Origin of the sequence: Mediterraneibacter sp. NSJ-151, assembly GCF_022487435.1 — a bacterium.
Classification (GTDB): domain Bacteria; phylum Bacillota; class Clostridia; order Lachnospirales; family Lachnospiraceae; genus Schaedlerella; species Schaedlerella hominis.
In genome coordinates, this window is the sequence record NZ_JAKVPP010000006.1 from 115,344 (window position 1) to 173,014 (window position 57,671).

Here is a 57,671-nt window from a genome sequence, read left to right on the forward strand (position 1 = left end):
GTAAAATGGTTTGACAATAGTAAACCCGAGAATACAAATTACGACGTAACTTACAAAATAGAGAAATGCCGCATTGGAAGCAATTCGATTTACTTCGTCTGAACGACGCTCACCAAGTGCTTTGGAAAGCAATGCATTCATACCGACGCCGGTACCAGTTGCAACAGCGATTAAGAGCATCTGCAAAGGGAAGGCGAGTGAAACGGCAGTAAGTGCATTTTCAGATAATTTAGATACAAAAATACTGTCTACAATATTATAAAGTGCCTGCACGAGCATGGAAATCATCATAGGTAAAGACATGTTAAACAGAAGTTTACCAATCGGCATGGTTCCCATTTTATTTTCTGCTGCAGGGGCAGTTTTCATTTCTTGACTCATGTTTTCCTCCTTGTGGTTATTTTTTTGAAGTTGTATAAAAACACTAATTAATTATCATAGCATGGTGAAAAAAAACATACAAGGTTTTTTGTGTATATTTTGAGGTACATTTTTAGTAAAACAGATTTTGAAAGCATGTTAGCATTATCTTGAATTTATAGCAAAACAAGAGTATAATCAAAACATTGATGAGAGTTAAAATAAAGGGTGTAAGAAATAGGAGGATTAATTATGATCACTTGGAACAACTTAGATAAGCTTACTTCTTATCAGGAACTGGCAAAGACAAATAAAGTAAAACTTGCAGAGGTAATGTCAGGAGAGAATGGTGCAAAGAGAGTAAAAAATTACAGTATACCTATGGCAGCCGGACTGGCATACAACTATGCAGCAAAACAGGTTGACGAAGAGGTACTTGCAGCACTTGGCAAATTGGCAGAAGAAGCACAGCTGACAGAAAAATTCGAAGCTCTTTACAACGGAGAAGTAATTAACACAGGAGAAAAACGTCTTGTTCTCCATCACATGACACGCGGACAGCTCGGTGATGCAGTAGAGGCAGACGGAGTAGATAAACGTGCTTTCTATGTAGAACAGCAGGAAAAGATTGCAGACTTTGCAAATAAAGTACATGCAGGCGAGATTACAAATGCAGCTGGAGAGAAATTTACAACAGTTGTTCAGATTGGTATCGGCGGAAGTGACCTTGGTCCTCGCGCGATGTATCTTGCACTTGAAAACTGGGCTAAAAAGAACAATACATTTAAGATGGAAGCAAAATTCATCAGTAATGTAGACCCGGATGATGCAGCAGCAGTTCTGAATTCTATTGATGTTGCACATTCTATTTTCGTACTTGTGTCAAAATCAGGTACAACACTTGAGACATTGACAAATGAATCATTTGTTAAAGATGCATTGAAGAATGCAGGATTAGACGCTTCTAAACATATGATCGCAGTTACAAGTGAGACATCCCCATTAGCTAAGAGTGATGATTATCTTGCAGCATTCTTTATGGATGATTATATCGGAGGTCGTTTCTCTTCTACATCAGCAGTTGGAGGAGCTGTATTATCACTGGCATTTGGACCGGAAGTATTTGCACAGTTCCTGGAAGGTGCAGCAGAAGAAGACAAGCTTGCTATGAATAAAGACATTCGTCAGAATCCGGAGATGCTGGATGCATTGATCGGTGTATATGAGAGAAATGTACTTGGTTATCCAAGCACAGCAGTTCTTCCATATTCACAGGCACTTAGCCGTTTCCCAGCACATTTACAGCAGCTTGATATGGAATCTAATGGTAAATCAGTAAACCGCTTTGGTGAGCCGGTAGATTATGTAACAGGTCCGGTTATTTTTGGTGAGCCAGGAACAAACGGACAGCATTCATTCTATCAGCTTCTGCATCAGGGAACAGATATCGTGCCGCTTCAGTTTGTTGGATTTAAGAACAGCCAGATTGGTACAGATGTTGTTATCCAGGATAGCACAAGCCAGCAGAAATTATGTGCGAACGTAGCTGCACAGATTGTAGCATTTGCATGTGGTAAAGAAGATGAGAATCGTAATAAAAACTTTGAAGGCGGACGTCCATCAAGCATTATCGTTGGTGATCAGTTGACACCACAGGCTCTTGGAGCATTGCTTGCACACTTTGAGAACAAGATTATGTTCCAGGGATTTGTATGGAATGTAAACAGCTTTGACCAGGAAGGTGTACAGCTTGGTAAAGTTCTTGCAAAACGTGTACTTGCACATGAGACAGACGGAGCATTGAAAGTATTTAGTGATCTGTTAAATATTTAAAGATTCAATAGGAAAAAAGGTAGCGGCTCTTATTCATGAGAAAAGAGCCGCTGCCTTTTTTGTTTCGTTGGCTTTGATTTGACAGTACAAGATACCCATGCTAAGATAATACTGCTTTACATAAAAAATAATACAATTGCATAGAAATGTGTGAGGTGTCAGTCAAAAGTAATTTTGACTGGTGAAAAGGGAAACAGGTGAGAATCCTGTACGAACTCGTCACCGTATTTTGCGAGCTTATGCGATACTCCACTGGGGAACCGGGAAGGAGAAAAGAAGCGATTGAGCAATGAGCCGGGAGACCTGCCTTTCACAGTACAGGAATAGAATATTCAGGCCACGAGGAACTGGCAGTACGAAATAGACTCCGAAAAATTGCATTTGTATAAAATGTATGGCAAAAACAGTTATAAACAGGAGGACAACAATGAAAAAGAAACTGGTAATCTTATGTATCGCAGCAGCAATGAGTGTATCTATGTTAGGTGGATGTGGAAATTCTGCAAAAACAACAGACAGTACAAAAACAGAGGATACGACAAAAGACAGTGATCAGGCGGCAGCCGATAAAGTTGCAAAGCTGATCGACGACATTTATGTACAGGAAAGAACAGACAAAACAGATGAGCAGTGTAAAGCAGCTAAAGAGGCCTGGGATGCACTTACGGATGCACAGAAAGAATTGGTAGAGGGAGAGAATGCAGATCCAGATTATTTTGGAAGAGACACAGGAGATGCATCAAAGGATGATCCGCTCAATGCAGATGACATCGGGGAGAATGAGCTTTTAGTAGTAAGCTTTGGAACATCATTCAATGACAGTCGTGTAGCAGATATCGGTGGTGTGGAGAAGGCACTTCAGGAAGCTTATCCTGATTGGTCCGTAAGAAGAGCATTTACAGCACAGATTATTATCAATCATGTACAGGCTCGTGATGACGAGAAAATTGATAATGTGGAACAGGCACTGGACCGTGCAGTAGATAATGGCGTTAAGAATCTGATCATTCAGCCGACACATTTAATGCATGGAGCAGAATATGATGAACTGACAGAGGCAGTTGAGAAATATCAGGATAAATTTGAAACAGTAAAAATTGCAGAACCACTTCTTGGAGAAGTTGGATCAGATGCATCCGCAATCAATGAAGATAAAGAAGCTGTAGCAAAAGCAATCACAGCAGAAGCTGTAAAAACAGCAAAATATGATAGTTTAGATGCAGCAGCTGAAGATGGAACAGCATTTGTATTTATGGGACACGGAACATCTCATACAGCAAAGATCAGTTATTCGCAGATGCAGACACAGATGGAAAAACTGGGATACAAGAATGTATTTATCGGAACAGTAGAAGGAGAACCGGAAGATACATCATGTGAAGCAGTGATTGAAAAAGTAAAAGATGCAGGATATAAAAACGTAATCCTCCGTCCACTTATGGTTGTGGCAGGAGATCATGCTAACAACGATATGGCAGGTGATGATGACGATTCATGGAAGAGTCAGTTTGAGGCATCTAAGGAATTTGACAGTGTGGAGACACAGATTGCAGGACTTGGAGAAATCGCAGATGTTCAGCAGTTATATGTGGCACATACAAAAGCAGCAATGGACGCAGAAGGAATCAAAACAGAGCAGGCGTCAAAAACAGCATTGGAAGATGGAACATATACAGCAGAATTTAATACAGACAGTTCTATGTTTCATGTAAATGAGGCAATGGATGGAAAAGGAACACTGACAGTAAAAAACGGTAAGATGACAATCCATGTCAGTCTTGTGTCTAAAAATATTGTAAATCTGTTCGAAGGAACAGCAGAAGATGCACAGAAAGATGGAGCAAAGCTGTTAGAACCTACGACTGATACAGTAAAATATAGTGATGGAACAAGCGAAGAGGTGAATGGATTCGATGTTCCGGTTCCGGCACTTGATAAAGAATTTGATCTTGCTTTAATTGGAACAAAAGGAAAATGGTACGATCATAAGGTGAGTGTATCCAATCCGGTAAAAGCAGAATAGTAAATACAAAGAAGATATTCGATTTAGGAAAATGAATCGAATATCTTCTTTTTTGGTTGCATAACATAGGATAAAAAAGTAAAATACTTATAGGAATGTAATAATGAACGTGATGAGAATATCAATATAAAGGAGTGGATATGAAAGATATCTATATTATTTTGATTCCGTTTCTAGGGACTTCGCTTGGCGCAGCGTGTGTATTCTTTATGAAAAATTCGCTGAGCGATTCTGTGGAGCGGTCGTTGACTGGATTTGCCGCAGGAGTAATGATAGCAGCATCCGTATGGAGTCTGTTAATTCCGGCAATCGAGCAGTCAGAAAATATGGGGAAATGGTCGTTTATTCCGGCAGTGACAGGATTCTGGGCCGGGGTACTTTTTTTGTTGTTGCTAGATCGTGCAATTCCGCATTTGCATCGGAATAGTGAGAAAGCAGAAGGACCAAAGAGTAAATTACAGCGGACCACAATGATGGTGCTGGCAGTAACGCTTCACAATATTCCGGAAGGCATGGCAGTCGGAGTGGTTTATGCGGGATATTTATCTGGAAATGAAAAGATTACAGCGGCAGGTGCACTCGCTTTATCTATTGGAATTGCAATACAAAATTTCCCGGAGGGGGCAATTATTTCATTGCCGCTTAGAGCAGAAGGCATGAAGAAAACAAAAGCATTTGTCGCCGGTGTGTTGTCTGGAATTGTGGAACCGATAGGAGCAGTACTGACAGTTTTAGCAGCAGGATTGATCATTCCGTCAATGCCATATCTTTTAAGCTTTGCGGCAGGTGCAATGATCTATGTTGTGGTTGAGGAGTTGATTCCAGAGATGTCTCAAGGCGAACATTCCAATATAGGGACAGTATTTTTTGCGGTGGGATTTACTGTTATGATGATGCTGGATGTGGCACTTGGATAGCAAAAGTACATAGGAAAACGCTCTGTGAGGATGTGTAGTGATTTTAATGAGAATATGTCAGCTTACGCTGACCTTAATCACGCACCAGGCCTCACGTGCGTTTGACTTGAAGAAGGGGGAATGAAGGGTATGTTCATAGTGAGAGGAATCAATATCCTAGGATGTGTGCTGCTGGGAATCTGTGCAGACAGGGCAAGACGAAAGAATGGAGAATTGGCGAAAAGTGTGTGGGTATATGAGATGGCTGCATGTGCATGTGCGATCCTATCTACAATGTATATATATACTTCGAACCCTCAGGTGGCGACAGTACTCAAGAGTCTTCTTATGGCAGGAGTAGACTGGCTTTTACTATTGTTGATGGCTTTTACGCAGCGCTATACAGAGCAGTTTAAAGAAGTCAGATTTATAAGAAATGCAATGATAGTCTATGCGAGTCTGGATACGTTGTTTGCTTTGGCTAATATATGGTCAAAACAGATATTTTATGTGGAGATTACAGCAGATGCTCAAAAGCAGATATATTACGGAAGCTGGCAATATGTTCGGATGATGCATAGCATATATACGGTGGGGATTATTGCGATAATGCTTTTGACATATTGCATCGTTATTCTTAAAACATCGCGTTTTTATCGGATACGTTATACAATGATTGGACTGGCATTTTTATTAGATGGGATCGCAGCTGTATTTGCAGTACGGATAAGGGGAGAATATAATCTGTCATTTGTATTTTTTAGTATAACATCCGTTTTTATTTATTATTTTAGTTTGTGCTATGTGCCAAATGAATTACTGCAGAAAACATTTGCATTATTAATACAGGAATCCAATAGCGGGATAATCTGTTTTGATAATCTCGGCAGATGCATATACTGTAATGATGTAGTAAAAGAGCTTTGTCAAATAGGAGAAGATCTGGGTACTATAGAAAGACAATACAGGAAATGGTATACGGGAAATAAAGAAGATTTTGTGCAATCTTCGATTATATACCACACAGCGTATGGAGGAAAAACGGGAAAAGACAGAAAATTTGAAATCGTGGTCACACAGCTCCACGATGAGAAAGATGTTGTGGTCGGAGTTTGTTTTACATTTTATGACAGGACAAAAGAACAGGAAAAGCTGGAGTATGAACAATATCGTGCAACACATGACAGTTTAACAGGAATGTTAAATAAAGAACAGTTTTATGAAGAAACATATCAATTACTGCATAAATATTCAGATGAAAGCTTTTATATATTATACACGAATATTGAATCTTTTAAGTTTGTAAATGATATTTTCGGAATTGCAAAAGGAGATGAGATTCTCTGTAGACAGGCAGCGTCTATGGAAAGTTACGGAACAGAAAAGGTGTTGTGCGCCAGAATACAAGGTGATCATTTTGCAATGTGCGTTCCGGAATCCGAATTCTCGACAGAGCGTATCAGTGATGCAATTCAGAAAATAGAAGAGGAATTTACAAGCAATGTTTTTCATTTGCGTATATATGCAGGGGTATATGAAGTCGGAGACATAGAAGAGCCGATAAGCATTATGTGCGATAAGGCGAATATAGCCGGTGGGACAATTAAAAACAATTATCAAAAAAGAATTGCATTTTATAATACAGTACAACTTATACAGTCTCTGAAGGAAAAATCAATCATAGGAGAATTTGAATGTGCATTAAATAAAGAAGAATTTGCGATGTTCTTGCAGCCACAGGTAGATGCAAAAGGTCAGGTTCAGGGAGCAGAAGCACTTGTACGTTGGATTCATCCTGAAAAAGGTGTTGTTGCTCCGGGCAGATTTATGGACACATTGGAAAAGACTGGATTAGTATATAAATTAGACAAGTATATGTGGGAAAAAGCTGCACAAAAATTAAAAGAGTGGAAGCAAAAAGAAATACCATATTATATTTCTGTAAACATTTCTATAAAAGACTTTTTCTTCCTGGATATTTACGAAACATTTGTTCAACTGATAGAACAGTATGAGATAGAGCCGGAGAGGCTAAAATTAGAGATTACAGAGACAACGCTGATGTCAGATTTCAAAGAAAACATGAAAATATTGGGAAAGCTTCAAGCGTATGGCTTCCAAATTGAAATTGATGATTTTGGAAGTGGATATTCATCCTTGAATATGCTGAGGAACATCAAGGCAAATGTCTTGAAAATTGACCGTGATTTTTTGGTAGCGACAGAAAATGAAGTGCGAGATCAGGATATTCTACAAAGCATCATTGTACTTGCGGAGAAAATCGGCATGAGTGTGATTGTGGAAGGGGTAGAAACAAAGAAGCAGTTAGAAATGTTGATAGGTATGGGATGTAGGCTGTTTCAGGGATATTATTTTTCTAAGCCACTTAGCGTTGAGAAGTTCGAGGAATTCTTGAATTCAAATCAACGTGAATTTTAGATTATGACGATGGAAGAAATAAAAATACATATTATAGACAAGAGTATACATTTATCTTATAATGTATGAGGTTTACACACTAAAGGGGAAAAAGATGAAATCAGATGTGGTTATGACAAGACAACAGGCAGATGAATGGATTGCACATTTAGAAAATATATTTTCAGTGGTTCGTCTACTCGATGCAGAAGATATTAAAAAGAGAATAGATGGAGTGGAAACAGATACTCCTGTTACATGCCAGTGCTATTCATTTTGGAACAGGCAAGAAGAATGCAGTAATTGTATATCAATCAAAGCTTTGCAAGAGAAAAGTCAACATACAAAACTGGAATATCTCGGTTCGCAGATATTTTATGTGATTGCAAGATATGTAGAGATTGATGGAAAAGCTTATGTAGCAGAAATGTTATCCTGTCTGGAAGATGAAACAGTGTTGGATTCTAAAGGGAAAAGTCTTTTGATTAGTAAGTTGACTCAATATAATGAAGAGTTATATCGAGATGCACTGACAGGAGTATATAATCGTCGCTATTATGAAGCTTATGTGAAAAAAATGAACGGACGCATGGGCATTGCAATGATAGATTTGGATGACTTTAAATTATATAATGATACTTTGGGACACAATGCAGGAGATATGGTTTTAAAAACCGTAGCCAGAGAAATTCAGGCATGTATCCGGAAAACTGATATATTGATCCGATTTGGAGGAGATGAATTTCTACTTTTACTTCCGGATATTGATGAGACAGTATTTGCAAAAAAATTAAGACAGATACGAAAAAGAATATATGATGCAGAAGTACCGGAATACTCCTGGTTACATATTTCTGCAAGTATTGGTGGTGCATTGAAAGGCGAAGAGCCGATTGAAGAAACAATTGCAAGAGCGGATCAGTTGATGTATCAGGCAAAAAATAAAAAGAATATGATCGTGACTGATACAGATAAAATGAAAAATCTAGATACAACAAGTAAACAACGCGTTTTAATTGTAGATGATTCAGAGATAAACAGAGAAATGCTTGCGGAAATGTTAAAAGATGATTTTGATATTCTTGAAGCAGCCAGTGGTGAAGAATGTGTTGAAATGTTGCAGAAGCAGGGGACAGAGATTTCGGTTATCTTATTGGATGTCATTATGTCAGGGATGGATGGCTTTGATGTTCTGGAATATATGAATGAAAACCATTGGATCAAAGACATACCGGTTATAGTTATTTCAAAGGATAACTCCATTGCAAGTGTGACGAAAGCATATCAGATGGGTGCTTCTGAGTATATCGGAAGACCATTTGATGCAAAGGTTATCTATCAGAGAGTTTGTAATGTAATTAAGCTATTTGCAAAACAGAGAAGATTGATTGCACTTGTGACAGAACAGATTTACGAGAAAGAAAAAAATGAACGAGTACTGGTAGATTTGCTGAGTCAGATTGTGGAACTTCGTAATGGCGAAAACGGAGCACATATCCGTCACATGCATATTTTGACAGAGATGCTGTTGGAACAATTGGTTCAAAAGACAGACCGCTATAAGCTGAACTGGTCAGATCAGCTTGTTATTAAAACAGCGTCAGCGTTACATGATATTGGAAAAATCGGAATCAGTGAAAAGATTTTAAATAAAAAAGAGCCGCTGCCAGAGCGGGAGAAAGAATTGGTACAGGCACATACCATGCTCGGAGCATCTATGCTTGAAAATCTGGATTCACACAAAGAGGATGAGTTGGTAACAACAGCTTACGAAATATGCAGATGGCATCATGAAAGGTATGATGGAAAAGGCTATCCGGATGGACTTAAAGGGGAAGAGATTCCGATTTCAGCGCAGATTGTTTCATTGGCAGATGCCTATGATAAATTGACGCGAGACCGTGTGAATAAGAAAGGTATTTCTCATAAGGAAGCAATGAATATTCTATTGCATGAGAGAGCTTCGGAATTTAATCCGATTTTGTTAGAATGTCTTGAGGAAATTCAGGAAAACATCAGCAGAGCTATGCGGGATGGAGGCAGGAATTTAGAAGTATTCAACGAGGGCTCTGCTTATAAAAAAATGATAGAAGAGGCTGGGGAATAGAACATCTATGATGACAGAACTTGAAAAATATTACAATAAGTTTAACGAAGAAAAACGTCTGACAAGCAGACATGGGCAGGTGGAGTTTATTACTTCTATGAAATATATTCATAAATATTTGCCTGTGGATAAGTCTGCAAAAATCCTGGATGTGGGTGCGGGAACCGGAAGATATAGTGTTCAACTTGCTGAAGAAGGATACGATGTGACAGCAGTAGAACTCGTGAAATACAATCTGGGAATTTTGAAAAAGAAAAACAGTGCTGTAAAAGCATATCAGGGAAATGCAATGAAGCTTTCCCGTTTTCAGGACAAAGAGTTTGATCTGATTATTATATTTGGACCAATGTATCATTTGTACTCAAAGGAAGATAAGGTGAAAGCTCTTACTGAAGCGAAACGTGTGTTAAAAGATGAAGGTGTGATTCTGGTGGCATACTGTATGAATGAGTATAGTATTTTGACTTATGGATTTAAACAGAATCACATTTTGGAATGTATGGAAAACGGTAAGATAGATGAAAAATTCAGAGTGCAACCGGAAGAGGCCGACCTGTATGATTATGTGAGACTGGAAGATATCGACTCATATAATGATGCGGCAGGAATGGAACGTATACAGATCATTTCTGCAGATGGTCCGTCGGATTATATGCGACCGGTATTAAATGCGATGGATGAAAAAACATTTCAGACATTTATAGGATATCATTTGTCTACTTGCGAGCGCTTGGAACTGGTGGGGGCCGGTTCACATACAGTAGACATTATAAGGAAAAGGGATAATAAAAAACATGAATGATTTAAAACCAAAGTTGTTTGAGGTATTAAAAGATTATAATAAAGAACAATTGATGAAGGATATCATTTCCGGAATCATTGTTGCGATTATTGCATTACCACTTTCAATTGCTCTTGCAATTGCTTCCGGGGTAGGACCTGAGCAAGGTCTTTATACTGCAATCATTGCAGGCTTCTTTATTTCATTTTTCGGCGGAAGCCGTGTGCAGATTGGAGGACCAACGGCAGCGTTTGTCGTAATTATATATGGGATTGTTGCCCAGTATGGAACAGACGGGCTGGTTGTAGCGACGATTTTAGCCGGAATTATTCTGGTAATCATGGGATTGTGTAGATTTGGTTCCTTGATCAAATATATTCCATATACAATAACGACAGGGTTTACCTGTGGTATCGCAGTGACCTTATTTGTCGGACAGTTGAAAGATTTCTTTGGTCTTGAGATGGGAGCAGTTCCATCCGAGTTTGTGCAAAAAATCATTGCGTATGCAAATCATATTTCAACAATTAATGTAGTTGCCCTGGGAATTGGTGCACTGGCTGTTGTAATCATGCTTGTGTGGCCGAAGGTGACAGATAAAATTCCTGGTTCTTTAGTTGCTATTATTATAACAACAGCAATCGTATATTTTGCTAATCTTCCGGTCAATACGATAGGAAGTGTTTACGGAGAATTAAATTCTTCATTCCCGGCATTTCATATGCCATCCGTGTCTTTTGAGTTGGTACAGGAGATGCTTTCACCAGCATTTACAATTGCAATCCTGGCTGGAATCGAATCGCTTCTGTCAGCAGTTGTTTCAGATGGTATGATAGGAGATAATCATAAGTCGAATGCAGAACTTATCGGACAGGGACTTGGAAATATTTTCTCAGGACTTTTTGGAGGAATCCCTGCTACAGGTGCAATTGCCAGAACAGCGGCAAATGTAAGAAACGGGGGACGTACTCCGATTGCTGGAATTGTACATTGTATCACACTGGCAATTATTTTACTTCTTCTGATGCCGCTTGCAGCATTGATTCCAATGACAACGCTTGCAGCAGTACTTCTTGTCGTAGCGGCAAATATGGCGGACTGGAATTCATTTTTCAGACTGTGTAAAACAGCACCGAAGAGTGATGTGATTGTATTGGTTGCAACATTCTTCCTGACAGTATTCTTTGATCTGGTAGTTGCAATTGAAGTCGGTGTTGTGCTTGCCTCCTTGTTATTTATGAAACGTATGGCAGAAACAGCAGATATTAAAACATGGAAATACGTTGATGAGCCGGATATCACACCTGGTGAAGCTGAAAAACTAAGAGATATCCCTCGAAGCATCCGTGTGTTTGAGATTTCAGGACCATTGTTCTTTGCAGCAGCAGACCAGATATTAAGCATTAACAGTGATCACAGAACAAAGGTGATCGTAATTCGAATGAGAAGCGTACCTGCTATCGATGCAAGTGCGATGAAAACGTTGAGAGAACTTGTAGAACGGGCTGAGAAAAAACATATTACAATTATATTCTCCCATGTAAATGAACAGCCGATGTCAGTTATGGAGAAAGATCATTTTATAGAAGCTATTGGAAAAGATAATTTCTGTACAAATATCGTAGAAGCATTGGGTTATGCAGAGTCTCTTGTGAAATAGTGTGAAAAAGGAATAAGGTATAGAATGAATAAAAAGAGAATAAGCCGAATAATAGAATTCTTACTAATTATTCTTTGTATTGTATCTTTGGGATTTTTGATATTGCAGTCATATCAAAAAAATCAGGAGACAGAGAGTGCGGTAACAGAATTTTCCTCAGATTGGTTTTACTATAGAGACGGCGAAAAAGTAGAAGTGAATCTGCCTGTAACGATTACGGATTACAAGGAAGATACTCTTAATCTGTATCATGTCAGGATTACCGATGATGAGGATTTGAAAACGATTATTACAAAAGGTGCATATTACCGGATGCAGATTAAATTGGGAACACGGGTATTATATGAATATAATGACGAAGCATTTCCAAGAAACGCTCAGATGCGGCATAAATTAGAGTGTCGAACGCAGCTTCCGGATCATGTTGGCGGAAAGAAAATAACCTGCGTATATAAAAATGATGGCAGCAACACTTTTAAAATCGAACCCATATATATTGGATATAGTGATGCAGTTCTGTGTTATCAGCTGACTTCTGAAGGTTTGGTATTGTTGCTTGTGTTTATCATGTTTTTAATCAGCATGGCATCATTAGTAGTTCATATTTATTTAAAATACAAGAAGGTTGTAGAAACACGATTTTTACATGCAGTGATTTACTTAGTCAGTTGTGGAATATGGTGCCTGACAGATACCTCTCTGTTTCAGAATTTGTTTGATTATTCTCCGGCTGTAGCTTATGTTTCATTTTACATGTTTATGTTTTTCCCTGTTCCGATGATTCATTTTATTAGGGATACCAGAGGAATGGAGAAATATAGGATTCTGAATTGGTTGAATTATATTTTTTATGTAAATATTCTGGTACAGAGTGTATTGAAGCTGCTTCAAGTATTTGAGCTTATCGATATGCTGATAATTACGCATGTACTTATTGTAATCGCAATTATAATATTGGAAATATGCTTATATAAAGAATATCAGGCGAAAAGGACGGAAGAAATCAGAACAATTTTATTTGCATTTGTAGTAGTATCTGTAATAGGAATCACTTCTTTGTTGCTCTACTGGTTATTTGATATTACGAGATATGGTTTCATGTTTGAGTTTGGAAATTTGATTTTTGCCATTATTTTGATGAGTGGATTGCTACATACAGCATTTCATAATATGCAGTTTCGAGTAGAGGCAACGATTTATAATAAACTGGCGCGCAGAGACAGCCTGACACAGTTGCCGGATATTCAGTATTTTCAAGAATGGCTGCCAGAACAGAAGATTTCTAAAATCTATATGACAGCAGTTGTGCTGTTTCAATTAAAACGTGTGAATACGATTTATGGAACAAGCTTTGGAAATGAAATGCTTCGGAAGGTTTCAGAGTATATAAAAGAGCGGGTGGATGTAAACCAGATGTTCCGCGTAGGAGGAAATCAGTTTATCCTTACTGCATATTCAAAATCTGAGGCAAAGCGGATGCAAAAGGAACTGAAAGAATTATTTGAAGAAGAGCTTCGGATTGGTGAAGAACAAATTCATGTTCCGGCAATCATATGTGGTGTAGAATATGAACATGGTCAGGAGAGTGAGGTATTCCTATCGTATATTGAATATCTGACGGCACGGGCAGTAAAAAGTGGTGATACAATCGTGATCAAGGGCGATCAAGAAACCATGGATGGCTTTCAATATGAAAAGGAAATCGAAAGCTTTCTGCCAAAAGCAATCCGTGAGGATTTGTTTGAAGTGTATTATCAGCCGATATATTCATTAGAAAGACAAAGGTTTGTAGCGTTAGAAGCATTAAGTCGCTTAAAGCATCCGAAATTTGGTATGATACCGCCGGATGTATTTATTAGAATTGCAGAAAATACTGGTCAGATGAATGCATTAAGTTCTCTTCAATTTCGAAGAATCTGCCGTTTTATGAAAGCACATCCTAAGTTGCGAGAAAAGTTACTAAGTGTGAAATTCAATCTTTCGCCGGCACAGTTCTTGAAAAAGGGATACTGTCATAGTTTGATCGCTATGATTCACGAATACGATCTTCCGGTTTCATTTTTCCAGTTTGAGATTACGGAGACGGTGGCAACAGAATATAATGAAGAACTTTATCGTTTTGTAAAAGAATTACAGGCAGAAAGAATAGGATTGTGTCTGGATGATTTTGGCTCTGGATATGCAAATCTGAATACTGTATTAAAACTTCCGTTTGCATGTGTTAAGATGGATCGTTCATTACTTCAGGGAATTATGGAAGATGAAAAAGTAGCGAGGTTCTATCGAAATATGTGTGCAATTCTAAAAAATCAGGGATATAATCTGATCGCAGAAGGTGTGGAAGAAAAGAGAGAAGTAGAATTGCTAAACCAGTGGGGAATCGATCTGATTCAGGGATATTATTTCTCCAGACCGGTATGTGAGGAAGAGCTATTGAGACAAATCGTGGACTAAAATGAATGGAGATTAGCATGAAAATTGTATTTTTAGATGTAAAAACAATTGGTGAGGATATTAACTTGTCACAATATGAAACACTGGGAGAAGTTGTCAAGTATGACTTTTCTTCCACAGAAGAAGTGCCGGAGAGGGTGAAGGATGCGGATGTAATTATTCTGAATAAAGTACAGATTAATGAGCAGACAATTGGTACTGCAAAGAATTTAAAATTAGTTTGCGTCACAGCGACTGGTACGAACAATCTGGATAAGGAATATCTGGAAAAACGAGGAATCGCATGGCGGAACGTGGCGGGATATTCTACAGAGACAGTGACGCAGCATACATTTGCAATGTTGTTTTATTTATTGGAAAAGATGCGTTACTATGATGATTATGTGAAAGAAGAGCATTATGTAAATGATGTACAGTTTACACATTTTGCAGAACATTTTACTGAGATTCATGGAAAAACATGGGGAATTATCGGGCTTGGAAATATTGGAAGAAGAGTAACGGAGATTGCAAGAGCATTTGGTGCACGTGTGATTTATTATTCTGCATCGGGAAGTCCGGCACAGGAAGGGTATGAGCAGGTTGACTTAGACACATTGTTATCCACATCGGATATTGTGTCGGTACATGCTCCGCTTAACGAGTATACAGAAGGGCTGATGAACCGGGAAGCATTTGCCAAAATGAAGAAAAATGCGATATTTCTGAATCTTGGAAGGGGTCCGATAGTAGTGGAGCAGGATTTATATGATGCGTTAGAAACGAGTGAAATTGCTGCGGCTGGTCTGGATGTGTTGACAAAAGAACCGATGAGTGTGGATAATCCTCTTAGAAAAATCAAAGACAGTGGAAAACTTTTGATTACGCCGCATATCGCATGGGCGAGCGTCGAGGCAAGAACGAAATTGATGGACATTATATTTGGACAAGTGAAAGAATTCTTCGCGTAGAGTTTGAGAAATATAAAAAAGTAGGACATACATTTTATGAGAATGTATATCCTGCTTTTTGGCTTTTAAGGAAGGTTGTTTATTTGCCTCAGCCTATTTTGCTTCAGCCATAACACCAACTTTATTTTCTTTTGCTTTATGTTTATCATACATTGCAAACATACCGGCTAACAGAGTACCGGAGATGGAGTGCCATGTACAAGATACAGCACAGATGATTGCTGACTCCGGAGTAGAAGCAAACTGAGCTGTTGTAGTTGCAAGGTTAGTTGCAAGTCCTGCGTTCTGCATACCGACTTCGATGGCAATGGTTCTTTTTTTAGAGGTATTCATACCTACAAGTTTTCCGGCTCCGTAGCCAAGTAAATATCCGAGTCCATTATGAAGTAATACAGCGACGAAGATGACAACACCGGATTGGAAGAATTTAGAACCCTGAGAAGAAACAACTCCACCGACTACGCAGGCAAGGCCAAGTACGGCAACACCAGGCATCATTTGCTGAATCTCATGGAACATTTTCTTTTTGCCATAGAGATAATTTAACAAGAAACCAACACCGACAGGGAGAATTACAGTTTCAATAATGGATACGAACATTGGAAGTCCTTTGATGCTGATCTGTGTGCCGCTGGCAAGCAATGAGACCATAAGTGGTGTCATGACTGGGGAAAGCAGTGTAGAAACTGTTGTCATTCCGACAGAAAATGCGACGTCCCCACCGCACAGATAAGACATAATGTTAGAAGATACACCACCAGGGCAGCAGCCAACAAGAATCAAACCAAGTGCGATACCATCAGGCAGATGCAAAGCTTTTGTAAGTGCAAATGCGAGGAATGGCATAATCAGATACTGGGCAAGTGCACCAACGCAGATATCAAATGGGCGCTGCGCCAGAATTTTGAAATCTTCAGTTGTCAGGGTAAGTCCCATGCTAAACATGATGATACCGATGATGATAGACTGACAGGTAAATTTGTTGGATACCGGGTCAGTGAAAAGTTGAAAATTTACCCATCCCATCATAGTTGGGATGAAGAATGTGACAACTGCGATTGCGATGACGACCACAGAAGTATAATCTGATAAAAATTTGCTTGCTTTTTGTAATGCTTTCATTACAAGTACCTCCTAAAATATATTTGTCCACGTTGCGGTTTACAAGAATTGTAAATCGTAACTTGTTCACCAAATCCAGAGGAATGAAAAGATAAAAAAATCCCTTCTCAGACCAAGAATCTGAAAAGGGACGAATAAATCCGCGTTACCACCCTAATTCTGCAAATAAAATCTGCAACACTCTAACGTACTATCATACGCGTTCCCTATAACGGAGGAGACCGGCGAGGTTTACTGATTGTGCTTTCAACCCGCTTCTTAGAGAGGATATCCTTATCTGTTTATTACCTGCTTCCAGCAAACGCAGGCTCTCTGTGAAATAAAATAAGATATGGCATTGTTCTCATCGACGAATTTCGGTGAACTGTATTTGTTTTTACAACTACGCATTATAGACCTCTGAAATGAAATGTCAAGAACAAATTTTGTATAAAACAAAAAACAGAGTATCTTCGTGATTGACTTGAATTGTATTTTTGAGTAGTTTATAATAAATCGAATTCATTTATAGAAACTGGAAAGGAAGATGGAAGATGTTGAAGGGAAAAACAGTGTTATTAGGTGTAACAGGAAGCATTGCAGCATATAAGATTGCATCACTTGCAAGTGCATTGAAGAAGCTTCATGCGGATGTGCATGTATTGATGACACAGAATGCGACGAATTTTATTAATCCGATTACATTTGAGAGTCTTACGGGAAATAAATGTCTGGTGGATACATTTGACCGGAATTTTCAGTTTCAGGTAGAGCATGTTTCAATAGCAAAGAAAGCGGACGTAGTAATGATCGCACCGGCAAGTGCCAATGTTATTGGAAAGCTTGCGCATGGAATTGCGGATGATATGCTGACTACTACGGTGATGGCATGCAAATGTAAGAAATATATTTCACCGGCTATGAATACGAATATGTTTGAGAATCCTATCGTGCAGGATAATTTAAAAACATTGGAGCATTATGGATATGAGGTGATCCAGCCGGCAAGCGGATATTTGGCATGTGGAGATACGGGGGCAGGTAAGATGCCGGAACCGGAGACTCTGCTTGCGTATATTGAAAAAGAGATTGCCCGTGAGAAAGATTTGCAAGGCAAGAAGATTCTTGTTACGGCAGGACCGACACAAGAAGCAATTGATCCGGTAAGATACATTACGAATCATTCTTCGGGTAAAATGGGATATGCAATTGCAAAAGCTGCGATGCTTCGTGGTGCAGAGGTTACGCTGGTAAGTGGACGTACTGCGATTGAAGCTCCGCTTTTTGTAAATGTTGTGCCAATCGTTACGGCAAAAGATATGTTTGAAGCGGTGACGGGAATCAGTAATGAGCAGGATATTATTATCAAAGCTGCGGCTGTTGCGGACTATCGTCCGGCCGTTGTTAGTTCTGAAAAAGTTAAGAAAAAAGAGGGTCAGATGTCTATAGAGTTAGAACGGACAGATGACATTTTGAAATATTTGGGAGAAAATAAAAGAGAAGGACAGTTTTTATGTGGCTTTTCTATGGAAACCCAGAATATGATCAGTAATTCCAGAGCCAAACTTGAAAGGAAGAACCTGGATATGGTTGCAGCCAACAATGTAAAAGAGGCTGGCGCAGGCTTCCAGGGAGATACCAATGTATTGACTCTGATTACGCAGAAGGAGGAAACATCACTTCCGCTTATGAGCAAGGAGGATGCAGCCAATAAACTTCTGGATAAAATTCTTGAATTGACGATTCGCTAAGAAAGTCAGTTACAAGAGAATCGCCCATATGTGCTTCAAGTGATAAGAGGATACAAAGAATGGGCGGCGACTTAATAACACACACCGTATTGCATCCGCACAAAGCGGAGCGGTAACAAGGAGGAAAACATGAACAACAAAACAAAAAAATTCAACACGATGCAACTTGCTACATTGGGACTTATGACAGCAGTCCTTATCATTATGTCCTGTACACCATTAGGTTATCTGAACATTGGACCACTGGCAATTTCATTTAATGTAATTCCGGTTGCGATTTGTGCAATCGTATTAGGACCGACAGGTGGTGCAATTGCCGGACTGATCTTTGGACTGACAAGCTTTGGTCAGTGTATTGGAATCGGCGGAGTCAGCGTAATGGGAGCAATGCTCTTTAGTATCAATCCGGTTCTGGCATTTATCCAGCGTGTAGTTCCACGTCTTTTGGATGGTTTGCTTATCGGATTTATTTATAAAGCAACAAGAAAAAGAACGAATGCATATGTGGCAAGTGCAGTGACAGGATTCTTTTCAGCATTTTTAAATACTTTGTTTTTTATGACATTTTTAGTAGTATTATTTGGAAATACAGAATATGTGCAGGGGCTTATGAACGGAAGAAATGTGATTATCGGATGCTGCATGATGGTTGGTGTGAATGCTATCAGTGAGATGGTTGCATCTACAGTTATCACAGGTGCAATAGGAGCGGCACTTTCCAAAGCACGTTTGCTGCCTTCAGAGAAATAGAATTGCTTGCGTTGCTGGTCACAGTTACTGTGAACAGTAACTTGCTTGCTTTAGAGAAATAGAATTCTTGCCAGAGAAAGTATTTTATGTTAGAATCAGTCTGTAATTGTGTGTATCTGTTCAAGAATAACGGGTACAAGGACGTTTACAAAAGCGGGGTATGAATAATGGAAATGGAACAAGAAGTAACAATTATGAAAGAGTTCGAGCAGTTGAAACCATTTCTTTTGAGTGCACAATTAGGAAGCTATGTAGTGCTTCCGTTGAAGTACAGAAAAGAAGAGCTTGACCAGGTATGGCTGAAGGCAAACTGTGAGAAACAGGATATTACAACGACGAATCTGACAGAACAGGCAAAGATATTATTTAAAGAAAACGATCCGATGCATGTTGGTGTCTGCTACAAGTTCCAGCGTGAGATATTTATCAAAGAATTGTTAGATAATATAGAAGTAGAGAACGTAATGGGATTTGCTGTTACAGATTTGGATCAGGATAGAATCGAACTTGGAATAAACTGGGAGAAGGATGGATTTGATATTCATTCTGCTTATTTATATGTGTTTGAGACAGGAGTTGCATTCTTATGTATGGGACTTCGTTATAGTCGAATGGATGCGATCGCCCAGATTTGTAATCCGGGAAGTGCAGATACACAGTCTCGATATTTTTATCTGGACAATGAGAAAAAGACACATGAATTTTCATTGGATGAAAAACTGGATATATTACTGGATACAATTGGTCTGGAAGTATTTCACCGTAGTGGAACATCTGTGTTTTTAGATGCATTTACATATAATCTGGCTATGATCGGAAGAAGATTCCGTGACTTAGATACGATAAGACGAGTAACTTGTAATCAGAATAATATGCTGCCTTTATCTACAGATGTGGATGAAGACATGACAGGTGCACTGCAGTACCTGTATGCAGCACAGGATAAGATTCATCTGGCATATAACTGGGGAGCATGTGTTTCAGATCAGGCGGTATCCTATGTTATGGCAGACTATAATCTGAACATGGAAGGTCAGATGAAGCAGCATGCAGAAGATAAACTTCCGGCAGTGATCATCGCACTTTATGAGAAATATACATGTCAGTATCTGACAGAACAGGCAGCTGCGGAAGATATGAAAGCGAAAGAAAAGCAGGAAATCAAAGATATACTGATGCATTTTCAGGCATTCGGTGTAGTGCGTGCTATGAATCTTTCAAGAAATTATGAGATTAAGATTATTTATCAGCATTTGTTAGATATGAATGGAATTGAAGGCTCGATCAATGATCTCGATAAGAAATTGAATTTCTTAAATGAGCAGATAAAGGATATGGCTGAGAAGAAACAAAACCATATGATGGAATTGGTAGTGGGATGCTGTAGCATTTCAATTTTGTCTTCTGTATTCATGATTATGAATCTTATGGGAATAAGTGCAGCTACACAGTGGGTCGTGCTGGGAACAGTGATTGGCATTGGTGTAGTGGGAGCTTTAGTGACAATGCTTCGTAAGACAAATGTTGTATCAGCATTTTCAGAAAATATGGAGAAACTGTATGATCATTTTGAAGCGGTAAAAGAGAATGTCAATGAGACATTGGCTGAGAGAGCAGAAGCGAAAGAAGAAGCAAGAGCTGCAAAAGAAGCCGCTGAAGAAGAGGCACTGGCCCAACAGGAAGCAGCCGAGAAAGCTGCGCAGGAAGAACCAGAAAAGAAAGAATCCCAGCAGATCATTCATATAGAGGATAAGACTGCAAAAAAAAATAATGTAGATGATAATATTAAACATGCGTAGGCGATAATAAGGCAGAAAGAGGCAATCTTAGGAGGGCTGAAAGCAGGTAAAGTACGCATATCTAATAGTTCAAGTTACTTATCACCTGAAGAGGTGGGAGTCTTCTCGACTGAGATAAAAAATGATTTATAGATAAATTCAATAAATAAACCCAGACATGTAAAAAAGCTATAAGCACATGTCTGGGTTTTATTGTATTTGAAAGAAAAAAATGATACTTTGGATATAGTTGGATACGAAAGGGGAAGTTATGAATTACGTAGGAATTGATATTGGTTCAACAGCATCAAAAGTCGTAACAAGAGGGAACTGCCAGATGCAGTTTGTATTGCCAACCGGATGGAGCAGTAAAGAAACATGCAAGATAATAAAGGAACGATTGCAGGAATCGGGAATCGATGTGCTGGCAGATTCTACGAAGGTTGTAGCAACCGGATATGGCAGGGTTGCGGTAGATTTCGCAGATTATGTGATTACAGAAATTACCTGTCATGGAAGAGGCGGACGGGAGATCGCCGGCGAGAATTGTGGAATCATTGATGTGGGCGGACAAGATACAAAAGTGATTCTGGTAGAACGCGGCATGGTAAAAGATTTTTTGATGAACGATAAGTGTTCAGCAGGAACAGGAAAATTTTTGGAAATTATGGCAAATCGTCTGGGAGTGACGCTGCAGGAATTGTTTGAGATGGCAGAATCGGGAACGGTACTTCCGATTAGTTCTCTTTGTACAGTATTTGCCGAGTCAGAAGTGATCAATTATATTGGGGAAGGGCATAAAAGAGAAGATATTGCAGCCGGTGTAGTGGATTCTGTTGCTGCAAAGGTATGTCAGCTGGCACAGAGAAAAGAACTTCCGGATAAAGTGATTTTGACAGGTGGAATCAGCAACAGTACGTATTTTACAAGGATTTTGTCGGAAAAGATAGGACGAACCGTAGACCCAACAGAAGATGGCAGATATGCAGGAGCTCTTGGAGCGGCATTGTTGGCAGAAGAAAAAAGCAGAAAAAAACGATAAATAATGAAAGGATGAACAGAAGATGGAAATAATTAAGGATTTACCAGAGGTATTTGAGGAGTTTGCAGAACAGAGAAAGAATTCATTTCTTGCAGTAAAACAGTTGAAGGATAAAGGGATTCCGGTTATCGGAGCATATTGTACATATTTCCCGAAAGAAATTGCAATGGCAATGGGAGCAGCCACAGTAGGTTTATGTTCAACATCTGATGAGACAATTCCGGATGCAGAAAAAGATTTGCCTAAAAATTTATGTCCGCTGATTAAGTCCAGTTATGGATTTGCAAAGACAGATAAATGTCCATTTTTCTATTTTTCAGATGTAGTTGTCGGAGAGACTACATGTGATGGAAAGAAAAAGATGTATGAATATATGTCTGAATTTAAAGATGTGTTTGTAATGGAGCTTCCAAACTCTCAAAGTGCGACATCATTGCAGCTTTGGAAGAGTGAGATTGTACGTTTTAAAGAATATCTGGAAGAAAAATTTGGTGTGGCAATTACAGAAGAAAAAATTGCAGAGGCTATTAAAGAAGAAAATGAAGTAAGAAAATCTTTGAAAAATTTATATGAAGTGATGAAACACGAGCCGGCACCAATCAAAGGACATGATTTGTTTAAGGTACTTTATGGAAGTGGATTTAAATTTGACAGAAAAGCAATTCCGGCGGAAGTAAATGCATTGGCAGAGAAAATAGAAAAAGAATATGCAGAAGGTAAAATGTTGGAAAGTCGTCCACGTATTCTTGTAACCGGATGTCCAATCGGCGGAGCAACAGAGAAGATTGTTACAGCAATTGAGGAAAATGGCGGCGTGGTTGTAGCTTATGAAAACTGTTCCGGAGCAAAATCTATCGATAAGCTGGTAGACGAGGAAAATCCAGATGTATACCAGGCACTGGCAGAAAGATATTTGGCAATCGGCTGTTCCGTTATGACACCAAATCCAAATCGTCTTGAGCTGTTGGAGAGATTGATTGATGAATATCAGGTTGACGGAGTAGTGGAGATGACCTTACAGGCATGTCATACATATAATGTGGAGACACTGGCAATCCGTAAATTTGTCAATGAGAAGATGGGACTTCCGTATATCAATGTAGAGACAGATTATAGTCAGGCAGATGTGGGGCAGTTAAATACAAGAATTGCAGCATTTTTAGAGATGCTGTAGGATGTGGATGCAGAGTTTTGCTATTTAGTTCATTAAGTGGCAATACGTTCCTTACAAAAAATTGATATAAGAATTCTTGCTCAGATTCCATGAGCGGGTGACACAAAAATTTACGCTCTAAGTGTCTCCAACGCTCACTCCATATTCGCTCGAATTTCTTATATCAATTTTTTTGTAAGTAATGTATCGGCTTAAGTTGTGAAGTGAATAGCAACAAAGAATGTTGAGCGACGATATCTGCGATAGTGGATTTTTTGGGATTGAAGATGCAAAATTTTGATGGGGAGCATCCTCACGTTATCGAAAACGTGGGATGTAGATGCAAGATTTGCGAAGGAAGTATCTTTAAATCCCAGAAAAGACAAGATGTAGATGCAATTGTACATGACAGGCAGGCTGAAAAGCATCTGCAAGCTCAAAGAAAAGCAAGTTGCAGATGCATTGGTCTAAAAAAGAACATCTGCAACAATGAATATCAAGGCAGTGCAGATACATCAGTTGTCAAAAAAGCATCTGCGACAGCAAATAAAACCAGGATGTAGATACATCAGATCCCAGAAAAGCAAATCCCTCATCGCTCCACCTGTTTCAATCACGGTACACCTCCAAGTAAGAAAAGACTATGCAATCCAGCGAATTGAAGTCGGGCTTGCCCGACGAAGCTGAGCAGGAGTGCATAGTCTTTTCTTGCTTAGAGGCTGTCGTGAACTAAATAGCAAGTGGATTTGTTTGCATCAGCCCTTGGTTGACAATTGCCTACTAAAACGATATGATAAACAAAGAATACAGTTTATAAAGAAAATGAGGATAGAAGCAATGTTAAATCAATTTTCAAGGACAGAATTATTATTAGGAAAAGAAGCAATGGAGCGTCTTGCAGGAGCACGGGTGGCAGTGTTTGGAATCGGCGGGGTCGGCGGTTATGTGTGTGAAGCATTGGTTCGTTCTGGGGTGGGTTCTTTTGATCTGATTGACGATGACAAGGTTTGTTTGACAAATTTAAACAGACAGATTATCGCGACAAGAAAGACCGTTGGAAAATATAAAGTAGATGTGATGAAAGAACGTATTTTGGATATTAATCCGGATGCGAAAGTGGAAGTTCATAAGTGTTTCTTTTTGCCGGAGAATGCGGATGAATTTCATTTTGAAGACTATGACTATATTGTAGATGCTGTAGATACTGTAACAGCTAAAATAGAGTTGATTATGAAAGCAAAAGAAGTCGGAACACCAATTATCAGTAGCATGGGAGCCGGTAATAAACTGGATGCCAGTCGATTTAGGGTAGCAGACATTTATAAGACAAGTGGATGCCCGTTGGCAAAGGTTATGCGTCGCGAGTTGAAAAAGCGTGGTGTAAAGAAGTTAAAAGTTGTTTATTCAGACGAGCTTCCGATTAAGCCGAAAGATGATATGGCAAGTAGTTGTCGTACAAACTGCATATGTCCTCCGGGAGCTGAACATAAGTGTACAGAGCGACGTGCGATTCCGGGAAGTACGGCTTTTGTGCCATCGGTAGCAGGTTTGATCATTGCAGGTGAGATTGTAAAAGACCTGTCTGGAATACAGTAAAAGATAGGACGATATCAAACAAGGTTCAGGGGGGAATTCTTATGAAACAAAAGAAAAAGCAAAATCATAAGTTATATGGTGGATTTCAATATGCGTTTGCAGGAATTGTAACTGGATTGAAGCAGGAACAGAATATGAAGATGCATGCAGTAATGACGGCATTGGTTGTGATTGCTGGATTTTTCTTTCACATTTCTATGACAGAATGGTGCATCTGTCTGTTACTCTGTGGTCTTATTATGGCGTTGGAGCTGGTGAATACAGCAGTGGAAGCGGTTGTGGATCTTGTGACTGAGGAGAGAAAGCCATTGGCAAAGATTGCAAAAGATACGGCAGCAGGAGCTGTATTTATTCTGGCAATTTTTTCAGCCGTGATAGGATGCATTATTTTTCTGCCGAAAGTGATAGCATGGATATAGTTTTTTATTACATAGGAGATTTTATTTCCTATGTAATAAAAATCTTCCGGCAGAATGCATACTGCGGCGTACAAAACAGATGTCGCAAGCGATCGCCGCAGGTGTCAGAATGTGCAAAGCACATTCTTTTTTTGAGGAGCATCGAAAGATGCTCCTTTATCTATGTAAAGGACAAATAAATTTACTTATAGAAAATTTCTATAAATAGAAAGAACTTATCATAAATAGCGATTGGTGAAGAAAAAAAGAAGATGATAATATAAAAATATGAAAAAGATTTAGAGACGCTTAAAAAATTTAGTAATTAGATTGTCAGCATTTCGTTTACTTTTTGAAAGACATACGAAAACCAGACAATATGATAGCAGAAAGGGAAAAAATGTCGAAAGAAGATACAAGTAAAATGAGAGGATTGAGCCGTCAGCAGTTGAAGGAGTTGGAGGCAAAGGAAAAAACAAAATTACAGAAGTTACTTGACTGGATTGTTATACTGTTGCCTATTGTATGCGGAATGGTGGCAATATTTGAATATAAATTTGTTCCAGATGGCAGTAGGAATAAAAATCCGAATACCTATCTCGGAGCCTTGATTTTGTTTATTGCAGCGTATATCATTTATTTCCTTATTGCTGTGGGAAAGAAATCAAGAGGGAGTGTTCCTTTTTATGAAAAATTGAGATATCGTGCACCTCTGTTTTCAGCATTATTTTTGTTGCTGTCAGGATACGATTATCTGACATTGAAAACGGGAATTTTAACACAACCATTTATTCCTTGTATGAATTCTATTTTAAACATTGCCTGGGAGGACCGCTCTTATTTGATAGAATGTACACTTCATACGTTGCGCTTGTTGCTTCTTGGATATTTTATTGGTGTTATAGCAGGATTTGTTACAGGAATTGCATGTGGTTATTTTGAAAAGGTACGTTATTGGGTGAATCCGATTATTAAATTTCTTGGGCCGATTCCAACACCTACATGGATTCCGATTGTTATGATAGTTGCTGCATCTTTATTTAAAGGAGCTGTATTTATCATTGCATTAGGAGCATGGTTTGCGGTAACAGTTGCATCTATGACAGGAATTTCAAATGTGGATAAAAGTTATTTTGAGGCTGCCAGAACATTGGGGGCAACGGAAAGGCAACTTGTGTTCAGAGTTGCAATCCCATATGCAATGCCATCTATTTTGCAAGGGTGTACACAAGCTATGAGTTCTGCTTGTGTTGCAATTACTGTTGCAGAGATGATGGGAGTCAAGGCGGGGCTTGGCTGGTATATGAACTGGGCAAAATCATGGGCTGCGTATGATAAAATGTTTGCAGCATTGTTTGTAATCTGTATTATTTTTACGTTGGTCACAAAGGTACTAGATTTGATAAAACGCCGCCTGTTGAGATGGCAGAATGGAGTAGTAAAATAAATGGCAGATAAACAAGTTATTTTGAAACTGGAGAATGTCTCCAAAAGTTTTGCAAAAGTAGAAAATGATGAAGTTACACATGCTCTAAATGCAATTGATCTAACACTGTATGGGGGAGAATTTGTCAGTCTGGTCGGTCCGTCTGGTTGCGGAAAATCAACGATTCTAAGATTGATTGCAGGATTAATTGTACCAACAACCGGGCAGGTTTTGGTTAATGGAACCGCCGTTGAGAAACCTTCTCCAGAAAGAGGAATGGTTTTTCAGAAACCAACGTTGTTTCCATGGCTTACGGTCGAAAAAAATATTGCATTTAGTTTGAAGATGCAAGGTAAACTAAAAGGAAATGAGGATAAGGTGAAACAGATGCTGAAGGTAATCGGTCTGGAAGAATTTAAGGATGATTATCCAGATCAGTTATCCGGCGGAATGGCACAACGTGTGGCACTGGTTCGTTCGTTGATCAACGAACCGGATATTTTACTTTTAGATGAACCTTTGGGAGCATTGGATGCGTTTACGCGTATGAATATGCAGGATGAGATACTAAAAATGTGGTACCAAAATAAACAATTAGCAATTATGGTTACACATGATGTAGATGAAGCTGTATATATGGGAACAAGGGTGCTTGTAATGGATGCGAATCCGGGAAGGATTGTAGAAGATATCCAGATTGAGCAGGAATATCCAAGAAAACGTTCATCTGCAGCATTTATCGAATATAGAAATCAGATTCTTGACAGATTACATTTTGGAGGGAATTCGTAAAAGACTAAGTGGTCCATTGTCATCAATGCAGGAGTTGGTGATTGGAATATATTTACAATAGCAAGGAGAAAAAGAAATGAAATTGAAAAATGTAAAACGAGTGATTGCAACAGCCATGGTTTCAGTAATGGCATTGTCAATGACAGCATGTGGAGGAAGTGGAGACAGCACTTCAAAAGGAGGAGATTCCAAACAGGAAGCAAGCACGGATAAAGTAGAACGTCCGGAAGCTGTTTCAGAAGAAGATTGGGAAGCAATGCAGAAAGAACCTGTTTTTGGTCAGGAATTGAATTATTTGTTTAATGGTGGAGCTTGTGTATCCGCAAAATATATGGCCGAAGTACAAGGATACTATGAAGAATATGGTATCAATGCGAAATATATGGAGGGTGAATCTGTAGTAAATACAGTTGGTACAGGACAGTGCTTATGGGGAACAGACCATATTGCAACAATGCTTGTTCCGATAACCAATGGTGTGAATATGTCATTTGTGTGTGGTGCACATGTAGGATGTAAATCTATTTATGTGCCGGAGGACAGTGATATTAATTCCGTTCAAGATTTAAAAGGAAAAACAATTGCAATTCATGATGGTATTGGTAATTCAGATCAGAATATCAGCTATCGTTTGTTAGATGAATATGGTATTGACCCTACAAGTGAAGTAGAATTTTTAGATATTGCGGATAATGCAGCAACAATAGAAGCTATGAAAAATGGAGAAGTAGATGCAAGTATTTTTTCTGATTATTTTGTGTTAGCAAATTTTAAAGATGATTTGAAAATGATCTGTTCAATTGGTTATAGTCCGGAATTTCAGGATGAGGCTTGCTGTGTAACTGCTATGAATAATGATTTTATTAAAGAAAATCCAGTTCATGCCAAATATGTTACAATGGCCATCAAACGTGCAGGTGAATATAATAGATTACATTCTGAAGAAGCAATTCAGAAAATGTATGATACAGATAAGATGACAGGTGAAAAAGAAAATCAGCAGGTATTCTGGGATAATTTACATTTTGGACTTTCTGATGCATTTACAGAAAATGCACTTCGAGAAATTGCAGAAGACTATATTCGCCTTGGCATTATTAAAGACAAAGATTTGACTGTAGATGATGTGATGGATATGGCCTGGACAGAGACCTGCTCGGATGAGGAGATGCCAGAAGGATATACAGTAGGAGATCCGGTAGAACCAGAGAATGCAATTGTTCCAATTCAGCAGAAAGAAAATCCGGCGAAAATGGAAGGATTTGGATTATAAGAACATACGAATAATTGGCAAAGTAGATACTAAAAAGAGCGAGAGAATACTTTTACGAGTGACTTCTCGCTCTTTTTTCAGACTATTATATTTACTTTTTTTTAGAAAAAGTGTATAACAAAAGTATGAAAAATAACTGGTATGATTCACTTTCATGGCAATCACTACACGGATTGACACGAAGGGTACACGAAAGGAGAAGAAGACTATGGAAAAATTGACAGATGGATTAAAGAAAATCTTATTGGCAGGAATCGGAACAGTGGCTGTTACAGCAGAAAAATCAAAAGATGTTCTGGATGAACTGGTAAAAAAAGGCGAGTTGACAGTGGAGCAGGGAAAGGCTCTGAATGAAGAACTCAAACACAATATTAAACAGACAGTAAAAGATAAAGTGAATGTTTCAGTAAAGACATCAACACCTGAAGAATTAAATGAATTACTCAGTAAGATGACAGCAGAGCAGCTTGCACAGTTGAAAGAGCAGATAGAAAAGGTGGAAGCGGAAGCACCGGAAGAAGAGGTTGTAGAGCCGGAAGATGTAGTGGAAGCAGAAGCTAAAGAAGTTGAAGAACCAGAGGTTAATGAGTAACGTAAAATCAGGTTCCAGATTGAAGGAAATTACAGCAGTATTGCGTAAGCATGAGATCACAAAGGGCATGACCCCGGTGAAGCTGCGGTTGATTTTGGAAGATCTGGGACCTACTTTTATTAAGATAGGACAAATCATGTCGCTGCATTCAGATGTCCTTCCAAAGAAATATTGTGACGAGTTAATGAAACTGCGTTCGGATGTGCCGCCGATGCCATTTTCAGAAGTGGAGGAAGTAATAGAAGAATCCTATGGCTGTCCGTGGAAGGAAGTATTTTCAGATATAGAGAAAACGACGCTTGGTTCAGCTTCGATTGCACAAGTGCATCGCGCAACGCTCAAATCTGGAGAGAAGGTTGTTATAAAGGTACAGCGCAAGGGAATCTATGACACGATGGCAAGAGATATCGGACTGCTTCATAAAGCGGTGAAACTGGTGCCGCCGATCAGCATTAAAGAGACTGTAGATTTCAGCATGGTTTTAGATGAGCTGTGGGTAGTCACGCAAGAAGAAATGAACTTTCTGACAGAAGCAGCCAACATGGAGGAATTTGCCCGGAGAAATAAAGATATCGCCTTTGTGCGTACACCGATTTTATACAAAGAGCATACGACACATCATGTTCTTGTTATGGAATATATTGATGGATATCCAATTGATGATAAAATATCGCTTCAGGAAAATGGATATGATCTGCATGAAATAGGAACAAAATTAATAGATAACTACATTAAGCAGGTTATGGAAGATGGATTTTTTCATGCTGATCCACATCCGGGAAATGTATGCGTATCCGATGGGAAAATTGTCTGGATTGATATGGGGATGATGGGAAGATTGTCTGAACGAGACAGAGAATTGATCGGAGATGCAATTCAGGGAATTGCGATTAATGATATCGGAATGATACAGGATGCGGTACTTGCGTTGGGTGAATTTCGTGGAAAACCGGATCAGAGTAAATTATATGAAGATATCAGTACTTTGATGATGAAGTATGGAAAATTGGATATGGGTAATATTGATGTGGCAGAGACAATGCAGGATTTGATGGAGGTTATGAAAACCAATCGGATTTCCATGCCACATGGACTTACAATGCTGGCTAGAGGATTGACGCAGATGGAAGGCGTTATGGCAGACATTTGTCCGGAGATCAATATGGTAGAAATTGCAGCAGCCCGTATAAAAGGTGATTTCTGGCGTAATTTCGACTGGAAAAAAGAGTTAAAAAGCAGTGGCAAACATTTGTATCGTGCACTTCATAAAACAATAGATTTGCCATCAGTGACGGCAGATGCGATACAAGGCTTTATGAAAGGGCAGACAAGAGTAAATCTGGATTTACATGTGTCAAAAGATTTATCAGAGCTGTTGAGAAGACTTGTAAGAAATATTGTAATGGGGCTGTGGGTAATGGCTCTTTTAATCAGTTCGAGTATTATTTGCACGACCAATATGCAGCCGAAGCTGTGGGGAATACCTGCAATTGGAGCTATTGGTTACCTGCTGGCATTTGTGATTGTACTCTATGTATTTATAAAACACTTTTTGTCGAGAAAATAATAGAAAAAATAATAGAAAAAATAAAATACGAGGGACATCCCATGGGAGTTTTGGGTGCCCCTCGTATTTTTGTACTAAAAGTACACACTACTATGATACGCGATATTTTTGAAGAAGTCTGTCAGCCTTCTGTTCATCATCACCATGAATGACGAGAGTAACCGGAAGACCCAGACGAATGGCCATTAGTTCGGAAAGTTCTTTTCCGTTAATATTCATACGATGATTCTCAATGTCTTTGACTGTGATATTAGCAGATAAATTTCTGCATGTGTTATAAAAAGTGACAAATTGTCCTGTAGTTACGAATTTGATATTTTGTTTAATCATAATCAATTCCTCATAGTCTGTATAAAATTGGTTAAAATGACATTGTTTGCAAAAAAGATTCGTATAATCAGATTTTTGTTTGACTTTAACCTTGTTCAGTATATAATAAGATGCATAAAAACGTAAAATACATATTTACTATGACTGATATACATTTTTTGTATATTAAAGAAGTGGAAAAATTTATGTGTATTAAGGGAGCAAAAGCATGGAGATTACATATGATTATTATCGGATTTTTTATTATGTAGCAATGTATAAAAGTTTTTCAAAAGCCGCGAAGGCATTAATGAGCAACCAGCCGAATGTTACACATTTTATGAACAATTTGGAGAATCAGCTGGGATGTAAGTTGTTTGTGAGGTCAAACCGTGGAGTGACATTGACAGCGGAGGGACAAAAACTGTATCAACATGTTTCTATTGCATATCAACATATTCATACCGCAGAAATGGAACTTGCAAATGAACAGAGTATGGAAAGTGGCAGTATCACAATCAGTGCCAGTGAGATCGCACTGCATCTGTTACTATTACCTATACTTGGAAAATTTCATAAGAAGTATCCGGGAATCCGTCTTCGGATTTTAAATCATTCGACTCCGCAGGCGATACAAGCAGTGAGGGAAGGCGTAGTAGATTTTGCGGTGGTGACAACACCATTGAAAGCAAAAAAACCACTGAAATCAATTTCACTGATGGAATTTCAGGAAATTGTTGTTGGGAATGAGACATTTGCAGACATACAAGAAGCAATTTGTCTTGAGGAGATTGCAAAAAATCCATTAATCTGTCTGGGAAAACAAAGCACAACATATGAGTTTTATTCCAAATTCTTTTTAGAGCATAATCTTGTATTAGAACCGGATACAGAGGTGGAAACAATTGATCAGGTCTTGCCGATGATTATGAATGGATTGGGAATTGGATTCTTGCCGGAGCCGTTTGCAAGAAATGTAATAAATGAGAAAAAGGTATATGAGATTCCAATGATTGAAACGATACCGAAGCGGGAAATTTGTCTGGTAGAGAATCATAATTTTCCACCGAGTATTGCTGCAGAGACTTTAAAGAAAATGCTTATGTGAAATCAAGAAATATAAGTATGTAAATAATACATATCGGTTATGCAAATAAAACAGTCATGGTTGGTTTGACTTTAAAAGAATAGCTTTCTATACTTAGTGCAGAAGAAGGGTTATCGTTTACAAAATAATGTTAAGCCTGACCAGAAATTTGCATAAAGGAGGAGTTGTCATGCAAACCATTTTACCTAGAGAAGAGGCTGTAGAAGGTATTTTTTCGGAGATTCTTGCCTCGCCGACAGCATGCGAGCAGTTAAGAGATGTTTTTTATGAACATTTAGATGAAGAACATGGGATTGATTTTGATGAGTCAGAACATTTCACACAGGTATTATTTAATGCCTATAAAAATGGAGATGTGACGGCTCTTTTATTAGAATTATGTGGAGGAAGCATGTTTGATTTGCTTAGAGAAGCTTTTTTGATTCCTAAGAAGTTTCACGGAAAATCAGGGGAGAATCCGGTATTGCTGACCGATGTGGATGGAAATATTCTGGAAGGAAAAGAAAAGGAAATTTCCGGACATGAGTATGAAAAATTCAAAGAAATATATGACCGACACGAATGTGCACCACGTTCTAAATTATATTTGGCAGATGGATACGATATTGTACGTTCCTATACAAAAGGAATGGAACTTGTAGAAAAAAAAGATAATAGAAATCGAGGAATCCTGATTTTATATGCATTACCAGATACTCGTAAACTTGGATTGACAGAAGCACAGGCATATGCTGTTGTGTGGGATACTTTTCATAAAATACAGGAAGAGGCGCCAAGAGCAATGGTATATTACGGACAGGAGACCGGTGTGAAGAAAGATAAGGAATTCGATGAGATTGGAATTTTACTTCCGATTCGTGAATTTGAGAAGAAAATGTTACACCATTTGAGTGAAATTGATGGAATTGTATTGACATGTCGCGAGAAAATGATGAAAAAAGCAGGAAATGAAAGTCTGGATTTTGAATAAAGGTTAGGAAGTGGAGAGTATGCGGGAAGAAGCAATCAGAAAAAACCATATGGATATTCTCTGGCATGAATATACAGACCAAAATGGTGAAAATAAACCAGTGACGGAAGCTAGTTTGACGGAAAAGGCTTCTATTATCGGACGGGTGGGGATTATGCTGCTCTCATGTGGAACAGGAGCATGGCGTGTGAGAAGTTCTATGAATGCGCTGGCAGAAGTGATGGGGATTACTTGTACAGCGGATATAGGTTTGATGTCGATAGAATATACATGCTTTGATGGAGAGGAAGGATTTACACAGTCCTTGTGTCTGACGAATACGGGAGTGAATACTTCAAAGTTAAATCGTCTTGAAAACTTTATAAGAGATTTTGAAGTTGAAGGCAAGCATATGTCAGGAGAACAACTTCATTCATTTCTAGACAATATAGAAAAGATACATGGTTTATATTCACCAATTGCATTAGGATTTGCAGCAGCGATTGCCTGTGGCGGGTTCACTTTTCTGCTTGGTGGCGGACCAATTGAAATGTTGTGTGCATTTATTGGAGCAGGAATCGGAAATTTTATTCGATGTAAATTATCAAAACATCATTTCACTTTATTTTTATGTATTGTATCATCGGTGTCAGCGGCTTGTCTTGTATATGCCGGAGTACTGAAAATAGCAGAGCTTTTGTTGGGGATATCAATACAGCATGAAGCCGGATACATTTGTGCTATGTTATTTATTATACCGGGGTTTCCATTTATAACGAGTGGAATCGATTTGGCGAAACTGGATATGCGATCAGGTATTGAACGCTTGAACTATGCACTGATTATTATTCTGGTTGCGACGATGACTGCGTGGATCATGGCACTTTTGCTACATCTGCAGCCAGTTGATTTTATGAAAATATCATTGCCGGTCTGGGGATGGATTCTTTTTCGCATACTGGCAAGCTTCTGTGGGGTATTTGGGTTCTCGATTATGTTTAATAGTCCGGTGCGGTTGGCAGAAGTTGCGGCGGCAATTGGTGCAATAGCAAATACATTGCGGCTGGAACTGGTAGATATCGCAAAATTTCCACCTGCGGCAGCAGCGTTTATCGGAGCACTTACAGCTGGAATACTGGCGTCTTTAATCAAAAATAAAGTAGGATATCCAAGAATTTCTGTTACGGTGCCATCTATTGTAATTATGGTACCCGGATTATATTTGTATAAAGGATTTTATAATCTTGGGATGATGTCATTAGCAGTGTCTGCATCATGGTTTGCATCTGCAATATTGATTATCGCAGCACTTCCGTTAGGATTGATATTTGCAAGAATACTTACGGATAAAACATTTCGATATTGTACCTAAACATGGGATATTAAGAAATTGATTTGTTACTACAGGAGAGTGATGGATCAATTTCTTTTTGTTAAGTTGAGAAATTAATTGACCATACAAATTTCAAAGTGTAACATAAGATAGAAACAGATGTAAAAGAACAAATACCTTTTGGTAAAGGAGAAAATATGTTACAAATTCAACATATATGCAAGGAATACCGAACCGGTAATCTGGTGCAGAAGGCGTTGGACGATGTCAGTTTGAATTTAAGAGATAATGAATTTGTTGCTATTTTAGGTCCCAGCGGTTCAGGTAAGACAACACTTCTGAACATTATCGGAGGACTGGACCGTTATGATAGCGGGGATTTGATCATTAATGGGATTTCTACAAAAAAATATAAGGACAGGGACTGGGATTCTTATCGTAATCATACGATTGGTTTTGTGTTTCAAAGCTATAATCTTATTCCGCATCAGACTGTTTTGGCAAATGTTGAACTGGCACTGACGATATCCGGTATCGGTAAAGCACAGCGGAAAAAGAAAGCAATCGAAGCATTGAAAAAAGTAGGCTTGGGTGAGCAATTACACAAGAAGCCAAACCAGATGTCCGGGGGTCAGATGCAGCGAGTTGCGATAGCAAGAGCATTAGTAAATGATCCAGATATTCTGCTTGCAGATGAGCCGACCGGTGCACTTGACAGTGATACAAGTGTGCAGGTTATGGATTTGCTTCAGGAAGTTGCAAAAGACAGGTTAGTTGTTATGGTTACGCATAATCCGGAGCTGGCAAAAGAGTATGCAACTCGAATCGTAAATCTGCGGGATGGTAAGATCCGTTCGGATACAGACCCATATGAAGTGGATGAAGCAATATTAACTCCACCGGAACATAAGAATATGGGCAAATCATCGATGTCATTTATGACAGCTTTGTCGCTTAGTTTTAACAACTTAAAGACGAAGAAAGCAAGGACTTTATTGACATCCTTTGCAGGCTCGATAGGGATTATTGGAATTGCACTGATTTTGTCACTTTCGACCGGAGTGAATAAATATATTCAAAATATTGAAGAAGAAACGTTGTCAGAATATCCGTTACAGATTCAAAGCACCGGGTTTGACATTACATCGATGATGGTTGGAACCGGAGGTGGTGCCGAAGAAAATGTAAAAAAGAATAAAGATGACGGCAAAATTAAAGTGATTCAGATGGTGACCAATATGTTTGCGACAATGAATTCGAACGATTTGAAATCTCTGAAGAACTATCTGGATAACGAGGAAGCCAGTGGAATCCGAAAATACACAAATGCAATCGAGTACTCTTACAATGTATCTCCACAGATTTTCAAGGAAAACGGAGATAAAATCCGTCAGGTAAATCCAGATAAATCATTTTCAGCACTGGGACTTGGCTCATCTACTTCTTCAAATAGTATGATGTCATCAATGATGAGCACAGATGTATTTTACGAAATGCCGAAAAACAGCAGTTTGTATGAGAAACAATATGAAGTAAAAGCCGGAAGATGGCCGAAAAAATATAACGAGTGTGTAGTGGTTCTGACTTCAGATGGAAGCATTAGTGATTTCATGCTGTATACACTGGGATTGCGGGACTCTATGGAACTGGACGAGATGATCCAGCAGTTTATAAAAGAGGAAAATGTAAAGACGCCTGAGAATTTGGGAACTTATACTTACGATGATATTATAGGAAAGAAATTTAAACTGATAAACAGTTCTGATTGTTATGAATATGATAAGCAGTATAAAGTCTGGAAAGATAAAACAGACAACAGCTCTTATATGAAGAAACTGGTTGCGAACGGCGAAGACCTAAAGGTAGTCGGTATCGTGCAGCCGGATGCAGATGCCAAGGCAACGGCATTACAGGCAGGAATCGCTTATCCATATGCTTTGACAGAACATGTGGCAGAAGAGGCAAAGAAAAGTGAAATTGTAAAACAGCAGCTTAAAAATCCGGATATCAATGTATTTACAAATGAAAAATTCGGAACTGACAAAGGTGACGATGATTTTAACATGGATTCTTTATTCACAGTTGATGAAGCTGCATTGCAAAAAGCGTTTAAATTTGATGAAAGTGCGATGAGCAATCTTGGCAATTCACTTGATTTTTCCGGTGCAGATTTAGAAAAAGCATTTCGTGTCGGAGGGGATAGTTTTGAACTTTCCAATATGGTGAATCTGGAAGAGGTACAGCTTGATCTGTCAGGTATGCCACAGTTGAATTTAGGAGAGATTCTTTCCAAATTGGATTTATCAGTATCACCGGATGGATTGAAACAAATGGCATCTGGTTTGTCGGAAGGATATCTGGAATATGCGAAAACACATCCAGAAGCCGATTACTCTCATTTGCTGGAAGATTTTACAGAATATTTAAAAACGGATGAGGCAAAGAAAATTATTGAGGATAATATCAAAGACATTATCAAAGAAAGTGCCAGTGTGACCATTACACCGGAACAAATTCAAAAGCTGCTCAAAGACATCATGGCAGGTTTCTTACAGTATGTAACAGATAATGGTTATACAGATGTTAGTAAATTTGGAGAGTACTTGCAGGAATATTTACAGACAGATGAAGCAAAGCGAATGCTTGCGTCAGTCGGAGACGGGATTCAGATTGATGATATCGAGGTAAATATTACTGCTGAACAGATGATAAAGCTGGCAAATGAATTGTATAAAGGATACCAGAATTATGCATCAGTAAATGGTAAACCGGATCCGTCCAAGATGGGAGAACAAGTAATAAAGTATCTTGGAACAGAGGATGGAAAGAAACGTCTGGCAGACGGACTGACTAAAACGGTGGATATGAATGCTCTGGAAAGTCAGGTATCTGCAGCTATGCAGGATTATATGACAAAGGCAATGGGTGTGCTTAGCAATTCTATGGGCGAGGCGATTGGGACACAGGTTTCATCGGCAATGGCGCAAATCGCAACACAGCTTACAAAAGGTATTGAGAGTGCGATGACGCAGATGATGACGAATGTCGGGACACAACTTCAAAATGCGATGGGAAGTGCAATGACAATCGATACCGATGCATTTGCAAAAGCATTTCAGATGAATATGACGGAAGATGATCTGGTGGAATTGATGATGTCTATGAATACATCAAACAGTGTGTCTTATGACAGTAATCTGCAGAAGCTTGGCTATGTGGATTTTAATGTGCCGTCGGAAATTTCATTGTATCCGAAGAATTTTGAGAGTAAAGAAGAAGTTGTAAAAATTCTGGATAAGTACAATTACAAGATGGAAACGGAAGGAAAAGATGAACAGGTTATCAGTTATACCGATGTAGTTGGAACGTTGATGTCTTCGGTGACAAATATTGTGGACATTATCAGTTATGTACTGATTGCGTTTGTTGCGATATCATTGGTTGTATCATCAATCATGATTGGAGTTATTACGTATATCAGTGTATTGGAGCGTAAGAAAGAGATTGGTATTCTGCGTGCGATTGGTGCTTCGAAAGGAAATGTATCTCAGGTCTTTAATGCAGAGACATTTATCATCGGATTATGTGCGGGGGTGATCGGTATTGGATTAACAGCAATCTTGTTAATTCCGACAAATGCGATCATTCATTCGGTTGCAGATACGACAGCTGTAAGTGCGGTATTACCGGTTATACCTGCATTGGTACTGATTGTGTTGAGTGTAGTACTGACATTGATCGGTGGTTTGATTCCATCCAGAAAGGCATCAAAGAGCGATCCGGTAACGGCACTGAGGACGGAGTAAAACAGAGTGTGTGGAGTAGTAAAAAGAGAAGCATAAAGGAAATAACAAATGAAGTATAACAAGAGAAAGAGACTCTTTCTTGTGCTGGCAATTATCTGGATGATTATGATTTTTGGTTTTTCGTCCAGAGATGGTGATTTGTCAGGAGAAGACAGCGGAAGGGTCGGAAGACTTGTCGGTGAGTGGTTTGTTCCGGAATTTGATGAGTGGAGTGAGGTAAAACAAAATGCATTTATCGACAAAGTGGATTTTCCGGTTCGAAAGACTGCACATGCGACGGAATACGCAGTATTGGGTACGTTGATTTTCGGGGCAACTTATGAGATTTGGCGAAAAAAGAGATATATCGTTGGAATCCCGTGGCTATGCGGAACGATATATGCAGCTACTGATGAAATTCATCAATTGTTTGTCCCTGGTCGAAGCGGTCAAGTGCGGGATGTACTGATTGACAGCTGCGGCGCGTTTATCGGAGTAATGCTTGTAACATGGATGATAAGTCGTAGAGAAAAGAAGCGAAGTACAAAATAATGTACGGTGTAAAAATATCAGAAAGATGAGGAAGAGAAGATGAATGAATTATATGAAGCGATTGAGAAAAAAATAAAAGATGCAGGATATCCGAGAAAAATTTCCGGGGCAGATGTATACAACGATATTTGCGACCAGATTGACGGAAAGGAAAACGGAACTTACATTTTGTTATCAAAATTTGAGGATGATGTTGTATTTGAATATCATATTACAATTCAGGATGAGGATTTTAACCTTGGTATTCTGACGATGAAGACTCCGGAAGGTGTGTTCGAAGCAGATTTTGATGCTGAATAAGAAACTGGTGACAGCAGAAAAGACTATTGAATACTTTATCTAGGACAAAAAAAGACTATTAATACTTGGTTTAGGATAAAAAAAGAGCAGAATTTGCATGAAAATAGACAAAATATGTATTGACGATAAAATTGTTTTGAGGTATGATTAGGCAGATTTTACGGAAAGGCAGGAAAAAAAGATGGCTGATACAGTTCAGAGAAAAATCGCATTTGAAAATGCAGATGCAGCAGTAGAATTTGTTAATAGAGTACAACAAATTCCTTTTGATGTAGATTTAAAGGCAAGAAATATGAGAATTGATGCAAAGTCTTTACTTGGCGTACTTTCTATTTGCGAAGAGAAGAATATTGAAGTAGAAGCTTTTGGAACGAGTGATGAGTTTATCGAACTGCTTGCTGAGTATACAGCATAGTTTAGAAGAAGCTTATAAATTATGTGGTAAGTGCTATATAGACGAGGAGAAATAAAATGAATCCATCACAGATTACAGATTGGTGTCATCAGATTATACGGTCTGTGGCAAAGAAAGACGGATTATATATTGATGCGACTATGGGCAAGGGACACGACACAAAGCTTTTATGCGAACTTGCAGGAGAACAAGGAAGTGTGCTTGCATTTGATATCCAGTCGGAAGCAGTGCATGCAACAGAAAACTTGTTGCAGAAAGCGGGGCTGCAAGACAGAGCAAAATTGCTTTTGACAGGGCATGAACACATGGATGAATATGTGCAGACAGAATCTGCCGATGTAATTTGCTTTAATTTTGGATATCTTCCGGGGGGAGATCATGCTATTGCAACAAAGACACAGACTAGTTTAGAAGCAATTGAAAAAGGACTTACCTTGTTGAAACATGGTGGTATGATGAGTCTGTGTATTTACAGTGGCGGTGATACAGGGTTTGAAGAGAAGGATGCGATTCTTCGATATATAAAAGAACTCAATCCCAAAGAATATACAGTAATTGTAAATGAATATTACAATAGGGAGAATAATCCCCCAATCCCGGCATTTATTTTTAAACGTTAAAAGGTTGGATTTCACTGTGATTGCGGTGGAATTCAACCTTTTATTCTGTATTTCACGGGGAAGATATGGTATAGTATGGATAAATCAAAAGAAAGGTATGGCAAAGAGTGGGAGATAAGCAGGAGAAAATGAAATACCGGCTTGCAGAAGCGATGAAAACTTGTATGAGAACCATGCCGGTAGAGAAGATTACAGTTAAAGAAATAGTTCAGGAATGTGGGACAACACGACAGACATTTTATCGCTATTTTCTGGATAAATATGATTTGATAAACTGGTATTTTGACAAGATTCTTTTGGAATCCTTTGAGCATATGGGAGAGGGAACAACTGTCTATGAAGGTTTGTGTAAGAAGTTTCAGTATATTGAAGAAGAAAAGTTATTTTTTAAGGCAGCATTTCGTAATGACCAGCAGAATTGTTTAAGAGAACATGATTTCCAATTGATACTTGCTTTTTATACAAGGCAGATTGAAGAGAAGACGAAAGAACCGATTTCAGAAAATCTACGTTTTTTGTTGGAGATGTATTGTCAGGGGTCTATTTATATGACTGTTCAGTGGGTGCTGGGTGAGAGAAAAAGCACACCACAAGAGATGGCTAAGGCACTTGTATCGGCGATGCCGTCAGAGTTGTATGATGTGATGAAACAATTAAATCTTGTGTAAAATGAATGAAAAATAAGAAAAAAGTCAACCTGACATGTGAAAATGTGACAGATTGACTTTTTTGTAACTTTTTATTTGGAGAAGATATTGTTAAAATAAAGACATAAGAAAACAAAACGGCAAAACAGAAAGGGAGAAGAAAAAATGGCAAACAGAATTATGTTGAATGAAACATCTTATCATGGAGCAGGTGCAATTGGGGAAATTGCAACAGAGGCAAAAGCAAGAGCTTACAAAAAAGCATTTGTATGTTCTGATCCGGATTTGATTAAATTTGAAGTAACAACAAAAGTAACAAAAGTGCTGGAAGATGCAGGACTTGAGTATGAAATTTATTCTGATATCAAAGCCAACCCAACAATCGAAAATGTACAGCATGGAGTAGAAGCATTTAAGAAAGCAGGAGCTGATTACATTGTTGCTATTGGTGGCGGTTCTTCTATGGATACAGCAAAAGCAATCGGTATCATCATTGCAAACCCTGAATTTGAAGATGTTAGAAGCCTGGAAGGTGTTGCACCTACAAAGAAACCTTGTGTACCAATTATCGCAGTTCCAACAACAGCAGGAACAGCAGCAGAGGTAACGATCAACTATGTTATTACAGATGTAGAAAAGAAAAGAAAATTTGTATGTGTTGACCCACACGATATGCCAATCATCGCAGTTGTAGACCCAGACATGATGTCTTCTATGCCAAAGGGACTGACAGCCTCTACAGGTATGGATGCATTGACACATGCAATTGAAGGATACACAACAAAAGCAGCATGGGAAATGACAGATATGTTCCATCTGAAAGCAATTGAAATCATTTCAAGATCACTTAGAAGTGCAGTAAATAACGAAAAAGAGGGACGTGAAGGTATGGCTCTCGGACAGTATATTGCAGGAATGGGATTCTCAAACGTAGGACTTGGAATCGCACATTCTATGGCTCATACACTTGGTGCTGTATATGATACACCACATGGTGTTGCATGTGCAATGATGCTTCCAATCGTTATGGAATACAATGCAGATTGCACTGGCGAGAAATACAAAGAAATCGCAAGAGCAATGGGTGTAAAGGGTGTAGATGATATGTCTGTAGAAGAGTACCGCAAAGCAGCAGTAGATGCTGTACAGAAGCTTTCTGTAGATGTTGGTATCCCTACAAAACTTGAAGCACTCAAAGAAGAGGATCTTCAGTTCCTGGCAGAGTCTGCTCATGCAGATGCTTGTGCACCGGGTAATCCAAAAGATGCAAGCGTAGAAGATCTGAAAGATTTGTTTAGAAAGTTAATGTAAGAAAAAGAAACGGCAGAGCAGTGCATGTTCTGTCGTTTCTTTTTTACTGGCTGTATTCATTTTTGTTGAAATAAGATAATAAAATATGATGAATCGAACGATGCAGGTACGGCATATACTCTTCTATAGGAAGAGGCTGTTCGTATAAGATACAGCTATAGCAGGTGGAACCTACAAGCTCTAGTATTGTAAAAAGTAATAATTCGGCTTCCAAATCTGTGATGGAACTTTCTTGAACTAATTCACGATAATAAGAATAGAATTCACGTGATTCTTCAGATTCATCAGCAACTTGTTGTTCAAAGGCAACACGGAAAATTCCCCAAGATAAATTTTTGGAAATAAATTGCAATAATTTTGGGTTCGCAGCCAGTTTTTCTATAATGAAATCAACAACAAAAAATAATTGGTTCTCAAAACCTTCGATCGATTGTTGCAGAAGAGCATGGTGTGCTTCTGCAAAAAGCTGACCGGTTTTATGTGCGATTAAAATGTCTCGCAAGTCGTATTTATCTTTGAAATACAAATAAAATGTGCCTTTTGCAAGACCGGCTTTAGAAGAAATATCGGAGATTGTCGTCTTGGCAAACCCCTTATCTGTGAATAATTCAAATGCAGTCTGCAAAAGTGCATTTTTCTTTTCTTTCTTATTTAAGTCTACCTTACTCATATTCCTCACTCCTGTAATACATTCTTGAACAATACCGATATCATGCGATAAAGTTCAACAAGATATTATCTATTGTGTAACAAAAACGAAAAAAAATCAATATGAAAATGACCAATATTCATTTTCGGCTACAAATTTGCAAATGTGAATATTGACCAATGGTCATTTAAGAATATAATAAGTTTAGAAATGAAAAAGATTGGGAGATGAAAACATGATTAAGGTGGGTAAAAAAATTGTGAAATACAGAATCACAATTTTAATTATCGGAATTTTATTATTAATTCCATCAGTTCTGGGGTATTTAAAGACCAGGGTAAATTATGATATTCTTTATTATCTGCCGGGGAATATTGACACGATGAAAGGTCAGGACATTTTAATCGATGAATTTCAAAAAGGCGCATTCGCAATGGAAATCGTAGATGGCATGACGACGAAAGAAGCGGTAGACGTCAAACAGAAAATTGAGCAGGTAGACGGAGTAGCAGATGTAATCTGGTATGACTCTATTGCAGATTTATCAATGCCGATCAGTGAATTGCCTGATAACCTAAAAGATGTATTTTATAAAGATGATGCGACACTAATGGCAATCTTCTTTGATGATACAACTTCTGCAGACAGTACAATGGACGCAATCAAAGAAATTCGAAGTGTTACAAATGAACAGTGCTATTTAAGCGGTATGTCAGCAGTTGTAACAGATATTAAGAACCTGTCTGAAAAAGAGATGCCGATTTATGTACTGATTGCAGTTGTGTTAAGCTGTATCGTACTTTCAATATTTACAGATTGTTGGGTTTTACCGATATTCTTTATGCTTAGTATCGGTATGGCGATTATTTATAATATGGGAAGCAACTACTTCCTCGGACAGATTTCTTATATTACAAAGGCGTTAAGTGCAGTATTGCAGCTTGGAGTTACAATGGATTATTCCATTTTCCTGTGGCATAGTTATCAGGAAAATAAGCAGCGTTTTGATGGCGACAAAGAGCGTGCGATGGCACATGCAATATCCAATACATTTACATCGGTAATCGGAAGCTCTATCACAACGGTGGCAGGTTTCATTGCATTGTGTTTCATGAGCTTTACACTTGGACGCGACTTGGGTATCGTTATGGCGAAGGGCGTCGTATTTGGAGTAATCAGTTGTGTTACAATCCTGCCATCACTTTTGCTTGTATTTGACAAAGCAATTGAAAAGACAACACATCGTTCCATTATACCGCCGATGGAGAAACCTGCAAAATGGATTACAAAACATTTTAAAGTATTCGTGGTAGTATTCCTTGTTGTATTAGTTCCGGCATTGATCGGATATACAAAGACAGATGTATATTACAATTTGGATTCTACACTTCCGAAATATCTTGCCAGCATCAAGGCAAATGATAAACTGGCAGATACATTTGACATGAATGCAACAGACATGGTACTTGTTAAATCTGATATGTCAGCAAAAGATGCGAAAGCAATGCTGAAAGAAATTAAAAAAGTAAAAGGTGTGAAATTCGCACTTGGATTGGACGATTTGCTTGGTTCATCTATTCCAAGAGATGTCATCCCGTCAGAATTGACAGAGACATTGAAACAAGAAAACTGGCAGCTGATGCTTGTTCAGTCAGAATATAAAGTAGCGTCAGACGAGGTCAATGAACAATGCACAACAATCAACGATATTGTGAAAAAATATGACGATACAGGAATGCTCATTGGTGAAGCTCCTTGTACAAAAGATCTTATTACAATTACAGATAAAGATTTCAAGGTAGTAAGTGCGGTTTCAATCGTAGCGATCTTTATCATTATTGCGTTTGTATTTAAATCTATTTCATTACCTGTTATACTGGTATCAGTAATTGAATTTGCGATTTTTATTAACCTGGGAATTCCATATTATACCCATACAACGTTGCCGTTTATTGCATCTATCGTAATCGGAACAATTCAGTTGGGAGCAACTGTCGATTATGCGATTTTGATGACGACACGTTACTGGAAAGAGCGAAGCAAAGGACGAGAAAAGAAAGAAGCAGTACGAATTGCATTAGGATCATCGATTAGTTCGGTCATTGTATCTGCATTGGGATTCTTCGCCGCAACATTCGGAGTTGGATTATATTCAGATATTGATATGATTTCTTCTCTGTGTACATTGATGTCACGTGGAGCATTGATCAGTATGTTTGTTGTAATATTTATCCTTCCGTCTATGTTGATGGTATTCGATAAAGTGATTTATAAGACAACGAAGAAAATGAAAGTATGATGATGCTGGCTAAACAGGAACATAAGGAGGTTCATTAAAATGAAAAATAGAGAGTTCAGAACGTTGATCGCGGCAGTGATGCTGACAACTTTAGTGGCAGGAAGTGTTGGAACAACACCTGCATATGTATTTGCAGCAGAGGGAAATGCGAAAGTATCGACAGAACAAAAAGATGCAAAAACAGAAAAATCAGATAAAGAAGAGTCTTCGAAAAATACAGAATCAACTAGTGCGAAACCGACAAAGAATGAGACTGTATATGCTAAAATTGACGGAAATGGAGCTGTTACAGAGGTTACAGTTTCAGATCAGCTGAAGAATATTTCAGATGTATCAAGTCTGCAGGATGTTTCGGAATTGAGTGATATTGAAAATGTAAAGGGAGACGAAACATTTACAACAAGTGGAAAGAATCTGACATGGAATACAGAAGGGTCTGATATTTGTTATCAGGGTAAGACAGATAAGGCTCTTCCGGTCGGAGTGAAGATCAGTTATAAGTTAGATGGAAAAGACATATCAGCCAGTGACCTGGAAGGTAAGAGCGGTCACCTGGTTATCCGATATACTTATGAAAATACAAGCGAAAAAACAAACAATGGAACAAAAGTTCCATTTATGATGGCATCGGGATTACTGATGGATACAGATATGGTTTCGAATGTCGTAGTAAAGAATGGAAAAATCATTTCTGATGGAGACAGAGATATGGTTATCGGATATGGTTTCCCAGGTATGACAAAGATTCTCGGAACTACGGATCTTGATATTCCGGACTACTTTGAAGTAGAGATGGATGTTACAGATTATGAAGCAATTGAAGGAATTACCGTTGCTACAAACAGTTTGTTTAATGACCTTGGCGATAAAGAAAATGATTCGAAATTAGATGACTTGGAAGGTCTTCAGGATTCTATGAATGAACTTCAGGATGCAGCAAATCAGCTGGTAGATGGAACAGGACAGCTAAAGGACGGTCTTGATACATTACTTGCATCATCAGGAACCCTGACAGATGGTATCGGACAGCTTGCGACAGGAAGCAAGACATTGGCAGATGGAAATGGAAAGCTGGCACTTGGAACATCCGCATTGCTTGATGGGGCAAACACTCTGGCAAAAGGTAATGCTACATTGGCAGGCGGGCTTGAGCAGATAAATAATGGCGCTAAAGATGCGTCGGATGGAGCAACAGCTCTTTCGACAGGACTGGATGGAGCAGCTACCGGTGTGGGAGAGTTAAAAGGCAAAGTAGACGACATGGTAACCGGTGTGAATGCGTTGGCAGATGGAGCAAGAACATTAAATACAAATCTTATGAATGCATCAGCAAGCTCGAAGGAATTGGATGCAGGAGTACAGCAGGTTGCTACAGGTGCAGCAAAGTTACATGCAGGCTTAGATGCATTGAACACAAAATTGAATCCGTCAAGTACAGGGGCAGTTGCAGAATCAGCACAGAATGTCGAAAGTGAGGCGGCAAGTCTTCAGAATCAGGCAGCCGGACTGCAGGGAACAGCAGCAGAATTACAGAATGGTGCAGCAAATCTTCAGGCACAGGCAGCTACAGCAGCCTCAGAGACAACAGCGCAGGCACAACAGGCACAGAGTCAGCTGGCGGCAGCACAACAGGCAGCGCAGACAATTTTGAATTCCGGAGTGGAATTAGATGAAGGTACAGCAGCCCAGCTTCAGGCATTAGCAAATGCATATATAGATACAACAGCGTTGGAGTCGGCAGCAGTACAAATGACAACATATGCAGACACAGCACAGGCATATGCAGACAGCACAAGTACAGCAGCAAATACAGCAACAAATACAGCAAATGAAGCAGCTAATGTGGCAACACAGGCAAATAATGTAAATCAGGCAGTTCAGAATACAAGTCAGGCAGAACTTGCAGGAACGGTAGCGGCATTGAATGAGGCCGCAGCACAGGTGGATGCAGGATTAAATGGAGAAAAGGGCATTAAAAATGGTACGAGTGCTCTGAGTGCAGGATTAGGTCAGTTAAGTACAGGTGCAACACAGTTGGATATGGGACTGAATGGAAATGCGGCAGCTGGAATAACAGGACTGAAAGATGGAGTAACATTATTACAGAGTGCTGTATATGGAGAAGAGGGGCTTGCAGCAGGCCTGGCAAATGCATCTACAGGTGCAAAAGCTTTGGCTAAAGGAAATGCTGATTTGTATGCAGGAACTACAGCGTTGAGTACAGGAGCAAAATCGGCATCACAAGGAGCAGCAACACTTGCAGCCGGAGTGAAAGACCTTAATGCAGGGACAAAATCAGCATCAGAAGGAGCAGCAACACTTGCAACAGGTATCGGAACATTGCAGAGTGGTTCAACAGCACTGATAGATGGTGTAAAACAGTTAGACGATGGAGCAAATCAATTGAATAGCGGTATGATCCAGTTTAATGAAGGGGGTATTAAAAAACTTGTCAGTGCATTTGATGGAGATTTGAGTGCTGTTCTCGATAAAGCAAATGGTCTGATTGACACATCGAAAGCATACAAGAGCTTCACAGGTATTTCAGATGGAATGGATGGAGAAGTGAAATTTGTATTTGTAACAAACAAATAAGAAATAGAAAAGAATAATAAGGAAAAAGACTTGACTTCCATAGGTCAGATATGGTATAGTTTTCTGGCGAATGGAAGTAGGTCTTTTTTTTATGCCTAAAACTTGATGGCTTCGCAACCATCAGAAACTAAGAATTAAAAAATAAAAAGCGAGGTGGAAGTTGTGCGCACAAGAATTACATTGGAATGTACAGAATGCAAGAACCGCAATTACAACATGACAAAGGATAAGAAAACTCATCCAGACCGCATGGAAACAAAGAAGTATTGTAAGTTCTGTAAATCACACACACTGCACAAAGAAACGAAATAGTCGTTGAGAGGGAGTGGACATCATGAGTGAGAAGTCAGGAAAACCTCAGAAGAAGAGCTGGTTTAAAGGTCTTAAGGCAGAGTTCCGTAAGATTATCTGGCCAGACAAGGATGCACTTGTAAAACAGACAACGGCAGTAGTTGCAGTTTCTGTATTCTTAGGAGCAATCATAACAGTGATTGATTCTCTTTTGAAATATGGAATCGACTGGCTTGTACGCTAGGCAGCTACAGCAGAAAGGTGATTTTATGTCAGAAGCAAAATGGTATGTAGTTCATACTTATTCAGGTTATGAAAACAAAGTAAAAGCGAACATTGATAAGACGGTCGAGAATCGTCAGCTTGAAGATCAGATTCTGGAAGTAAGAGTTCCTATGGAGGAAGTTGTTGAACTGAAGAATGGTGTTCAGAAAGTAAGTCAGAGAAAGCTGTTTCCTGGATATGTCATGATTCATATGATTATGAATGATGACACCTGGTATGTTGTTCGTAATACAAGAGGTGTGACAGGATTTGTTGGCCCTGGCTCCAAACCGGTTCCATTAGATGAGACAGAGATGGAACATTGGGGAATCGGACAGACAGAAGTCAAATGTGATTACGAAATCGGAGATATGATAACTGTCTTAAGTGGTGCCTGGGAAGGAACAGCAGGTGTTGTTAATACAATTAATGAACAAAAACAGAGCCTGACGATCAATGTTGAGTTGTTTGGCCGCGAAACTCCGGTTGAACTTAACTTTTCAGAAATTAAAAAGATGGATTAAAACCGTGGGAGGGATGCCTAATCCCGTGAATACCACAAGGAGGTAATTAAAATGGCAAAAAAAGTAGAAGGATATATTAAATTACAGATTCCAGCTGGTAAAGCAACTCCAGCACCACCGGTTGGTCCTGCATTGGGACAGCACGGTGTTAACATCGTTGAATTTACAAAACAGTTCAACGCTAGAACAGCAGATCAGGGAGATCTGATCATTCCTGTTGTTATCACAGTTTACAATGACAGAAGCTTCAGCTTCGTTACAAAGACTCCACCGGCAGCAGTTTTGATTAAGAAAGCTTGTAACATCAAATCTGGTTCAGGCGTTCCAAACAAAACTAAAGTTGCTACAATTACAAAAGCTCAGGTAGAAGAAATCGCTCAGACAAAATTACCTGACTTAAATGCAGCATCTCTTGAGTCAGCTATCAGCATGATCGCTGGAACATGCCGTTCTATGGGTGTAGTAGTAGAGGACTAATATTTATTAAATAAAGTATTATAATCGGTTCCGGATTGAAAGTTTCCTGCGGTGTCTAAGCAGGTGGCAAGTAGATAGCGGAAATTGTAACAGAGTTGAATATCGTGGGAGGGGTACGATCCCGCCAATACCACAAGGAGGTTATTATAGAAATGAAACACGGAAAGAAATATATCGAAGCTGCAAAACAGATCGAAAGAGGAAACCTGTACGAAAAAACAGAAGCTATCGCTCTTGTAAAGAAAGCAGCAGTTGCAAAATTTGATGAAACAATCGAAGCTCATATCAGAACTGGATGTGATGGACGTCACGCTGATCAGCAGATTCGTGGAGCAGTAGTTCTGCCACACGGAACTGGTAAAACAGTTCGTATCCTTGTATTCGCTAAGGATGCAAAAGCTGAGGAAGCTAAAGCTGCAGGAGCAGATTTCGTTGGAGGAGACGAACTGATTCCAAAGATCCAGAACGAAGGATGGCTTGATTTTGACGTAGTTGTTGCTACACCAGATATGATGGGTGTTGTTGGACGTCTTGGACGTGTACTTGGACCAAAAGGTCTTATGCCAAACCCAAAAGCTGGAACAGTTACTATGGACGTAACAAAAGCTATCAACGATATCAAAGCTGGTAAGATTGAGTACAGATTGGACAAAACAAACATTATCCATGTACCGATTGGTAAAGCTTCATTCACTGAAGAACAGTTAGCGGACAACTTCCAGACGCTTATCGATGCAATTATTAAAGTAAAACCTGCAGCAGTTAAAGGTCAGTACCTTAAGAGCGTAACACTGACATCTACAATGGGACCTGGAGTAAAACTTAACCCATTGAAACTTGCTTAATTCGAGTTTTATAGATTGCTTATAAAAGGAGCTTGTTAAAAGTTCGTGAATAATAAAAACCGGAGATATGACACCTGAGTGGTGTGATATCTCCGGTTTTTTATTTATAATTTGTCATCTCTTGCGTAATAATCAAAATACCAAAAATAAAAAAATAAAAAAACACTTGACATCTTGCTAAAGTAATGCTAATCTAATATAGCAATTGACTGCCGAAGACAGCAGGTGCTGTAAAGCGTAAGTGTGATGACGCCTGCCGAGGAAGACAAGATTTCGAATGAAGATGAAATTTGTAAACCTCTGTGTCTTTGGGCATGGAGGTTTTTATTTGCTTAAAGCAACCTTCTAGCAGTCATACAAATCTAATAAGGAGGTGCACCGGAACGTGGCAAAAGTTGAATTAAAACAACCAATCGTAGCAGCTATCGCTGAAGACATTAAAGACGCTCAGTCAATCGTACTTGTTGACTACCGTGGACTTACAGTAGCACAGGATACAGAGCTTCGTAAACAGCTTAGAGAAGCAGGTGTTATTTACAAAGTATGTAAAAACACTATGATGAAGAGAGCGTTTGAAGGAACAGAGTTTGCAGGTCTGGATGAATTTTTGGAAGGACCAAGCGCAATCGCTATTTCTAAAGATGACGCAACAGCTCCAGCAAGAATTATCTGTAACTTCGCTAAAGAAGCAGAGAAGCTTGAACTGAAAGCAGGTGTAGTTGAAGGAACAGTATATGATGTTGCAGGATTAACAGAACTTGCAAAGATCCCTTCAAGAGAAGTACTTCTTTCAAGATTACTTGGAAGTATGCAGTCACCTATTACAAACTTCGCTCGTGTTATCAAACAGATTGCAGAGCAGGATGGTGAAGCTGAAACAGCTACAGAAGCTCCAGCTGAAGAAGCAGCAACAGAGGAGTAAGACATCCAAAACATGGTGGTTTGAGATGAATACACTGTGTATGATATGATTCGGAAGAATGATATTTATAAACCTATAATATGAAAATAATGGAGGATATTAAAATGGCTAAAATGACAACAGCTGAAATGATCGAAGCGATCAAAGAGTTATCAGTATTAGAGTTAAATGAATTAGTAAAAGCATGTGAAGAAGAATTTGGTGTATCTGCAGCAGCAGGTGTTGTAGTTGCAGCAGCAGGAGATGCTGGAGCAGCTGCAGCAGAGAAAGATGAGTTCGACGTAGAACTTGTATCTGCTGGATCAGCAAAAGTTAAAGTTATCAAAGCAGTTCGTGAGATCACAGGTCTTGGACTGAAAGAAGCTAAAGAGCTTGTAGACGGAGCTCCAAAGGTAGTTAAAGAAGCTGTTTCTAAAGCAGAAGCTGAAGATATCAAAGCTAAACTTGAAGCTGAAGGTGCTGAAGTTAACCTTAAATAATTGTTGTTCTTATACAATTAGAGAGTGTTATAGAGCGGCAGCTATGTCCAAGAGGCAATTCCTGGACGTAGCTGCCGCTTTTTGTTTCGCTTATATACCACAAAAACATAAAAATGTCAAGAAAATTTTGAAAAACATGTTGACATTCAAATGGAAGATGTGCTATAGTAGAAAATGCGCTATTGTGGAAAGCTAGGCGTTGTAGATTGTAAAAAACGAAGCCTTGTTTTACCGATAATAGAAAAGTGGAGTATTAACTGGGCAATTGGAGCCCGCAAAAAAATATATGAGGAGTGAAACGTCAATGGAGAAAAACAGAATTCGTCCCATCACAAACGGAAAAAGTTCACGTATGAGCTATTCCAGACAAAAAGAAGTATTAGAGATGCCGAATCTTATCGAAGTTCAGAAGAACTCTTATGAGTGGTTTCTGGAGTCTGGTCTGAAAGAGGTATTTGATGATATTTCACCAATCGCTGATTATAGCGGTCATTTCAGCCTGGAATTTGTTGATTTCAGACTCTGCGAGGATGAAGTGAAGTACACAATTGAAGAGTGTAGAGAACGTGATGCAACATATGCTGCACCTCTGAAAGTAAGAGTAAGACTTTACAACAAAGAGACTGATGAGATCAATGAGCATGAAATTTTCATGGGAGATCTTCCGCTGATGACAAAGACAGGAACATTTGTAATCAATGGTGCTGAGCGTGTTATCGTAAGTCAGCTCGTTCGTTCCCCAGGAATTTATTATGGTATTGCTCATGATAAACTCGGAAAAGAATTATATTCATCTACAGTAATTCCAAACCGTGGAGCATGGCTGGAATATGAGACAGACTCCAATGACGTTTTCTATGTACGTGTTGACCGTACAAGAAAAGTGCCAATCACAGTGTTGATTCGTGCTCTTGGCGTTGGTACAAATGCAGAGATCGTAGAGTTGTTCGGTGAGGAACCTAAGATTCTTGCAAGTTTTGGAAAAGATACTTCTGAGAGTTATCAGGAAGGTCTTTTGGAATTATATAAGAAGATTCGTCCGGGTGAGCCACTTGCAGTAGATAGTGCTGAAAGTTTGATCACAAGCATGTTCTTCGATGCAAGACGTTATGACCTTGCAAAAGTAGGACGTTATAAATTTAATAAGAAACTGGCTCTGAAGAATCGTGTAACAGGACAGGTTCTGGCAGAAGATGTAGTAAGCCAGATCACAGGTGAAGTTGTTGCTGAAAAAGGAACAAAAATTACAAGAGAACTTGCAAAAGAGATTCAGAATGCAGCAGCACCATACATTTGGGTAGAAGGAGAAGATACATCACGTAATATCAAGATTCTTTCTAATATGATGGTTGATCTGCAGGCAGTAGTAGATATCGATCCAGAGGAAGTTGGCGTTACAGAGCAGGTATATTATCCTGTATTGGCAGGACTGATTGAAGAGTCTGCAGGAGATATTGATGAATTAAAAGAATCTATCCGCAGAGATATTCACGATTTGATTCCAAAGCATATTACAAAAGAAGATATCATGGCTTCTATTAACTACAATATGCATCTGGAATATGGTATGGGTAATGATGATGATATCGACCATTTGGGTAACCGTCGTATTCGTGCTGTCGGAGAACTTCTCCAGAATCAGTACAGAATCGGACTTTCACGTTTAGAGAGAGTTGTTCGTGAGCGTATGACAACTCAGGACCAGGATGGCGTATCACCACAGTCACTGATCAACATTAAACCAGTTACAGCAGCTGTTAAAGAATTCTTTGGTTCTTCACAGTTGTCACAGTTCATGGATCAGAACAACCCATTGGGAGAGTTGACACATAAGAGACGTCTGTCTGCGTTAGGACCAGGTGGTTTGTCAAGAGACCGTGCCGGATTCGAGGTACGAGATGTACACTATTCTCATTATGGAAGAATGTGTCCTGTAGAGACACCTGAAGGACCTAACATCGGTCTGATCAACTCACTTGCATGTTATGCAAGAATTAACGAATATGGTTTTGTAGAAGCACCATATCGTAAGATTGATAAAACAGATCCGATGAATCCAATCGTAACAGATGAAGTTGTATATATGACAGCAGATGAAGAAGATAATTACCATGTAGCACAGGCGAATGAGCCTTTGGATGAAGAAGGACATTTCATTCATAAGAATGTATCTGGTCGTTACCGCGAAGAGACACAGGAATATGAGAGAAATAAATTCGATTACATGGATGTATCACCTAAGATGGTATTCTCTGTTGCTACAGCATTGATTCCATTCCTTCAGAATGATGATGCTAACCGTGCCCTGATGGGATCCAACATGCAGCGTCAGGCAGTACCGCTTCTTTCTACAGAAGCACCGGTAGTAGGTACAGGTCTTGAGGTAAAATCTGCAGTTGACTCAGGTGTATGTGTTGTTGCAGACGAAGCTGGTGTTGTAGAGCGTTCAACATCTACAGATATTACAATCCGTCACGATGATGGAAGTAAGAAAACATATAAATTGATCAAGTATCTGAGAAGTAACCAGAGTAACTGTTACAATCAGATTCCAATCGTAGACAAGGGCGAAAGAGTAGAAAAAGGACAGGTTATCGCAGATGGTCCTTCTACATCTAATGGAGAGATGGCTCTTGGTAAAAACCCATTGATCGGATTTATGACATGGGAAGGTTACAACTACGAGGATGCTGTTCTTCTTAGTGAAAGACTGGTACAGGATGATGTATACACATCTGTTCATATCGAAGAGTATGAAGCAGAAGCACGTGATACAAAATTAGGACCAGAAGAAATCACAAGAGACATTCCGGGTGTTGGTGATGATGCACTTAAAGATCTGGATGAAAGAGGTATTATCCGTATTGGTGCTGAGGTTCGTGCAGGGGATATCCTTGTTGGTAAAGTAACTCCTAAGGGAGAGACAGAACTGACAGCAGAAGAGCGTTTGTTAAGAGCAATCTTTGGTGAGAAAGCACGTGAAGTAAGAGATACATCTCTGAAAGTACCTCACGGAGAATATGGAATCATTGTAGATGCGAAAGTATTTACAAGAGAGAACGGAGATGAATTATCTCCGGGAGTTAACCAGTCTGTACGTATCTATATCGCACAGAAGAGAAAGATTTCTGTAGGAGATAAAATGGCTGGTCGTCATGGTAACAAGGGTGTTGTTTCCCGTGTACTTCCTGTAGAAGATATGCCATATCTTCCAAACGGACGTCCACTGGATATCGTATTGAACCCATTGGGTGTACCTTCTCGTATGAATATCGGACAGGTATTGGAGATCCACTTGAGTCTTGCTGCAAAAGCACTTGGATTCAACGTAGCTACACCAGTATTTGATGGTGCAAACGAGAACGATATCATGGATACACTCGACCTGGCAAATGATTATGTAAACTTAGAATGGGATGAGTTCGAGAAGAAGCATGGAGAAGAGTTACTTCCGGAAGTACTGCAGTATCTGTCAGATAACAGAGAACACAGAAAACTTTGGAAAGGTGTACCACTTTCTCGTGACGGAAAAGTTCGTCTGAGAGATGGTCGTACAGGAGAATATTTCGACAGCCCGGTAACAATCGGACACATGCACTACTTGAAACTGCATCACTTGGTTGATGATAAGATCCACGCACGTTCAACTGGTCCTTACTCATTGGTTACACAGCAGCCACTGGGTGGTAAAGCTCAGTTCGGTGGACAGCGTTTTGGAGAGATGGAGGTATGGGCACTGGAAGCTTATGGTGCATCTTATACACTTCAGGAAATCCTGACTGTAAAATCAGATGACGTTGTGGGACGTGTGAAGACATACGAAGCAATTATCAAGGGAGAGAATATCCCTGAACCAGGAGTACCGGAATCATTCAAAGTACTGCTCAAAGAGTTGCAGTCACTTGCTCTGGATGTTCGTGTGCTTCGTGAAACTGGAGAGAATGAATTCGAAGAAGTCAAGATGATGGAATCTGTTGATTACGGTAATACAAACCTGAATGCAATTATCGAAGGTGACAGAAGATATCGTGATGAGGAGTCTTATAAAGATCATGGCTATACAGAACAGGAATTCGTAGACGGAGAACTTGAGAATGTAGAGCAGGAAGAGGAACCAGAAGATTTCGATGAAAACGAAATAATTGATTTCGATGAATTTATGGACGAAGAATAGGAGGAGCCAACTTTATGCCAACAAATAATGAACAGGAAAACCAGCAGTTATCGTTTGATGCAATCAAAATCGGTCTGGCTTCACCGGAAACAATCTTAGAATGGTCAAAAGGCGAAGTTACAAAGCCGGAAACAATTAACTATAGAACATTGAAACCTGAGAAAGACGGTCTTTTCTGCGAGCGTATTTTCGGACCTAGCAAGGACTGGGAATGCCACTGCGGTAAATACAAAAAGATCCGTTATAAAGGTGTTGTCTGCGATCGATGCGGCGTTGAGGTCACAAAGGCCTCCGTTCGTCGTGAGCGTATGGGACACATTGCCCTGGCAGCTCCGGTTTCTCATATCTGGTATTTCAAAGGAATTCCTAGCCGTATGGGATTGATTCTGGACATCTCACCAAGAACATTGGAGAGAGTACTGTATTTTGCATCTTATATCGTACTTGATAAAGGAGAGACAGATCTTCAGTACAAACAGATTCTTTCTGAGTCTGAATATCAGGAAGCAAAAGAAAAATGGGGCAAATCATTCCGTGTAGGTATGGGTGCTGAATCCATTAAAGAATTATTGGAAGCAATTGATCTTGAGAAAGAGTATGCAGAGCTGCAGGCTTCTCTTGAGAATGCTTCAGGACAGAAACGTGCAAGAATCGTGAAACGTCTGGAAGTTGTAGAAGCATTCCGCGAGTCTGGAAACAGACCAGAGTGGATGATCTTAACAGCAATTCCGGTTATCCCACCAGACTTACGTCCAATGGTACAGCTGGATGGTGGACGTTTTGCAACATCTGACTTAAATGACTTATATAGAAGAATTATCAATAGAAATAACCGTCTGAAGAGACTTCTCGAACTCGGAGCTCCGGATATCATCGTCCGCAACGAAAAGAGAATGCTTCAGGAAGCGGTAGATGCGTTGATCGACAATGGTCGTCGTGGCCGTCCGGTTACAGGACCTGGAAACAGAGCGCTGAAATCTCTCTCTGACATGCTGAAAGGTAAATCAGGACGTTTCCGTCAGAACCTGCTTGGTAAACGTGTAGACTACTCTGGACGTTCCGTTATCGTAGTAGGACCTGAACTTAAGATTTATCAGTGTGGTCTTCCAAAAGAGATGGCAATCGAGCTGTTTAAACCATTTGTTATGAAAGAGCTTGTAGCAAAGGGAACAGCACATAATATTAAAAATGCGAAGAAAATGGTAGAAAGACTTCAGCCGGAAGTATGGGATATTCTGGAAGAAGTAATCAAAGAGCATCCGGTTATGTTGAACCGTGCCCCTACACTTCACAGACTTGGTATTCAGGCGTTCGAGCCAATCCTTGTAGAAGGTAAAGCTATTAAGCTGCATCCATTGGTATGTACAGCCTTCAATGCCGACTTCGATGGAGACCAGATGGCGGTCCATGTACCATTGTCACAGGAAGCACAGGCAGAATGCCGTTTCCTCTTGCTTTCACCAAACAACCTGTTGAAACCATCTGATGGTGGACCGGTAGCCGTTCCTTCACAGGATATGGTACTTGGTATTTACTATCTGACACAGGAAAGACCAGGTTCTAAGGGCGAGGGAATGTTCTTCAAAGATTTGAATGAAGCAATCCTTGCATATGAAAATGGATATGTGACATTACACTCTAAGATTAAAGTGCGTGTGCATAAGACAATGGCAGATGGAAGAGAAGTAACTGGTATTATTCATGCAACATTGGGACGTATGTTATTCAATGAGATTATTCCACAGGATCTTGGATTCGTAGATCGTGAAGTAGAAGGTAATGAATTGTTACTGGAAGTTGATTTCCACGTAGGAAAGAAACAGTTGAAACAGATTCTTGAGAAAGTAATCAATACACATGGTGCTACTCAGACAGCAGAAGTACTTGATGATGTAAAAGCAATCGGTTACAAATATTCAACAAGAGCTGCTATGACAGTATCTATTTCAGACATGACAGTGCCACCTGAGAAACCACAGATTATCGAAGAGGCACAGAATACAGTTGATAAGATTACGAAGAACTATAAGCGTGGTCTTATTACAGAAGAAGAGCGTTACAAAGAAGTTGTAGAAACATGGAAAAACAGTGATGATAAGTTGACAGAGGCTCTGCTTACAGG

46 protein-coding genes, 1 pseudogene, 1 riboswitch and 2 other annotated features (2 of these 50 cut by a window edge) are annotated in these 57,671 nt (G+C 39.2%); of the genes and pseudogenes, 43 read left to right on the forward strand and 4 right to left on the reverse strand.

Translation table 11 applies throughout. From position 1 onward, the window contains the following. Positions 1-381: the beginning of an MATE family efflux transporter gene (locus LQE94_RS07925; protein ID WP_240577382.1), read on the reverse strand. Its footprint begins 1,017 nt before the window's first position; 381 of the gene's 1,398 nt are visible here — the first part of the coding sequence; it begins with the start codon at positions 379-381; its stop codon lies off the left edge, out of view. 231 nt (positions 382-612) lie between these two features. Between LQE94_RS07925 and LQE94_RS07930 the strand changes: the two genes are divergently transcribed. The 9 genes and pseudogenes from LQE94_RS07930 to LQE94_RS07970 all read left to right on the forward strand — a co-directional run bounded on the left by LQE94_RS07930 (position 613) and on the right by LQE94_RS07970 (position 15,482). Beyond that, positions 613-2,193 (forward strand): glucose-6-phosphate isomerase, encoded by a 1,581-nt coding sequence (locus LQE94_RS07930; protein WP_118688514.1) that lies wholly within the window; start codon positions 613-615, stop codon positions 2,191-2,193. 136 nt (positions 2,194-2,329) lie between these two features. Next, a riboswitch (cobalamin riboswitch) is annotated at positions 2,330-2,518 on the forward strand. 102 nt (positions 2,519-2,620) lie between these two features. After that, positions 2,621-3,814: pseudogene (locus tag LQE94_RS07935) on the forward strand (sirohydrochlorin cobaltochelatase); the annotation flags it as partial. 542 nt (positions 3,815-4,356) lie between these two features. After that, positions 4,357-5,133: a ZIP family metal transporter gene (locus LQE94_RS07940; RefSeq protein WP_240577384.1), complete on the forward strand. Its 777-nt coding sequence runs from the start codon at positions 4,357-4,359 to the stop codon at positions 5,131-5,133. Between the two features lie 129 nt (positions 5,134-5,262). Beyond that, positions 5,263-7,551: a GGDEF domain-containing protein gene (locus tag LQE94_RS07945; RefSeq protein ID WP_240577385.1), complete on the forward strand. Its 2,289-nt coding sequence runs from the start codon at positions 5,263-5,265 to the stop codon at positions 7,549-7,551. Between the two features lie 94 nt (positions 7,552-7,645). Beyond that, entirely contained in the window at positions 7,646-9,637 is a 1,992-nt protein-coding gene (locus tag LQE94_RS07950; RefSeq protein WP_240577386.1) for a diguanylate cyclase, read from the forward strand. A 7-nt stretch (positions 9,638-9,644) separates the two neighbouring features. Continuing rightward, complete coding sequence (locus LQE94_RS07955) at positions 9,645-10,439, forward strand: class I SAM-dependent methyltransferase (RefSeq protein ID WP_240577387.1); 795 nt, start codon at positions 9,645-9,647, stop codon at positions 10,437-10,439. Next, positions 10,432-12,078 (forward strand): SulP family inorganic anion transporter, encoded by a 1,647-nt coding sequence (locus LQE94_RS07960; RefSeq protein WP_240577388.1) that lies wholly within the window; start codon positions 10,432-10,434, stop codon positions 12,076-12,078. Before LQE94_RS07955 ends, LQE94_RS07960 begins: the two co-directional genes overlap by 8 nt. 24 nt (positions 12,079-12,102) lie before the next feature. Further along, positions 12,103-14,532: an EAL domain-containing protein gene (locus tag LQE94_RS07965; protein ID WP_240577389.1), complete on the forward strand. Its 2,430-nt coding sequence runs from the start codon at positions 12,103-12,105 to the stop codon at positions 14,530-14,532. Positions 14,533-14,549: 17 nt separating this feature from the next. Continuing rightward, entirely contained in the window at positions 14,550-15,482 is a 933-nt protein-coding gene (locus LQE94_RS07970) for a D-2-hydroxyacid dehydrogenase (RefSeq protein ID WP_240577390.1), read from the forward strand. 93 nt (positions 15,483-15,575) lie between these two features. On the opposite strand, the gene LQE94_RS07975 is transcribed toward LQE94_RS07970, so the two are convergent. Further along, a complete protein-coding gene (locus tag LQE94_RS07975; protein WP_118725043.1) occupies positions 15,576-16,604 on the reverse strand; it encodes a bile acid:sodium symporter family protein in 1,029 nt (342 codons plus the stop codon). A gap of 123 nt (positions 16,605-16,727) precedes the next feature. Beyond that, positions 16,728-16,963: a binding site (T-box leader), on the reverse strand. Between the two features lie 174 nt (positions 16,964-17,137). Between LQE94_RS07975 and coaBC the strand changes: the two genes are divergently transcribed. The 13 genes from coaBC (at position 17,138) to LQE94_RS08040 (ending at position 30,701) form a co-directional block, all read left to right on the forward strand. After that, the gene (gene coaBC / locus LQE94_RS07980) at positions 17,138-18,334 is read left to right on the forward strand and encodes a bifunctional phosphopantothenoylcysteine decarboxylase/phosphopantothenate--cysteine ligase CoaBC (RefSeq protein WP_240577391.1); all 1,197 of its coding nucleotides are present in this window, start codon (positions 17,138-17,140) and stop codon (positions 18,332-18,334) included. A 129-nt stretch (positions 18,335-18,463) separates the two neighbouring features. After that, a complete protein-coding gene (locus tag LQE94_RS07985) occupies positions 18,464-19,084 on the forward strand; it encodes an ECF transporter S component (RefSeq protein WP_022074998.1) in 621 nt (206 codons plus the stop codon). Between the two features lie 167 nt (positions 19,085-19,251). Next, positions 19,252-20,883, forward strand: coding sequence for a hypothetical protein (locus tag LQE94_RS07990; RefSeq protein WP_240577392.1), 1,632 nt, complete (start codon positions 19,252-19,254; stop codon positions 20,881-20,883). A gap of 250 nt (positions 20,884-21,133) precedes the next feature. Then, positions 21,134-21,904: an acyl-CoA dehydratase activase gene (locus LQE94_RS07995; protein ID WP_240577393.1), complete on the forward strand. Its 771-nt coding sequence runs from the start codon at positions 21,134-21,136 to the stop codon at positions 21,902-21,904. 22 nt (positions 21,905-21,926) lie between these two features. Next, the gene (locus LQE94_RS08000) at positions 21,927-23,078 is read left to right on the forward strand and encodes a double-cubane-cluster-containing anaerobic reductase (RefSeq protein WP_240577394.1); all 1,152 of its coding nucleotides are present in this window, start codon (positions 21,927-21,929) and stop codon (positions 23,076-23,078) included. A gap of 260 nt (positions 23,079-23,338) precedes the next feature. Further along, positions 23,339-23,620, forward strand: coding sequence for a hypothetical protein (locus tag LQE94_RS08005; protein ID WP_240577395.1), 282 nt, complete (start codon positions 23,339-23,341; stop codon positions 23,618-23,620). Between the two features lie 274 nt (positions 23,621-23,894). Beyond that, on the forward strand, positions 23,895-24,653 hold the full coding sequence (locus LQE94_RS08010; protein WP_240577396.1) for a tRNA threonylcarbamoyladenosine dehydratase: 759 nt from the start codon (positions 23,895-23,897) through the stop codon (positions 24,651-24,653). 41 nt (positions 24,654-24,694) lie between these two features. After that, on the forward strand, positions 24,695-25,072 hold the full coding sequence (locus LQE94_RS08015) for a diacylglycerol kinase family protein (protein WP_240577397.1): 378 nt from the start codon (positions 24,695-24,697) through the stop codon (positions 25,070-25,072). Positions 25,073-25,451: 379 nt separating this feature from the next. Continuing rightward, positions 25,452-26,498, forward strand: coding sequence for an ABC transporter permease (locus LQE94_RS08020; RefSeq protein WP_240577398.1), 1,047 nt, complete (start codon positions 25,452-25,454; stop codon positions 26,496-26,498). Continuing rightward, positions 26,499-27,269 (forward strand): ABC transporter ATP-binding protein, encoded by a 771-nt coding sequence (locus LQE94_RS08025; protein ID WP_118724722.1) that lies wholly within the window; start codon positions 26,499-26,501, stop codon positions 27,267-27,269. 76 nt (positions 27,270-27,345) lie between these two features. Continuing rightward, positions 27,346-28,542: an ABC transporter substrate-binding protein gene (locus LQE94_RS08030; protein ID WP_118738462.1), complete on the forward strand. Its 1,197-nt coding sequence runs from the start codon at positions 27,346-27,348 to the stop codon at positions 28,540-28,542. 208 nt (positions 28,543-28,750) lie between these two features. Further along, positions 28,751-29,134, forward strand: a complete 384-nt coding sequence (locus tag LQE94_RS08035; protein WP_240577399.1) for a phasin family protein — start codon at positions 28,751-28,753, stop codon at positions 29,132-29,134. Beyond that, the gene (locus LQE94_RS08040) at positions 29,127-30,701 is read left to right on the forward strand and encodes an ABC1 kinase family protein (protein WP_240577400.1); all 1,575 of its coding nucleotides are present in this window, start codon (positions 29,127-29,129) and stop codon (positions 30,699-30,701) included. The genes LQE94_RS08035 and LQE94_RS08040 overlap by 8 nt, the downstream gene beginning before the upstream one ends. 90 nt (positions 30,702-30,791) lie before the next feature. On the opposite strand, the gene LQE94_RS08045 is transcribed toward LQE94_RS08040, so the two are convergent. After that, positions 30,792-31,031 carry an HPr family phosphocarrier protein gene (locus LQE94_RS08045; RefSeq protein WP_022074862.1) on the reverse strand — a complete coding sequence of 80 codons (240 nt, stop codon included), beginning with the start codon at positions 31,029-31,031 and terminating at the stop codon, positions 30,792-30,794. Positions 31,032-31,239: 208 nt separating this feature from the next. Here LQE94_RS08045 and LQE94_RS08050 point away from each other — a divergent pair, with 208 nt between their 5' ends. From LQE94_RS08050 to fucO, 10 genes are all read left to right on the forward strand, one after another. After that, a complete protein-coding gene (locus tag LQE94_RS08050; protein ID WP_240577401.1) occupies positions 31,240-32,118 on the forward strand; it encodes a LysR family transcriptional regulator in 879 nt (292 codons plus the stop codon). Positions 32,119-32,287: 169 nt separating this feature from the next. Further along, the gene (locus LQE94_RS08055; protein ID WP_240577402.1) at positions 32,288-33,088 is read left to right on the forward strand and encodes a DUF4866 domain-containing protein; all 801 of its coding nucleotides are present in this window, start codon (positions 32,288-32,290) and stop codon (positions 33,086-33,088) included. Positions 33,089-33,107: 19 nt separating this feature from the next. Continuing rightward, positions 33,108-34,439, forward strand: coding sequence for a threonine/serine ThrE exporter family protein (locus LQE94_RS08060; protein WP_240577403.1), 1,332 nt, complete (start codon positions 33,108-33,110; stop codon positions 34,437-34,439). 158 nt (positions 34,440-34,597) lie between these two features. Beyond that, on the forward strand, positions 34,598-38,206 hold the full coding sequence (locus LQE94_RS08065; RefSeq protein WP_240577404.1) for an ABC transporter ATP-binding protein/permease: 3,609 nt from the start codon (positions 34,598-34,600) through the stop codon (positions 38,204-38,206). 48 nt (positions 38,207-38,254) lie between these two features. Then, a complete protein-coding gene (locus LQE94_RS08070) occupies positions 38,255-38,737 on the forward strand; it encodes a VanZ family protein (RefSeq protein ID WP_240577405.1) in 483 nt (160 codons plus the stop codon). Positions 38,738-38,776: 39 nt separating this feature from the next. Further along, the gene (locus tag LQE94_RS08075; RefSeq protein ID WP_022074856.1) at positions 38,777-39,037 is read left to right on the forward strand and encodes a hypothetical protein; all 261 of its coding nucleotides are present in this window, start codon (positions 38,777-38,779) and stop codon (positions 39,035-39,037) included. 181 nt (positions 39,038-39,218) lie between these two features. Next, the gene (locus LQE94_RS08080; protein ID WP_240577406.1) at positions 39,219-39,452 is read left to right on the forward strand and encodes an HPr family phosphocarrier protein; all 234 of its coding nucleotides are present in this window, start codon (positions 39,219-39,221) and stop codon (positions 39,450-39,452) included. 56 nt (positions 39,453-39,508) lie between these two features. Next, positions 39,509-40,072 carry a tRNA (mnm(5)s(2)U34)-methyltransferase gene (locus tag LQE94_RS08085; RefSeq protein ID WP_240577407.1) on the forward strand — a complete coding sequence of 188 codons (564 nt, stop codon included), beginning with the start codon at positions 39,509-39,511 and terminating at the stop codon, positions 40,070-40,072. 128 nt (positions 40,073-40,200) lie between these two features. Continuing rightward, complete coding sequence (locus LQE94_RS08090; RefSeq protein WP_240577437.1) at positions 40,201-40,740, forward strand: TetR/AcrR family transcriptional regulator C-terminal domain-containing protein; 540 nt, start codon at positions 40,201-40,203, stop codon at positions 40,738-40,740. Positions 40,741-40,884: 144 nt separating this feature from the next. Then, positions 40,885-42,030: a lactaldehyde reductase gene (gene fucO, locus LQE94_RS08095; RefSeq protein ID WP_117990208.1), complete on the forward strand. Its 1,146-nt coding sequence runs from the start codon at positions 40,885-40,887 to the stop codon at positions 42,028-42,030. A gap of 43 nt (positions 42,031-42,073) precedes the next feature. Here the strand turns inward: fucO and LQE94_RS08100 are convergent, their stop codons facing one another. Then, positions 42,074-42,700: a TetR/AcrR family transcriptional regulator gene (locus tag LQE94_RS08100; RefSeq protein WP_022074851.1), complete on the reverse strand. Its 627-nt coding sequence runs from the start codon at positions 42,698-42,700 to the stop codon at positions 42,074-42,076. Between the two features lie 214 nt (positions 42,701-42,914). Between LQE94_RS08100 and LQE94_RS08105 the strand changes: the two genes are divergently transcribed. From LQE94_RS08105 to rpoC, 11 genes are all read left to right on the forward strand, one after another. Beyond that, on the forward strand, positions 42,915-44,978 hold the full coding sequence (locus tag LQE94_RS08105; protein ID WP_240577408.1) for an efflux RND transporter permease subunit: 2,064 nt from the start codon (positions 42,915-42,917) through the stop codon (positions 44,976-44,978). Between the two features lie 39 nt (positions 44,979-45,017). Then, complete coding sequence (locus LQE94_RS08110) at positions 45,018-47,573, forward strand: hypothetical protein (protein WP_240577409.1); 2,556 nt, start codon at positions 45,018-45,020, stop codon at positions 47,571-47,573. 162 nt (positions 47,574-47,735) lie between these two features. Beyond that, complete coding sequence (gene rpmG, locus LQE94_RS08115; RefSeq protein ID WP_004842370.1) at positions 47,736-47,885, forward strand: 50S ribosomal protein L33; 150 nt, start codon at positions 47,736-47,738, stop codon at positions 47,883-47,885. A 22-nt stretch (positions 47,886-47,907) separates the two neighbouring features. After that, positions 47,908-48,108: a preprotein translocase subunit SecE gene (gene secE, locus LQE94_RS08120; RefSeq protein WP_022074848.1), complete on the forward strand. Its 201-nt coding sequence runs from the start codon at positions 47,908-47,910 to the stop codon at positions 48,106-48,108. Positions 48,109-48,133: 25 nt separating this feature from the next. Further along, positions 48,134-48,652: a transcription termination/antitermination protein NusG gene (gene nusG, locus LQE94_RS08125; protein WP_022074847.1), complete on the forward strand. Its 519-nt coding sequence runs from the start codon at positions 48,134-48,136 to the stop codon at positions 48,650-48,652. Positions 48,653-48,703: 51 nt separating this feature from the next. Then, the gene (rplK, locus tag LQE94_RS08130; RefSeq protein ID WP_022074846.1) at positions 48,704-49,129 is read left to right on the forward strand and encodes a 50S ribosomal protein L11; all 426 of its coding nucleotides are present in this window, start codon (positions 48,704-48,706) and stop codon (positions 49,127-49,129) included. A gap of 152 nt (positions 49,130-49,281) precedes the next feature. Further along, a complete protein-coding gene (gene rplA, locus LQE94_RS08135) occupies positions 49,282-49,974 on the forward strand; it encodes a 50S ribosomal protein L1 (protein ID WP_022074845.1) in 693 nt (230 codons plus the stop codon). A gap of 194 nt (positions 49,975-50,168) precedes the next feature. Beyond that, positions 50,169-50,310, forward strand: a sequence feature (ribosomal protein L10 leader region). Positions 50,311-50,359: 49 nt separating this feature from the next. Continuing rightward, positions 50,360-50,896, forward strand: a complete 537-nt coding sequence (gene rplJ / locus LQE94_RS08140) for a 50S ribosomal protein L10 (protein WP_022074844.1) — start codon at positions 50,360-50,362, stop codon at positions 50,894-50,896. Between the two features lie 104 nt (positions 50,897-51,000). Continuing rightward, entirely contained in the window at positions 51,001-51,375 is a 375-nt protein-coding gene (gene rplL / locus LQE94_RS08145) for a 50S ribosomal protein L7/L12 (RefSeq protein ID WP_117990215.1), read from the forward strand. A 304-nt stretch (positions 51,376-51,679) separates the two neighbouring features. After that, complete coding sequence (gene rpoB, locus LQE94_RS08150; RefSeq protein WP_240577410.1) at positions 51,680-55,549, forward strand: DNA-directed RNA polymerase subunit beta; 3,870 nt, start codon at positions 51,680-51,682, stop codon at positions 55,547-55,549. A gap of 14 nt (positions 55,550-55,563) precedes the next feature. After that, positions 55,564-57,671: the 5' portion of a DNA-directed RNA polymerase subunit beta' gene (rpoC, locus tag LQE94_RS08155; protein WP_240577411.1), read on the forward strand. The gene runs 1,576 nt beyond the window's last position; only the first 2,108 of its 3,684 coding nucleotides appear in the window; it begins with the start codon at positions 55,564-55,566; its stop codon lies beyond the right edge, outside the window.

What these genes read in the sequence shown, in the direction of transcription:
- LQE94_RS07930 (WP_118688514.1), top strand. Translation starts at nt 613, where the DNA reads ATGATCACTTGGAACAACTTAGATAAGCTTACTTCTTATCAGGAACTG.
- LQE94_RS07940 (WP_240577384.1), top strand. Translation starts at nt 4,357, where the DNA reads ATGAAAGATATCTATATTATTTTGATTCCGTTTCTAGGGACTTCGCTT.
- LQE94_RS07945 (WP_240577385.1), top strand. Translation starts at nt 5,263, where the DNA reads ATGTTCATAGTGAGAGGAATCAATATCCTAGGATGTGTGCTGCTGGGA.
- LQE94_RS07950 (WP_240577386.1), top strand. Translation starts at nt 7,646, where the DNA reads ATGAAATCAGATGTGGTTATGACAAGACAACAGGCAGATGAATGGATT.
- LQE94_RS07955 (WP_240577387.1), top strand. Translation starts at nt 9,645, where the DNA reads ATGATGACAGAACTTGAAAAATATTACAATAAGTTTAACGAAGAAAAA.
- LQE94_RS07960 (WP_240577388.1), top strand. Translation starts at nt 10,432, where the DNA reads ATGAATGATTTAAAACCAAAGTTGTTTGAGGTATTAAAAGATTATAAT.
- LQE94_RS07965 (WP_240577389.1), top strand. Translation starts at nt 12,103, where the DNA reads ATGAATAAAAAGAGAATAAGCCGAATAATAGAATTCTTACTAATTATT.
- LQE94_RS07970 (WP_240577390.1), top strand. Translation starts at nt 14,550, where the DNA reads ATGAAAATTGTATTTTTAGATGTAAAAACAATTGGTGAGGATATTAAC.
- LQE94_RS07975 (WP_118725043.1), bottom strand. Translation starts at nt 16,604, where the DNA reads ATGAAAGCATTACAAAAAGCAAGCAAATTTTTATCAGATTATACTTCT.
- coaBC (WP_240577391.1), top strand. Translation starts at nt 17,138, where the DNA reads ATGTTGAAGGGAAAAACAGTGTTATTAGGTGTAACAGGAAGCATTGCA.
- LQE94_RS07985 (WP_022074998.1), top strand. Translation starts at nt 18,464, where the DNA reads ATGAACAACAAAACAAAAAAATTCAACACGATGCAACTTGCTACATTG.
- LQE94_RS07990 (WP_240577392.1), top strand. Translation starts at nt 19,252, where the DNA reads ATGGAAATGGAACAAGAAGTAACAATTATGAAAGAGTTCGAGCAGTTG.
- LQE94_RS07995 (WP_240577393.1), top strand. Translation starts at nt 21,134, where the DNA reads ATGAATTACGTAGGAATTGATATTGGTTCAACAGCATCAAAAGTCGTA.
- LQE94_RS08000 (WP_240577394.1), top strand. Translation starts at nt 21,927, where the DNA reads ATGGAAATAATTAAGGATTTACCAGAGGTATTTGAGGAGTTTGCAGAA.
- LQE94_RS08010 (WP_240577396.1), top strand. Translation starts at nt 23,895, where the DNA reads ATGTTAAATCAATTTTCAAGGACAGAATTATTATTAGGAAAAGAAGCA.
- LQE94_RS08015 (WP_240577397.1), top strand. Translation starts at nt 24,695, where the DNA reads ATGAAACAAAAGAAAAAGCAAAATCATAAGTTATATGGTGGATTTCAA.
- LQE94_RS08020 (WP_240577398.1), top strand. Translation starts at nt 25,452, where the DNA reads ATGTCGAAAGAAGATACAAGTAAAATGAGAGGATTGAGCCGTCAGCAG.
- LQE94_RS08025 (WP_118724722.1), top strand. Translation starts at nt 26,499, where the DNA reads ATGGCAGATAAACAAGTTATTTTGAAACTGGAGAATGTCTCCAAAAGT.
- LQE94_RS08030 (WP_118738462.1), top strand. Translation starts at nt 27,346, where the DNA reads ATGAAATTGAAAAATGTAAAACGAGTGATTGCAACAGCCATGGTTTCA.
- LQE94_RS08035 (WP_240577399.1), top strand. Translation starts at nt 28,751, where the DNA reads ATGGAAAAATTGACAGATGGATTAAAGAAAATCTTATTGGCAGGAATC.
- LQE94_RS08040 (WP_240577400.1), top strand. Translation starts at nt 29,127, where the DNA reads ATGAGTAACGTAAAATCAGGTTCCAGATTGAAGGAAATTACAGCAGTA.
- LQE94_RS08045 (WP_022074862.1), bottom strand. Translation starts at nt 31,031, where the DNA reads ATGATTAAACAAAATATCAAATTCGTAACTACAGGACAATTTGTCACT.
- LQE94_RS08050 (WP_240577401.1), top strand. Translation starts at nt 31,240, where the DNA reads ATGGAGATTACATATGATTATTATCGGATTTTTTATTATGTAGCAATG.
- LQE94_RS08055 (WP_240577402.1), top strand. Translation starts at nt 32,288, where the DNA reads ATGCAAACCATTTTACCTAGAGAAGAGGCTGTAGAAGGTATTTTTTCG.
- LQE94_RS08060 (WP_240577403.1), top strand. Translation starts at nt 33,108, where the DNA reads ATGCGGGAAGAAGCAATCAGAAAAAACCATATGGATATTCTCTGGCAT.
- LQE94_RS08065 (WP_240577404.1), top strand. Translation starts at nt 34,598, where the DNA reads ATGTTACAAATTCAACATATATGCAAGGAATACCGAACCGGTAATCTG.
- LQE94_RS08070 (WP_240577405.1), top strand. Translation starts at nt 38,255, where the DNA reads ATGAAGTATAACAAGAGAAAGAGACTCTTTCTTGTGCTGGCAATTATC.
- LQE94_RS08075 (WP_022074856.1), top strand. Translation starts at nt 38,777, where the DNA reads ATGAATGAATTATATGAAGCGATTGAGAAAAAAATAAAAGATGCAGGA.
- LQE94_RS08080 (WP_240577406.1), top strand. Translation starts at nt 39,219, where the DNA reads ATGGCTGATACAGTTCAGAGAAAAATCGCATTTGAAAATGCAGATGCA.
- LQE94_RS08085 (WP_240577407.1), top strand. Translation starts at nt 39,509, where the DNA reads ATGAATCCATCACAGATTACAGATTGGTGTCATCAGATTATACGGTCT.
- LQE94_RS08090 (WP_240577437.1), top strand. Translation starts at nt 40,201, where the DNA reads ATGAAATACCGGCTTGCAGAAGCGATGAAAACTTGTATGAGAACCATG.
- fucO (WP_117990208.1), top strand. Translation starts at nt 40,885, where the DNA reads ATGGCAAACAGAATTATGTTGAATGAAACATCTTATCATGGAGCAGGT.
- LQE94_RS08100 (WP_022074851.1), bottom strand. Translation starts at nt 42,700, where the DNA reads ATGAGTAAGGTAGACTTAAATAAGAAAGAAAAGAAAAATGCACTTTTG.
- LQE94_RS08105 (WP_240577408.1), top strand. Translation starts at nt 42,915, where the DNA reads ATGATTAAGGTGGGTAAAAAAATTGTGAAATACAGAATCACAATTTTA.
- LQE94_RS08110 (WP_240577409.1), top strand. Translation starts at nt 45,018, where the DNA reads ATGAAAAATAGAGAGTTCAGAACGTTGATCGCGGCAGTGATGCTGACA.
- secE (WP_022074848.1), top strand. Translation starts at nt 47,908, where the DNA reads ATGAGTGAGAAGTCAGGAAAACCTCAGAAGAAGAGCTGGTTTAAAGGT.
- nusG (WP_022074847.1), top strand. Translation starts at nt 48,134, where the DNA reads ATGTCAGAAGCAAAATGGTATGTAGTTCATACTTATTCAGGTTATGAA.
- rplK (WP_022074846.1), top strand. Translation starts at nt 48,704, where the DNA reads ATGGCAAAAAAAGTAGAAGGATATATTAAATTACAGATTCCAGCTGGT.
- rplA (WP_022074845.1), top strand. Translation starts at nt 49,282, where the DNA reads ATGAAACACGGAAAGAAATATATCGAAGCTGCAAAACAGATCGAAAGA.
- rplL (WP_117990215.1), top strand. Translation starts at nt 51,001, where the DNA reads ATGGCTAAAATGACAACAGCTGAAATGATCGAAGCGATCAAAGAGTTA.
- rpoB (WP_240577410.1), top strand. Translation starts at nt 51,680, where the DNA reads ATGGAGAAAAACAGAATTCGTCCCATCACAAACGGAAAAAGTTCACGT.